At 63.3% G+C, this 55723-nt stretch carries 55 protein-coding genes and 1 other RNA gene (2 of these 56 running past the window's edge); 13 read left to right on the top strand and 43 right to left on the bottom strand.

All coding sequences use genetic code 11. From position 1 onward, the window contains the following. The 15 genes from ftsA to mraZ all read right to left on the bottom strand — a co-directional run. A protein-coding gene (gene ftsA / locus GTW25_RS14625; protein WP_252912940.1) for a cell division protein FtsA crosses the window boundary here: on the bottom strand, nt 1-864 show its 5' portion. 447 nt of this gene lie to the left of the window's left edge; only the first 864 of its 1311 coding nucleotides appear in the window; its start codon is at nt 862-864; the stop codon falls past the left edge of the window. Further along, nucleotides 861-1739, bottom strand: coding sequence for a cell division protein FtsQ/DivIB (locus GTW25_RS14620; RefSeq protein WP_252912939.1), 879 nt, complete (start codon nt 1737-1739; stop codon nt 861-863). The genes ftsA and GTW25_RS14620 overlap by 4 nt, the downstream gene beginning before the upstream one ends. A gap of 17 nt (nt 1740-1756) precedes the next feature. Continuing rightward, nucleotides 1757-2683, bottom strand: coding sequence for a D-alanine--D-alanine ligase (locus tag GTW25_RS14615; protein ID WP_252912938.1), 927 nt, complete (start codon nt 2681-2683; stop codon nt 1757-1759). A 522-nt stretch (nt 2684-3205) separates the two neighbouring features. Continuing rightward, a complete protein-coding gene (gene murB / locus GTW25_RS14610; protein ID WP_252912937.1) occupies nt 3206-4168 on the bottom strand; it encodes a UDP-N-acetylmuramate dehydrogenase in 963 nt (320 codons plus the stop codon). After that, nucleotides 4165-5577 carry a UDP-N-acetylmuramate--L-alanine ligase gene (gene murC, locus GTW25_RS14605; RefSeq protein WP_252912936.1) on the bottom strand — a complete coding sequence of 471 codons (1413 nt, stop codon included), beginning with the start codon at nt 5575-5577 and terminating at the stop codon, nt 4165-4167. The genes murB and murC overlap by 4 nt, the downstream gene beginning before the upstream one ends. After that, nucleotides 5574-6692, bottom strand: a complete 1119-nt coding sequence (gene murG, locus GTW25_RS14600) for an undecaprenyldiphospho-muramoylpentapeptide beta-N-acetylglucosaminyltransferase (RefSeq protein ID WP_252912934.1) — start codon at nt 6690-6692, stop codon at nt 5574-5576. The genes murC and murG overlap by 4 nt, the downstream gene beginning before the upstream one ends. Nucleotide 6693: 1 nt before the next feature. Continuing rightward, nucleotides 6694-7851, bottom strand: a complete 1158-nt coding sequence (gene ftsW, locus GTW25_RS14595; protein WP_252912932.1) for a putative lipid II flippase FtsW — start codon at nt 7849-7851, stop codon at nt 6694-6696. Further along, complete coding sequence (gene murD, locus GTW25_RS14590) at nt 7848-9251, bottom strand: UDP-N-acetylmuramoyl-L-alanine--D-glutamate ligase (protein ID WP_252912930.1); 1404 nt, start codon at nt 9249-9251, stop codon at nt 7848-7850. The genes ftsW and murD overlap by 4 nt, the downstream gene beginning before the upstream one ends. A 3-nt stretch (nt 9252-9254) precedes the next feature. Then, nucleotides 9255-10337 (bottom strand): phospho-N-acetylmuramoyl-pentapeptide-transferase, encoded by a 1083-nt coding sequence (gene mraY / locus GTW25_RS14585; protein WP_252912928.1) that lies wholly within the window; start codon nt 10335-10337, stop codon nt 9255-9257. A gap of 16 nt (nt 10338-10353) precedes the next feature. Further along, complete coding sequence (locus GTW25_RS14580; protein WP_252912926.1) at nt 10354-11802, bottom strand: UDP-N-acetylmuramoylalanyl-D-glutamyl-2,6-diaminopimelate--D-alanyl-D-alanine ligase; 1449 nt, start codon at nt 11800-11802, stop codon at nt 10354-10356. Beyond that, nucleotides 11799-13250 (bottom strand): UDP-N-acetylmuramoyl-L-alanyl-D-glutamate--2,6-diaminopimelate ligase, encoded by a 1452-nt coding sequence (locus GTW25_RS14575; protein WP_252912925.1) that lies wholly within the window; start codon nt 13248-13250, stop codon nt 11799-11801. Before GTW25_RS14575 ends, GTW25_RS14580 begins: the two co-directional genes overlap by 4 nt. A 49-nt stretch (nt 13251-13299) precedes the next feature. Next, nucleotides 13300-15006 (bottom strand): peptidoglycan D,D-transpeptidase FtsI family protein, encoded by a 1707-nt coding sequence (locus tag GTW25_RS14570; protein ID WP_252913080.1) that lies wholly within the window; start codon nt 15004-15006, stop codon nt 13300-13302. Nucleotides 15007-15020: 14 nt separating this feature from the next. Further along, nucleotides 15021-15377, bottom strand: a complete 357-nt coding sequence (ftsL, locus tag GTW25_RS14565) for a cell division protein FtsL (RefSeq protein ID WP_252912924.1) — start codon at nt 15375-15377, stop codon at nt 15021-15023. A gap of 1 nt (nt 15378) precedes the next feature. Continuing rightward, a complete protein-coding gene (rsmH, locus tag GTW25_RS14560) occupies nt 15379-16401 on the bottom strand; it encodes a 16S rRNA (cytosine(1402)-N(4))-methyltransferase RsmH (RefSeq protein WP_252912923.1) in 1023 nt (340 codons plus the stop codon). Then, nucleotides 16398-16859 (bottom strand): division/cell wall cluster transcriptional repressor MraZ, encoded by a 462-nt coding sequence (gene mraZ / locus GTW25_RS14555; RefSeq protein ID WP_252912922.1) that lies wholly within the window; start codon nt 16857-16859, stop codon nt 16398-16400. Before mraZ ends, rsmH begins: the two co-directional genes overlap by 4 nt. A 404-nt stretch (nt 16860-17263) precedes the next feature. Here mraZ and GTW25_RS14550 point away from each other — a divergent pair, with 404 nt between their 5' ends. After that, a complete protein-coding gene (locus tag GTW25_RS14550) occupies nt 17264-18379 on the top strand; it encodes a cystathionine gamma-lyase (protein WP_252912920.1) in 1116 nt (371 codons plus the stop codon). A gap of 39 nt (nt 18380-18418) precedes the next feature. On the opposite strand, the gene rnpB is transcribed toward GTW25_RS14550, so the two are convergent. The 6 genes from rnpB to GTW25_RS14520 form a co-directional block, all read right to left on the bottom strand. Further along, an RNA gene (rnpB, locus tag GTW25_RS14545) (RNase P RNA component class A) lies at nt 18419-18810 on the bottom strand. A gap of 44 nt (nt 18811-18854) precedes the next feature. Beyond that, nucleotides 18855-19460 carry a lytic transglycosylase domain-containing protein gene (locus GTW25_RS14540; protein WP_252912918.1) on the bottom strand — a complete coding sequence of 202 codons (606 nt, stop codon included), beginning with the start codon at nt 19458-19460 and terminating at the stop codon, nt 18855-18857. Nucleotides 19461-19623: 163 nt separating this feature from the next. Next, a complete protein-coding gene (locus GTW25_RS14535; protein ID WP_252912917.1) occupies nt 19624-20394 on the bottom strand; it encodes an N-acetylmuramoyl-L-alanine amidase in 771 nt (256 codons plus the stop codon). Then, entirely contained in the window at nt 20391-21101 is a 711-nt protein-coding gene (locus GTW25_RS14530) for a J domain-containing protein (RefSeq protein ID WP_252912915.1), read from the bottom strand. Before GTW25_RS14530 ends, GTW25_RS14535 begins: the two co-directional genes overlap by 4 nt. 108 nt (nt 21102-21209) lie before the next feature. Beyond that, nucleotides 21210-21404, bottom strand: coding sequence for a hypothetical protein (locus GTW25_RS14525; protein ID WP_252912914.1), 195 nt, complete (start codon nt 21402-21404; stop codon nt 21210-21212). A 110-nt stretch (nt 21405-21514) separates the two neighbouring features. Continuing rightward, complete coding sequence (locus GTW25_RS14520) at nt 21515-22876, bottom strand: serine hydrolase domain-containing protein (protein WP_252912912.1); 1362 nt, start codon at nt 22874-22876, stop codon at nt 21515-21517. 195 nt (nt 22877-23071) lie between these two features. Here GTW25_RS14520 and GTW25_RS14515 point away from each other — a divergent pair, with 195 nt between their 5' ends. Beyond that, nucleotides 23072-23908 (top strand): glycoside hydrolase family 25 protein, encoded by an 837-nt coding sequence (locus GTW25_RS14515; protein WP_252912911.1) that lies wholly within the window; start codon nt 23072-23074, stop codon nt 23906-23908. Nucleotides 23909-24066: 158 nt separating this feature from the next. Here the strand turns inward: GTW25_RS14515 and GTW25_RS14510 are convergent, their stop codons facing one another. Beyond that, complete coding sequence (locus GTW25_RS14510; RefSeq protein ID WP_252912909.1) at nt 24067-25287, bottom strand: alanine racemase; 1221 nt, start codon at nt 25285-25287, stop codon at nt 24067-24069. 148 nt (nt 25288-25435) lie between these two features. On the opposite strand from GTW25_RS14510, the gene GTW25_RS14505 reads away from it, so the two are divergent. After that, nucleotides 25436-26353 carry a DMT family transporter gene (locus GTW25_RS14505; protein ID WP_252912908.1) on the top strand — a complete coding sequence of 306 codons (918 nt, stop codon included), beginning with the start codon at nt 25436-25438 and terminating at the stop codon, nt 26351-26353. 360 nt (nt 26354-26713) lie between these two features. Here GTW25_RS14505 and metF read toward each other — a convergent pair whose 3' ends face one another. Both metF and GTW25_RS14495 read right to left on the bottom strand, forming a co-directional pair. Continuing rightward, the gene (metF, locus tag GTW25_RS14500) at nt 26714-27625 is read right to left on the bottom strand and encodes a methylenetetrahydrofolate reductase [NAD(P)H] (RefSeq protein WP_252912906.1); all 912 of its coding nucleotides are present in this window, start codon (nt 27623-27625) and stop codon (nt 26714-26716) included. Continuing rightward, the gene (locus GTW25_RS14495; protein WP_252912904.1) at nt 27625-28641 is read right to left on the bottom strand and encodes an ArsR/SmtB family transcription factor; all 1017 of its coding nucleotides are present in this window, start codon (nt 28639-28641) and stop codon (nt 27625-27627) included. The genes metF and GTW25_RS14495 overlap by 1 nt, the downstream gene beginning before the upstream one ends. A gap of 78 nt (nt 28642-28719) precedes the next feature. Here GTW25_RS14495 and tsaA point away from each other — a divergent pair, with 78 nt between their 5' ends. Together tsaA and GTW25_RS14485 are read left to right on the top strand one after the other, a co-directional pair. After that, nucleotides 28720-29217: a tRNA (N6-threonylcarbamoyladenosine(37)-N6)-methyltransferase TrmO gene (gene tsaA, locus GTW25_RS14490; protein ID WP_252912903.1), complete on the top strand. Its 498-nt coding sequence runs from the start codon at nt 28720-28722 to the stop codon at nt 29215-29217. Continuing rightward, nucleotides 29214-29531 (top strand): DUF2293 domain-containing protein, encoded by a 318-nt coding sequence (locus tag GTW25_RS14485; protein ID WP_252912901.1) that lies wholly within the window; start codon nt 29214-29216, stop codon nt 29529-29531. Before tsaA ends, GTW25_RS14485 begins: the two co-directional genes overlap by 4 nt. Nucleotides 29532-29534: 3 nt before the next feature. Here GTW25_RS14485 and GTW25_RS14480 read toward each other — a convergent pair whose 3' ends face one another. The 5 genes from GTW25_RS14480 to ettA form a co-directional block, all read right to left on the bottom strand. Next, complete coding sequence (locus GTW25_RS14480; RefSeq protein ID WP_252912899.1) at nt 29535-30152, bottom strand: MOSC domain-containing protein; 618 nt, start codon at nt 30150-30152, stop codon at nt 29535-29537. A gap of 87 nt (nt 30153-30239) precedes the next feature. Beyond that, nucleotides 30240-31361: a beta-ketoacyl-ACP synthase III gene (locus GTW25_RS14475; RefSeq protein WP_252912898.1), complete on the bottom strand. Its 1122-nt coding sequence runs from the start codon at nt 31359-31361 to the stop codon at nt 30240-30242. Nucleotides 31362-31525: 164 nt separating this feature from the next. Then, on the bottom strand, nt 31526-31906 hold the full coding sequence (locus tag GTW25_RS14470) for a response regulator (protein ID WP_252912896.1): 381 nt from the start codon (nt 31904-31906) through the stop codon (nt 31526-31528). Next, the gene (locus tag GTW25_RS14465) at nt 31899-33365 is read right to left on the bottom strand and encodes a sensor histidine kinase (RefSeq protein WP_252912894.1); all 1467 of its coding nucleotides are present in this window, start codon (nt 33363-33365) and stop codon (nt 31899-31901) included. The genes GTW25_RS14470 and GTW25_RS14465 overlap by 8 nt, the downstream gene beginning before the upstream one ends. Nucleotides 33366-33477: 112 nt before the next feature. Then, a complete protein-coding gene (gene ettA / locus GTW25_RS14460; RefSeq protein ID WP_252912893.1) occupies nt 33478-35127 on the bottom strand; it encodes an energy-dependent translational throttle protein EttA in 1650 nt (549 codons plus the stop codon). A 194-nt stretch (nt 35128-35321) separates the two neighbouring features. Here ettA and GTW25_RS14455 point away from each other — a divergent pair, with 194 nt between their 5' ends. The 4 genes from GTW25_RS14455 (at nt 35322) to GTW25_RS14440 (ending at nt 39331) form a co-directional block, all read left to right on the top strand. After that, entirely contained in the window at nt 35322-36581 is a 1260-nt protein-coding gene (locus GTW25_RS14455; protein WP_252912891.1) for an Hsp70 family protein, read from the top strand. A 57-nt stretch (nt 36582-36638) separates the two neighbouring features. Continuing rightward, a complete protein-coding gene (locus tag GTW25_RS14450; RefSeq protein ID WP_252912889.1) occupies nt 36639-37265 on the top strand; it encodes an AprI/Inh family metalloprotease inhibitor in 627 nt (208 codons plus the stop codon). 59 nt (nt 37266-37324) lie between these two features. Next, entirely contained in the window at nt 37325-38002 is a 678-nt protein-coding gene (locus GTW25_RS14445) for a spermidine synthase (protein ID WP_252912888.1), read from the top strand. A 114-nt stretch (nt 38003-38116) separates the two neighbouring features. Continuing rightward, nucleotides 38117-39331, top strand: a complete 1215-nt coding sequence (locus GTW25_RS14440) for an MFS transporter (RefSeq protein WP_252912886.1) — start codon at nt 38117-38119, stop codon at nt 39329-39331. A 12-nt stretch (nt 39332-39343) separates the two neighbouring features. Here GTW25_RS14440 and GTW25_RS14435 read toward each other — a convergent pair whose 3' ends face one another. The 3 genes from GTW25_RS14435 to GTW25_RS14425 all read right to left on the bottom strand — a co-directional run bounded on the left by GTW25_RS14435 (nt 39344) and on the right by GTW25_RS14425 (nt 42036). Further along, nucleotides 39344-40120, bottom strand: coding sequence for an ABC transporter permease (locus tag GTW25_RS14435; protein ID WP_252912884.1), 777 nt, complete (start codon nt 40118-40120; stop codon nt 39344-39346). Then, nucleotides 40117-40908 (bottom strand): ABC transporter ATP-binding protein, encoded by a 792-nt coding sequence (locus GTW25_RS14430; RefSeq protein WP_252912882.1) that lies wholly within the window; start codon nt 40906-40908, stop codon nt 40117-40119. Before GTW25_RS14430 ends, GTW25_RS14435 begins: the two co-directional genes overlap by 4 nt. Nucleotides 40909-41004: 96 nt before the next feature. Continuing rightward, the gene (locus tag GTW25_RS14425) at nt 41005-42036 is read right to left on the bottom strand and encodes an ABC transporter substrate-binding protein (protein WP_252912881.1); all 1032 of its coding nucleotides are present in this window, start codon (nt 42034-42036) and stop codon (nt 41005-41007) included. 192 nt (nt 42037-42228) lie between these two features. Here GTW25_RS14425 and GTW25_RS14420 point away from each other — a divergent pair, with 192 nt between their 5' ends. From GTW25_RS14420 to GTW25_RS14410, 3 genes are all read left to right on the top strand, one after another. Further along, entirely contained in the window at nt 42229-43158 is a 930-nt protein-coding gene (locus GTW25_RS14420) for an alpha/beta fold hydrolase (protein WP_252912880.1), read from the top strand. A gap of 73 nt (nt 43159-43231) precedes the next feature. After that, nucleotides 43232-44407: a CaiB/BaiF CoA transferase family protein gene (locus GTW25_RS14415; protein ID WP_252912879.1), complete on the top strand. Its 1176-nt coding sequence runs from the start codon at nt 43232-43234 to the stop codon at nt 44405-44407. Further along, nucleotides 44404-46053, top strand: a complete 1650-nt coding sequence (locus tag GTW25_RS14410; protein WP_252912878.1) for a thiamine pyrophosphate-binding protein — start codon at nt 44404-44406, stop codon at nt 46051-46053. The genes GTW25_RS14415 and GTW25_RS14410 overlap by 4 nt, the downstream gene beginning before the upstream one ends. 6 nt (nt 46054-46059) lie before the next feature. On the opposite strand, the gene paaE is transcribed toward GTW25_RS14410, so the two are convergent. From paaE to paaI, 9 genes are all read right to left on the bottom strand, one after another. Next, nucleotides 46060-47139 (bottom strand): 1,2-phenylacetyl-CoA epoxidase subunit PaaE, encoded by a 1080-nt coding sequence (paaE, locus tag GTW25_RS14405; RefSeq protein ID WP_252912877.1) that lies wholly within the window; start codon nt 47137-47139, stop codon nt 46060-46062. 7 nt (nt 47140-47146) lie between these two features. Next, on the bottom strand, nt 47147-47671 hold the full coding sequence (gene paaD / locus GTW25_RS14400) for a 1,2-phenylacetyl-CoA epoxidase subunit PaaD (RefSeq protein ID WP_252913079.1): 525 nt from the start codon (nt 47669-47671) through the stop codon (nt 47147-47149). Between the two features lie 158 nt (nt 47672-47829). Further along, a complete protein-coding gene (paaC, locus tag GTW25_RS14395) occupies nt 47830-48585 on the bottom strand; it encodes a 1,2-phenylacetyl-CoA epoxidase subunit PaaC (protein ID WP_252912876.1) in 756 nt (251 codons plus the stop codon). Continuing rightward, nucleotides 48585-48872: a 1,2-phenylacetyl-CoA epoxidase subunit PaaB gene (paaB, locus tag GTW25_RS14390; RefSeq protein ID WP_252912874.1), complete on the bottom strand. Its 288-nt coding sequence runs from the start codon at nt 48870-48872 to the stop codon at nt 48585-48587. The genes paaC and paaB overlap by 1 nt, the downstream gene beginning before the upstream one ends. Nucleotides 48873-48885: 13 nt before the next feature. Next, entirely contained in the window at nt 48886-49275 is a 390-nt protein-coding gene (locus GTW25_RS14385) for a DUF8817 family protein (RefSeq protein WP_252912872.1), read from the bottom strand. 17 nt (nt 49276-49292) lie between these two features. Then, the gene (paaA, locus tag GTW25_RS14380; protein WP_252912871.1) at nt 49293-50288 is read right to left on the bottom strand and encodes a 1,2-phenylacetyl-CoA epoxidase subunit PaaA; all 996 of its coding nucleotides are present in this window, start codon (nt 50286-50288) and stop codon (nt 49293-49295) included. Between the two features lie 123 nt (nt 50289-50411). Then, nucleotides 50412-51275 (bottom strand): PaaX family transcriptional regulator, encoded by an 864-nt coding sequence (locus tag GTW25_RS14375; RefSeq protein ID WP_252912869.1) that lies wholly within the window; start codon nt 51273-51275, stop codon nt 50412-50414. 40 nt (nt 51276-51315) lie between these two features. Next, a complete protein-coding gene (locus GTW25_RS14370) occupies nt 51316-51909 on the bottom strand; it encodes a TetR/AcrR family transcriptional regulator (RefSeq protein WP_252912868.1) in 594 nt (197 codons plus the stop codon). Nucleotide 51910: 1 nt separating this feature from the next. Further along, nucleotides 51911-52345, bottom strand: a complete 435-nt coding sequence (gene paaI / locus GTW25_RS14365; protein WP_252912866.1) for a hydroxyphenylacetyl-CoA thioesterase PaaI — start codon at nt 52343-52345, stop codon at nt 51911-51913. 82 nt (nt 52346-52427) lie between these two features. On the opposite strand from paaI, the gene paaZ reads away from it, so the two are divergent. After that, nucleotides 52428-54458 (top strand): phenylacetic acid degradation bifunctional protein PaaZ, encoded by a 2031-nt coding sequence (gene paaZ / locus GTW25_RS14360; RefSeq protein WP_252912865.1) that lies wholly within the window; start codon nt 52428-52430, stop codon nt 54456-54458. Nucleotides 54459-54461: 3 nt separating this feature from the next. Here the strand turns inward: paaZ and GTW25_RS14355 are convergent, their stop codons facing one another. Further along, nucleotides 54462-55523 carry a 3-carboxy-cis,cis-muconate cycloisomerase gene (locus tag GTW25_RS14355; RefSeq protein ID WP_252912863.1) on the bottom strand — a complete coding sequence of 354 codons (1062 nt, stop codon included), beginning with the start codon at nt 55521-55523 and terminating at the stop codon, nt 54462-54464. Between the two features lie 8 nt (nt 55524-55531). Beyond that, nucleotides 55532-55723, bottom strand: the 3' end of a protein-coding gene (gene pcaG / locus GTW25_RS14350) for a protocatechuate 3,4-dioxygenase subunit alpha (RefSeq protein ID WP_252912862.1). 423 nt of this gene lie beyond the right edge of the window; the window shows 192 of its 615 coding nt (coding positions 424-615); its start codon lies off the right edge, out of view — the gene reads right to left on this strand; it ends in the stop codon at nt 55532-55534.

Here is a 55723-nt window from a genome sequence, read left to right as displayed (position 1 = left end):
GTCTCCGCCCACGGTCATGGCCGAGCCGTGCATGACCTTGAGCCGTTCGGCGTGCGAAAGGCGCGTCGAAAGCCCCTTGGCCAGATCCATCGTCACATGCGTTCCGCCGATCGGCAGCGAATCGACATGGGCAAGCTTGCCGTCTGCGAAGATCGCCAGCGTGGTCGTGCCACCGCCCATATCGATGCAGGCCGCTCCCATCTCCATTTCGTCCTCGACCAGCGCGGAAAGTCCGCTTGCGTAGGACGTTGCGACGAAGCGCTCGACGGAAAGATGCGAACGGTTGATGCACAGTTCCAGATTGCGCAGCGGCGCGGCATCGGCGGTCAGCACATGCATGTCGACGCCAAGCGTGTCGCCGACCATGCCGCGCGGATCGCGCACGCCGCGTTCGGCATCGAGCGAAAAGCCGATCGGCATGGAATGAACGACTTCGCGCTCGGAGCGCTGCACCTGTTTGGCGCCGGCCGCCAGCACCCGTGTGATGTCGGATTCGTCGGCCTCGTGGCCGCCCAGATCGACCGTCGCGCTGAAGACGCGACTCTTGAGCCTGCCGGCCGACATGTTCACGATCAGGGAATCGACGGTCAGCCCGGCCATGCGTTCGGCGGCATCGACTGCGAGCCGGATCGCCTGCTCCGCGCGTTCGAGCTCCACGATCACGCCCGACTTGATGCCCAGCGATTTCTGGTGGCCGATGCCGATGACCCGTGCCTGATGGGTACGGCCCGGCAAGACGTCACTCTGCTCGCTCGGCTTCAGCTTGGCGATGATGCAGCACACCTTGCTCGATCCCACATCGAGGACGGTGACGATGCCGGATCGCTTTGCCGAAGCCGGCTTGCCGGAGGACAACCAGCTCATGTGCGTTTCTCCGGAGAATATCGCCTGCCCAGACGTTCCTTGAGCATGTCGTCGCGTTCGGCCATCGCCGCTTCGCTCAATTGCAGCACCATCCGGCCGTCGAGACGCATGTCGACCACCGAAACGTCGCGGGCGAAAAGCTCCTGCGCGCGGTCGACATCGACCAGCGCGGCAAGCGCCTGCTCGTAATTCTCGACCGGCAGCTTGACCGTCGTGCCGTTGCGCATGCGCAGGTCCCAGCGGCGGTCGGCGACGCGGATATAGGCCCGCGTCCGCGATGCGAGTTGCGGGAAGCCCTGCATCACGCTGATGAATTCAGCCGCGTGTTCTTCCGCACCCGACCCGACGACCACCGGAAGCTCGGCATGCTGGCTGCGCGCCAGCGGCGTGATGACCCGGCCGTCTTCCTCGACGACCCACAACCGCGAACCCTGCTGCCAGACGGCGAAAGGCTGGCGCTCGATCATCGTGACGGCAAGCGTCGAGGGATAGACCTTCTGCACCTCGACCTTCTCGACCCACGGCAGGCGCGCGATGCGCTCACGCGCCTCGCCGGCGCTGAAGCCGATCAGCGATGTCCAGCCGTCGAGGCCGACCGCGCCGAAGACATCGATCTCGGATGTGTAGCGGTTGCCGACGATCTCGATATTGTCGATGGCGAAACCGGTTCGAGCGGTGACCGACTGAACGACGCCGGGCATATGTCCACCGACGATCGTGCCATAGACCACCGACGAGCCGATCAGCAGAGCGCTTGCCATCAGCGCGGCAAAGCGCGGCGGCTCTACCTCGCCCGAAGTCCAGCGATGCAGATGGCGCGCGGGACGACGAAGGAAGCGCGGCAGGACGAACGCATCATGCGCCGACCAGGTCACTCGACCGGTTCGCTCTCCTAACGCAGACACGATGCGTCCTCCACCATCCAACTCAACAATTCCGCGAAGCTGTGCCCCGCATGCTCGGCCAATTCCGGCACAAGAGATGTCGGCGTCATCCCCGGCTGGGTGTTCACCTCCAGCCAGATGACCTCGCCATTTTCGGAATGACGGTCGTCGTAGCGGAAGTCGGATCGGGAGACCCCCCGACAGCCGATTGCTTGATGAGCCTTGAGCGCGAGTGTCTGTATTTTTTGGTAAATAAACGGTGAAATTTTTGCCGGCAGTTCGTGTTTCGAGCCCCCTTCGACATATTTTGAATCAAAATCATAGAAGGAGTGGCCGACAGGGATGATCTCGGTCACGCCAAGCGCGATATCGCCCATGACGGCGCAGGTCAATTCCCGTCCATGGACGAATCGCTCGACCATCACGATGTCGCCGTAGCGCCAGTCGGACGAGCCGATGATTTGCGGCGGATGCGCCTGATCTTCCTTGACGATCACGACGCCGAAGCTCGATCCCTCGCTGACGGGCTTGACCACGTAAGGCGGTTTCATGGGGTGAGCCTGGCCGATCGAATGACGGTTCATCACCTTCGCTTCGGCCACCGGGATGCCGGCCGATTTCGCGACGCGCTTGGCCTGCTCCTTGTTCATCGCAAGAGCGGAGGCAAGGACGCCTGAATGCGTATAGGGGATTTCGAGATATTCGAGGATGCCTTGGATGGTGCCGTCCTCGCCGAACGGGCCGTGCAGCGCATTGAAGGCGACGTTCGGCTTCAGTTCGCCCAAAACCGAGGCGACATCGCGCGCCACGTCGACACGCGTCACGCGATAGCCCGCGCCTTCGAGCGCATCGGCACACGGGTTTCCGGAAGCCAGAGACACAGGCCGCTCGGAGGAAAATCCCCCCATCAGGACGGCTACGTGTTTTTGCACCATGCCCGGAAATCCCCTCTTCCAACGGGCCAAAATTCTCAGCTATCGAGACGTGAATCGACACCGGCCGGCCAAACAAAGGCCAACCGTCCCCACACGCTTCAAGCGTGGCCGACTCAAATCAGATAACGCCGCACACCCAAAGAATCAGATCGCGGATTCCGTGGCAAGTGCTTGGGATTCAGGGAGCATTATTTTTTGTTTCAGCCCGTGATCGCGAGCCGGCTTCAAGGGGATCGTGAGTAGCGTCGTCGACGATCGTGGTCATGGCGCAGACCGTAGCGGCATATCGACAGTCGAGGCATGGATTCCTGTGACGAGCACAGGAATGACGGCATTGAGGAGTATGCAAATCGCCAACCTGCGAGACTGGTTAAAACAGCCCTGCAACCGTCATTCCTATGCTCGTCACAGGAATCCATGCCTCGCCGTTCATTCAGCCATCCGCTCTGCAGGACGGAGCGCTATGAAACGGGCCTGATGCCGGGATATTGTGCGCAATCTTTGTCTGGCATTCCCCGAGCATCACACCCGCTCGCCGAGAAATTCCGCAACCTCGTGGCCCGGCTTCGCCTGCCCGATCCGCTTGATCTCCCATTCGAGCGCGATGCCCGAATTCGCCAGCACGCGGGCGCGAACGGTTTCGCCCAGAAATTCGAGATCGTAGGCCGATGCGGTACCGGTATTGATCATGAAGTTGCAGTGCATGGGCGACATCTGCGCGCCGCCGATGACCAGCCCGCGACAGCCCGCCTTGTCGATCTCCTTCCAGGCCGACGTGCCTGCCGGATTCTTGAAGGTCGAGCCACCGGTCTTTTCCCTGATCGGCTGGACGGTTTCGCGGTGATGCTGAACCTCGTCCATAGCTGCACGGATCGCATCGGGATCGTCCCGGTAGCCTTCCATGAGCGCGCCTGTGAAGATCAGGTCGGCAGGCGCGTCGGAATGCCGGTAGGCGTAGCCCATCTGCGCATTGGACAGGACGTGGCGCTTGCCGGTTCGGTCGAGCGCATAGACATCCACGACGCGCTCGCGCGTTTCGACGCCGTTCGCACCCGCATTCATGCGCAGCGCACCGCCGATCGCGCCCGGAATGCCGTGATAGAAATGGAAGCCGCCGATCCCGGCATCGAGCGCCGCAGCCGCGACGCGCTTGTCGGGTGCGGCGGCACCGGCGCGCAAACGCGTTTCGTCCAGCACCTCGACCTGCCCGAAACCCTTGGCCGAAAGACGGATGACGACGCCCGGAATGCCTTCGTCCCGCACCAGAAGGTTCGACCCGATGCCCACGACAAGAACCGGAACATCATCTGGAATAAGGCGCAGGAATGCCGCCAGATCATCCTCGTCGGCGGGCTGGAACAAAAGCTCGGCCGCACCGCCGACGCGAAACCAGGTGATCGTCTCCATCCGCGCATCGGGCATCAGCCGTCCGCGAATGGCGGTCAGATCGCCGAGCCGCGCCAGAAGCGCATGTCCGTCGATCATGCCGCGGCCTCGAGCGAATTCAATTCCTTCGGCAGCGCGTAGGCCCATTGCGTGATGTTGCCCGCACCGAGGAAGACGACGAAATCGCCCGGCTCGACCAGTTCCCGAACAGCGGACGCGATCGCATCCGGCCCGCTCAGCGTTCGCGCATCGCGATGCCCGCCGGCCTTCATGCGCGAGACAAGCGTCTCGGCGTTGATGCCGTCGATCTCGTCCTCCCCCGCCGCATAAACGGGCGCGATCATGACCGTATCGGCATCGTTGAAGCAGGACGCGAAATCGTCGAACAGGTCGCGCAGGCGCGTAAAGCGGTGCGGCTGCGCGATCGCGACGATCCGGCCCTGACAGGCTTCGCGTGCCGCGCGCAGGACGGCCTTGATTTCGACCGGGTGGTGTCCGTAATCGTCGAACACCTTCACGCCGTTCCATTCACCCGTCAGCGTGAAGCGCCGCTTCACCCCGCCGAAAGCCGAAAGCCCCTTGCGGATTGCATCCGCACCGAGGCCGAGCTCGTGGGCGACGGCGATGGCGGCCGTGGCGTTCGAAACATTGTGGCGGCCGGGCATCGGCAGGCGCAGCCCCTCGATCGTCAGGGTCGCATCGCGCTTGCGGTTGCGAATCATCACGTCGAAGAGCGACGATTCCCCGTCCATCCGGTGATTGTAGAACCGAACGTCCGCCTGCGGATTCTCGCCATAGGTGATGACGCGCCGGTCCTCGATGCGTGCGACGAGTTGCTGCACTTCGGGATGATCGATGCACATCACGCCGACGCCGTAGAACGGCACGTTCTCGACGAACTGGCGGAACGCCTCGCGCACCTTTTCGAACGAGCCGTAATGGTCGAGATGCTCGGGGTCGATATTGGTGATGACGGCGATTTCAGCCGGCAGCTTCAGGAAGGTGCCGTCGCTCTCGTCTGCCTCCACCACCATCCACTCGCCCTCGCCCATGCGCGCATTGGTGCCATAGGCGTTGATGATGCCGCCATTGATGACGGTCGGGTCAAGCCCTCCGGCATCGAGCAACGTCGCGACCATCGATGTGGTCGTGGTCTTGCCGTGCGTGCCGCCGATGGCGACGGCCTGCCGGAAGCGCATCAGTTCGGCCAGCATCTCGGCCCGCCGCACGATCGGCAGAAGCTTCTCGCGTGCGGCGCTGAGTTCCGGATTGGATTTGCGGATCGCGGTCGACACGACGACGACCTCGGCCTGACCGAGATTTTCCGCCGCGTGGCCGACGAAGCACTCGATGCCCTTGGCGCGCAGGCGCTGGACGTTCGCGCTCTCCGACTGATCCGACCCCTGAACCTTGTAGCCCAGATTGTGAAGAACCTCGGCTATTCCGCTCATGCCGATGCCGCCGATGCCGATGAAATGCACGACGCCGATGGTCTGGGGCATTTTCATGGGGCGGCTCCTTGAGTGAATTGGCTGACTGTCTGGCCCGCCGCAATAGCCTCGGCGAGGTCGGCAAGCAATGCCGCCGCGTTCGGCTTTCCGGCCGAGCGGGCCGCCGCAGCCATCTTCCCCGCACGATCCGCATCGCTCATGAGACCTGCGATCAGTTCCGCAAGCCGTTCGGCCGACAGGCCCGATTGCGCCTCCACGAGCGCCCCGCCGGCTGCGGCGAGCGCGGCGGCGTTCGCCGCCTGGTCGTGATCGAGCGCATGGGGATAGGGAACGAGGATGGACGGCCGTCCGATGACCGCCATTTCCGAAACCGTCGACGCGCCCGAACGGGAAATCACCAATTGCGCCGAAGCGATCCTTTTCGCCATGTCCCTGAAGAACGGCGAGACCTCCGCCTCGATTCCCAATTCGGTATATGCCGCCTTGACCGCCGCCTCGTCATCGACGCGCGCCTGCTGAGTGACCTTCAACCGCGCGCGAAGTTCGGCTGGCAGCAGGCCCACCGCCTGCGGAACCGCCTGCGAAAAGAACTGCGCGCCCTGACTGCCGCCGAAGACGAGCAGATGAAAGGGCTCGCCCGCACCCGATGCAACATAGGATACGGATGAAGCCTCGATCACCGACGGACGCACGGGATTACCGGTGACGACCACCCGGCTGTCGGTTCCTGGCTCGAGGAACCCGCCGGCGATCGCCTTGGCCTTGCCGGCAAGCGCCTTGTTGGCACGTCCCATCACCGCGTTCTGCTCGTGCAGCATGGTCGGAACGTTGCGCCGCGTGGCCGCGTAGAGCGGCGGCAGCGTCGGATAGCCACCGAACCCGATCACGACCTTGGGGCGGATCGTCTCGATGATCTTCGTTGCCTGACGCACGCCCTTCCAGAGCGCGAGGAAAGTTCGCGCCAGCGCCAGCGGATTTTTGGAGCCGATCGTCGCCGAATCGATCGGATGGACCTTGGCGGCCGGGAAGTCTCCCGCGAAGCGTCCGGCCCGGTCGTCGGTCGCCAGATGGACCAGCCAGCCGCGCGCATTGAGTTCATGCGCCAGTGCCTCAGCCGGAAACAGGTGCCCACCCGTGCCGCCCGCCGAAAGGAGCATCAATCCCCGGCTCATGTCATTCGCCCGCCGGCAGGGGCTGCGCCCCGAACCCGCGTCCCGAAAGCACGCTAAGCTGCTGCGGCTTGCGCCGCGACAGGGCCAGCACCATTCCCATGGAAATCGCCATCGCGACGAGCGACGAGCCGCCATAGGAGATGAACGGAAGCGTCATGCCCTTCGTGGGCAGGAGTTGCAGGTTGACGCCCATATTGATGATCGACTGGAAGCCGAACAGCGCCACAAGCCCGGCGATCGCGAAACGGGAGAAATCGTCGTGTTCGCGCGAGGCTTTGGCGATGCCGCGCAGAACGACGAATGCGAACAGGCCGGCGATGACCAGGCACAGGATCAGGCCGAACTCCTCGGCCGCGACCGCGAAGACGAAGTCGGTATGGCTGTCCGGCAGGATGCGCTTGACCGAGCCTTCGCCCGGCCCCTGCCCGAACCAGCCGCCGCGCACCATCGCCTCATGCCCCATATCCACCTGGTAGGTGTCGCCCTCGCCGGTCAGGAAGCGGTCGATACGGCCGCGAACGTGATCGAATGAGGTGTAAGCGCCCAACCCCAGCGTCAGGGCGAGTCCGCCCAGGATGGCGATCCATATCCATGGCAGACCGGCGAGGAAGAACATGACCCCCCACGTCGCCACCACCAGGATCGACTGGCCGAGATCGGGCTGCGCAACGAGCAGGGCCAGAACCACGCCGAGCAGCATCATGGCGAAGAGGTTGCCCGGAATAACGTTCGACCGTGCGCGTTCGGCAAAGAGCCACGCGCAGATCACCACGAAGGCGGGTTTCAGATATTCGGAGGGCTGGAACGACATGGTGCCGATATGCAGCCAGCGCCGCGAGCCCTTGATCTCGGCACCGACGAACAGAACCGCGACCATCGCGATCAGCGAACAGACCAGCATTGCCAGCGCCAGCCGCCGCACCATACGCGGGCTAAGGAAAGACACACCGATCATCACGATGACCGCCGGGATCATGAAGATGATCTGGCGCGTGACGAAATGGAAGCTGCCCAGCCCGATGCGCTCGGCGACTGCCGGGCTGGCGGCGAAAGACAGGACGACGCCGAGAAGCATCAGCGCCAGAAACGCCGCCAGGAACCAGCGGTCGATTGTCCACCACCATTGCGCGACGGGGCTGCGGTCGACGCGACTGATCATTTGGATGTCCCTCCGAAGGAAACGAACCCGTCGAGCGCCTGAACCGCGCTGCGAAAGGCATCGCCACGAATTTCGAAATTCTTGAACTGGTCGAAACTGGCGCAGGCCGGCGACAGCAGCACGACCGGCTCGTCAACGCCGTCCGCGCCGGCATCGCGCGCGGCATGCGTCACGGCCGCATCGAGCGTACCGGCGATCTCGAATGGCGCGGCATCGCCCAACGTGGCTGCGAAAGCGGGCGCGGCCTCTCCGATGAGATAGGCGCGCTTCACGCGCGGGAAGAAACCGCGCAGCGTCTCGATACCGCCTTCCTTCGGCAAACCGCCGGCGATCCAGTAGATATTGCCGAAGCTCGACAGCGCCGGGGCCGCCGCTTCCGCGTTGGTCGCCTTGGAATCGTTGACGAAGAGCACGTTGCCCCGAGTGCCGACGAGTTCCATCCGATGCGCCAGACCGGGAAACGACGTCAAACCCGCCTGGACTTCCGCAGGGGTCAGCCCGAGCGCGACGCAGGCCGCGACGGCGGCCAGCGCATTTTGCGCATTGTGCTGACCGCGCAGCGTGTCGATGCCGTGGAGCGATGCGACGGTTTCGTTTTTTCCGGCGGATGCGTGCACGAGATCGGAGCCGGACGCGAAGTAGCCATCGGCAAGTTCGTGCCGTTTGGAAATCCGCACTACCTGATTTCCCGCCGCTTCAAGCCGCGACGCGATCTGTTCGCAATGGACGTCGTCCACGGCAATCACTGCCGTCTCGCTACCCGCGACCAGCCGCTCCTTGATCGCGGCGTAGTGCTGCATCGTTCCGTGACGGTCGAGATGGTCGGGCGTCAAATTGAGCAGGATGCCGACGGTCGGGTCCAGCGAAGGGGCGAGGTCGATCTGATAGGACGAGCACTCGACGACGTAGTGGCGGCCCGGCATCGGCGGTTCGAGCGTCATCACCGCCTTGCCGATATTGCCGCCCATCTGTGTGTCGCGACCGGCGTGGCGCAGCAGATGCGCGATCAGGGCCGTCGTCGTCGACTTTCCGTTCGTCCCCGTGATCGCGACCAGCGGCGCATCGGGCGCGGCCAGACGCCGCTCGCGTGCGAACAACTCGATGTCGCCGATGATCTCGACGCCGGCGGCGCGCGCCAGATCGACGGTCCAGTGGGGCTTGGGATGCGTCAGAGGGACACCGGGCGCAAGGAGTAGGCTGGAAACTGGCGTCCAGTCGATCTTGCGCAGGTCGCTTACCGGAACGCCCGCACTTTTCGCCTGCTCGACGCTTTGAGGATTGTCGTCAAACGCGATCATCTTCGCACCGCCCTCGATCAGCGCGCGCGCGGTCGCGATGCCCGACCCGCCGAGGCCGAAGAGCGCAACGCTGCGATTTGCGAAGGAGCGGGCCGCGATCATTTCCTACCTCAGCTTCAGCGAGGACAGGCCGATGAGGGCCAGGATCACGGCGATGATCCAGAACCGGATCACGACCTGACTCTCCGTCCAGCCGAGCTTTTCGAAATGGTGATGAATCGGCGCCATGAGGAACACGCGCTTGCCGGTCAGCTTGAACCAGCCGACCTGGATGATGACCGACAACGCTTCCATGACAAACAACCCGCCGATGATGGCGAGCACGATCTCATGCTTGGTCGCCACCGCGATCGCGCCGATCAGGCCGCCGAGCGCCAGCGACCCCGTATCGCCCATGAAGATGGCGGCGGGCGGCGCGTTGAACCAGAGGAAGCCGAGCCCCGCGCCGATCACCGCGCCGAGAATGACCGCCAGTTCGCCGGTGCCCGGTACGAAATGGATTTGCAGATAATCGGCAAAGACCGCGTTGCCCGACAGATAGGCGATGACGCCGAACGCTGCCGCCGCCACCATCACCGGGACGATGGCGAGGCCGTCGAGGCCATCCGTCAAATTGACGGCATTGCCCGCGCCGACAATGACGAAGGCGGCGAACGGAATGAAGAACCATCCCAGATTGAGCAGCAAATCCTTGATGAACGGGAAGGTCAGCGACGACGAGAACGGCGCTTCGCCGGCATTCATGATGACGAAGGTGGCGATCCCCGCAATCAGGAACTCCATGCCGAGGCGCGCTTTGCCCGAATAGCCCATATGGGACTGCTTCGTGACCTTGAGGTAATCGTCGTAAAAGCCGATCGCGCCGAAGCCGAGCGTGACCAGCAGCACCACCCAGACATAGATGGACCCGAGATTTGCCCACAAAAGCGATGCGCCGACGATGCCGATGAGCATCATCAGGCCGCCCATGGTCGGCGTGCCCGCTTTCTTGAAATGGGTCTGCGGCCCGTCCGCGCGGATCGGCTGCCCGCGCCCCTGCCGGATGCGCAGTGCGTCGATGATCATCGGCCCGAAGATGAACACGATGAGCGCCGACGTGATCAGCGCCCCGCCCGTCCTGAAAGTAATGTACCGGAAGACGTTGAAGGCCGAAACCTGATCCGCCAGCGGTACGAGAAGCATCAGCATGTCGGTTCCTGTCTCCTCAGGCGTCCTGAGCGGTTTCGCGCTGCGGATTCGTTTCGGCTGCGGGGAACATATCGCGCAAGGCTGTGACGAGCCTTGACGCGCCGATGCTCTTCGACGCCTTGATCATCACTACGTCGCCGGCCCGCACCAGGCCGGTCAGAACCGGCTGAAGCTCGCCGACCGTCTCGCGGTGCTCGACGCGCATAGTGTCCGGCAGAGCCTCGGCCAGCGCCTTCATTTCCGGGCCGACCAGCAATACGACGCCGGTCGCCGCCGGATCGATGGTTTCCGCCAGTTCAGCATGCAAGGCCTGCGAATGAACGCCCAGTTCCAGCATATCGCCCAGAACGGCGATGCGGCGTCCGTGACCGTTTACATCAGTGGCCTGCAACACATCCATCGCAGCGCGGATCGACGCCGGGTTGGCATTGTAGCTTTCGTCGATCAGGACGAACGCGCCTTGGCTGTGCTGGAGACGATGACGCGCGCCGCGCCCTTCTTCCGGGCGCATATCGGCCAGCGCGTGGGAAACGCGCGCCATATCGGCACCGGCGAGATAGGAGGCGGCCAGAACGGCGATCGCGTTCTGAACCATGTGACGGCCGGGGGCGCGGATCTTGGCGACGAGGTCTTCGCCGGCCATCTTGGCCGTAAAGGCCGCGCCGTCAGCGAACATCTTCGTCTTTACGAGCTTGAACGTAGCGCGCGAGTGCTCGCCGAAGCCCCAGACATTGTCGACGCCCGCATCGCGCGCGGCCTTTTCGAGCTGCTTGAAATGCGCGTCGTCACGGTTGAGCAGCGCGTGGCCGCCGGGCTCGACACTTTCGAAAATCTCGGCCTTGGCGGTCGCGATCTCCTCGACATCCTTGAAGAAACCGAGATGGGCGGCCGCGATCATCGTCACGATGGCGATATGCGGCCTGACCATCTTGACCAGCGGGCGGATTTCGCCGGGATGGTTCATGCCGATCTCAAAGACGGCGTAGTCCGTCTCGGCCGGCATGCGGGCGAGCGTCAGGGGCACGCCCCAATGGTTGTTGAACGATTTGTCCGATGCGTGAACCGTGCCGACGGCCGAAAGCGCCGTGCGCAGCCCCTCCTTCGTGCTCGTCTTGCCCGCCGAGCCCGTCACGGCGATGATCTTCGCCTTGGAGCGCGTGCGCGCGGCGATGCCGGTCGCGACCAGCGCTTCGAGAACGTCGGGAACGACGATCATCGGCGTGTTGAGACGTCCGAGAGCAGGCAATTTGTTTTCCTGAACGACGAGAAGGCTCGCGCCGGCCTTGATTGCGGCCGTCGCGAAGTCGTGCCCGTCGAACTGGTCGCCCTTGATGGCGAAGAAGGCTTCGCCGGGCCTCAAGGTGCGGCTGTCGATCGAGATACCGGTTATGCCTTGCGGCATCGAGCCGACGGGCCGTCCGGCCATGGCGGCGACGAGATCGGTTCCAGTCCAGAGCGGACTCATTTTGCGTTCTCCTTCAACGCCGCCCGCACCTCGTCATGATCGGAAAAGGGCAGCGTCCTGTCGCCTACGGTCTGCCCTTCCTCGTGTCCTTTGCCCGCAACGATCAGCGTGTCACCCTTGGACAGCATCCCGACCGCCGCACGGATCGCCTGCCGCCGGTCGCCGATCTCGGTTGCCTGCGGCACAGCCTCCATGATCGCGGCGCGGATCGATGCCGGCTCCTCGGAGCGCGGGTTGTCGTCGGTCACGATTACCACATCGGCAAGCCGTCCGGCGATCTCGCCCATGATCGGCCGCTTGCCCTTGTCGCGGTCGCCGCCGCAACCGAACACGACCATCACGCGTCCCGTCGTGAACGGCCGCACCGCCGAAAGCACGTTTTCCAGCGCCTCCGGCTTATGCGCATAATCGACATAGACGGGCGAGCCCTCGCCTGTCGTGCCGACCAGTTCGAGACGGCCGGACGCACCCTTCAGCTTGCGCAGCGCGCCGAGCGCCGTTGCGGTGGGCGTTCCGGTTGCAATGGCAAGACCGGCAGCGACGAGCGCATTCGAAATCTGGAAATCGCCTGCCAGCGGCAGGTCGATCTCGTAGATGCGGCCCTCATGGCAAAGCTCGGTGCGCTGGCGATGACGCTCATGCTCGACGCGCTTCAGCTCCAGAAACGTCCCGGCACGGCCGACGGTCAGGACGTCCAGACCAGCCTTCTTGCCCGCCTCGATCGCCCGAGCCGACCACACATCGTCCGCAAAGACGATCGCAGGACCGGATTTTTGCATCAACGTGTCGAAAATTCGCATTTTCGCTGCGAAATATTCGTCCATCGTCGGATGATAATCCATGTGGTCGCGGCCGAGATTAGTAAAGCCGGCGGCCGCCAGCTTCACCCCGTCGAGCCGGCGCTGTTCGAGCCCATGGCTCGACGCCTCCATCGCCGCATGGGTCACGCCATCATCCGCGAGCCGTTTCAAAAGCTGGTGCAGCGCGACAGGGTCCGGCGTCGTCAACGAGCCATATTGGGTGAGCTTCGGCGAGACGATCCCGGTCGTGCCGATGCTGGCCGCCTGTTCGCCCGCATACTCCCAGATCTGCCGCGTGAAGCTGGCGACCGAGGTCTTGCCGGCCGTTCCGGTAACCGCGACCATCGTTTTGGGCTGTGTGCCGTAGAAGGCTGCCAGCGCCAGGGAAAGCGTGCGGCGGGGATCGTCGGACCGAATGACGGGCACATCCGCAACCAGCCTCGAATCGGGCGCGGCGATGACCGCGCTTGCGCCGCGCGCGACCGCCTCCGCCACGAAGTCGGAGCCGTCTGCCTTCGAGCCCTGAAGTGCCGCAAAGACGAAACCCGGCTCGACCTTACGCGAATCGAGCGCAAAGCCCCTCACCTCGATCGCACCCGCTTCGGGCGGAACGACGGCTTGGACGGTTGCAAGGTCGGCAAGTTTCATGCGTTTCCAATCGAACGGAAGCCGGCGGCCAAAGGGCAGCGGGCCGGAATCACTGATAGGCGGCGAGCAAAGCCCCACTTTCATGGCTGAAATCTGGCTTTACGCCAAGAAGTGCGGCGGAGCGGCGCACGATGTTGCCTGCCATCGGCGCGGTATTCAGACCCGCAGTCGCGCTCATTCCTGCCTTTTCGGGCTTGGGCTCGTCAAGGATGGTGAGAACCACATATTCGGGATCGTTCATCGGAAATCCTGCGATAAACGCATTGAACCGCACATCGTTGGCATAGCGGCCATTGACGACTTTTTCGGCCGTTCCGGTCTTGCCGCCGACGAAGTAGCCCGGCACTTCCGCCCGGCGAGCGGAGCCGTTCTCCGCATTGTAGCGGAACAGGTAGCGCATCTGGTCGCTGGTCGAGGGCTTGAGCACCTGCAATGCCTGATTCATCGCCCGATCCTCGCTGCGCGGCAGGAAGGTCGGGTTGATGAGATTGCCGCCGTTCAGCACTGCGGCCGCCGCGACGGCGGTCTGGAGCGGCGTCGTCGCCACGCCATGGCCGAAGGAGATCGTGATCGAGTTGATCTTGCGCCATGTCGCCGGCTCCGTCGGGCGCGCGACCTCGGGCAGTTCGGTCGTCATGCGGTCGAGCAGGCCGAGTTGCTTGAGATAGTTGCGCTGGCTTTCGATGCCGAGCACGTCGACCATGCGCGCCGTCCCGATATTCGACGAGTAGAGGAACACTTCCGGTACAGTCAGGACACGGCCCTTGCCGTGAAAGTCGCGGATGGTATGGCCGCCGATGCGGATCGGCGCGGTCGCGTCGAACCGATCCGTCATCTTGACGAGCCCGGAATCCAGCGCCATCGCGGTGGTGAAGCCCTTGAACGTCGAGCCCATCTCGAACACGCCCGCCGACATGCGGTTGAGCCGGTCCTTTTCCAGGGCATTGAAGGGATTGTTCGGATCGTAGTCGGGCAGCGAGGCCATGGCGATGACCTCGCCCGTCTTCGCGTTGAGCACGACGGCCCCGGCCGCGATCGCGTTATACTTTTCCATCGCAGTGACGAGTTCGTCGTGAACGATGTGCTGGACGCGCAGATCGAGCGACAGCTTCACCGGCGACAAATCCCCGGCAAGCGCCAGCCCACTCTCCTGAAGATCGGCAAGGCCCTGGTCGTCGATGTATTTTTCCATGCCCGCCGTGCCGCGATTGTCGACATTGACGAGACCGAGGACGTGCGAGGCCGTCGCGCCTCCCGGATAGAACCGCTTCTTTTCGGTCCGGAACCCGACGCCGGGAATGCCCAGCGCCATGATGTCGGCCTGCTGACGCGGTGACAATTGCCGGCGCAGCCACACGAACCCGGCATCGGTGGAAAGCCGTTGATAGGTCCGGTTATAGTCAAGGTCGGGCAGGATGGTCCGCAACTTCTCGATCGCCTCGTTCGGATCGATGATCCGGCGCGGTTCGGCGAAAAGCGATGCCGACTTGATATCGGTGGCGAGCACCATTCCGTTGCGGTCGACGATATCGGGCCGGTTGGCGGTCACCCGCGAGGGCGGCGGGCCGCCGGCCGGCAGGTCTTCGAGGCCGAGATAAACGAGGCGTCCGCCGATCACTGCATAAACGCCCATGAAGAGCGCGAAGGTGATGGCCATGCGCGCGCGCGTCGATCCGCCGGAACGCTTGCGTGCGCCTTCCAGAACGATGGCTTCGTCGTCCGCCTTGCGAGCCGGGCGTCGGAGCAGCGAGGACATCTGTTTCACGATCCTCATTGCATGATGCTCCCGGTTGCGGTTTCGTCGATCAGCCCGTCGCCTGCGATGAGATCCTCGATCGCGAGCGGCCGGCGCGCCAGTTCCGAAATGGTGGCGAACTGCCATGGCTGGGCGGGATAAAGCTCCAGCTCATCCCGGAAATTTTCGGTCAGTCTTTGCAGGCGCGAGGGCTGCGTAAGCACGCTCCAGTCGGCGTGAAGCACGTCGATGGAGTCCCGCTCGAAGGTGATCTGGCTTTGCAGCCGGCGCACCTCTTCAAGGTGGTTTTCGGCCTCGTGCTTCGTCTTGTAGGTGAAGGCGGCGGCTGAAACCATGACGACGATGAGAACGATGTCGGTTGTGCGGAACATGTCAGATCGCCTCCTCGGCGTCGCTGCCGACGATTGGCAGCTTGGGAAGCCCGAACAGTGAAAAATCCGCGCGGCGCGGCGCGGCCGATGTGCGTGTCGCCGCGCGCAACTTGGCCGAACGTGCGCGCGGATTGGCTTCGGCCTCCGCTTCGCTCGTCGCCACGACCTTGCCGACCTGCGCGAAGGTCGGCTCGATATGATGGGCCTCGGGCAGATGCCGCGATCCCGACGCCTTGCCTGCCCGGTCGGCGATGAACCGCTTGACGATGCGGTCTTCGAGCGAATGAAAGGTCACGACGACCAGCCGCCCGCCCGGCTTGAGCACCCGCTCAGCCGCCAGAAGCGCACGGGCAAGTTCGCCCAGTTCGTCGTTGACGTGGATGCGCAGCGCCTGGAAAACGCGCGTCGCGGGATGAATCTTGTCCTTCGGACCGCGCCCGACAAGCGTCTGGATCGCATCCGCCAGTTCGGATGTGCGCGAGAAGGGACGGCGCGCGCGCTTGTCCTCGATCATGCGGGCGATGCGACCCGCCTGTCGTTCCTCGCCCAGAAAGCCGAAAACGCGCGCCAGATCGCCCGTCTTGTAGGTGTTGACGATGTCGGCGGCGCTCATGCCCTTGCCCGACATGCGCATGTCGAGCGGCCCATCATGGCGAAACGAGAAGCCGCGATCGGCTTCGTCGACCTGCATTGAAGAAACGCCGATATCGAGGACGACGCCGTCGACCGGTTCGTCCGCATATGTATCGAGCTGCGAAAACGGCCCCTCGACGAGGCGCAACCGCCCGGCGAACTCGGATTCCATCGCCCGGCCGATGACGACCGCCGTCGGATCGCGATCGATCGCGATCACGTTCGCGCCCTGTTTGAGGATAGCACGCGTATACCCGCCCGCCCCGAACGTGCCGTCGATGACGACCTGGCCGGGTCCGGCCTCAAGCGCGGCAAGCACCTCGGGCAGAAGCACCGGAACGTGGCGGGCCGGTCCGCCACCGGCCTTCTCGTCGCCGTGGCCCGCCATCATTCCGGGTCTCCATGCGGTCGAGCCGCTGCCTGCCTGAGCTTCAGAAGCCGCGCACGCACCGCCTCGCCATACGTTTTCAGCCGCGAAGGCTCCCACATCTGAAAGAACGTCCCGCGTCCCACGAAGGCGACTTCCGTCGTGATGCCGGTATGCTCGCGCAGGAAATCGCTGACCGTGATGCGCCCGTCCTGATCGAGCTTCAGAAACGCACCGTCGCCATGACAGAAAAAGGACATGTCGTCCGCCGTCTGCAGGAACGGGTCCTCCAGTGCGATTCGCTCCTCGTAGCGGTCGAGCAGGTCCGGGCCGCCCACATCGAGCGCCGGCACATCGAGCGCGCGCAAGGCGTAAAGATCGCTGTAGCCGCGCTTCTGGGCGACCGTGCGGAAATGCGCCGGAACGGAGACGCGGCCCTTGGCGTCGATCCTGTTCACCGCGCTGGAGAGAAAGCGATCCATCAGGCCCGGCCGTGCCGATATTGTGCGCCGAAGTGCTGCGCGCGATCGCCCAAGATGTGCTCTCCCCTCTCGACCTGTCCCCGGCGCCGAATTGGCAACAGCACCCACACGCCGGACCCGTTGGCCCGGAGCTGATGGACGCTGGAACGTGAACTGAAACGACAACCGAATGTTGCTCGAGAGTTATCATGGGCCATTATGGGCGTCAACGGGATTGGACGGGTCAGACTGGTCCGAAGCCGCGTTTTGCGAGGACTTCAGCCCATCTTCGTTTATGCGCCATTAAGGCTAACGAAAACTTACCGGGCAGCTTGTCGGCTCGCTGACCCAGCGGCCTGCCGGCGTTGCGCGCCCGTCCAAGGCGCACTAGCGTTCCGCCTTTCGTAAACGCCAGGGATTCGCGAATGTCCGACGATATTGCGCCACGCACCGCCGCCCTCTCCCATCTGCGCCGCTCGAAGCTGAAAAAAGGCGATCCGGTCGCGCTGCCACTGACCATGGCGTCGATGTTTCATCTGCCGGGCGCGCCGGAAGGCTTTGCGCAATATGGCCGATTCTCGAACGGCACATGGGAAGCGGTCGAAGACATGCTCGCCCATCTGGAAGATGCGCCGGTGCTCGGATTCCCGTCCGGCATGGCTGCCGTCGCCGCCGCCTTCTTCGCGGTACTGAAAGCCGGCGACAAAATCCTGCTGCCGTCTGACGGCTATTACACGACGCGCGTTCTGTCGGAGCGGTTTCTGACCCGACTGGGGGTCACCTACGATCTGCGTCCAACGGCGACGTTCCTCGATGGCGGCTTCGAAGGCTATCGCCTCGTTTTCATCGAGACACCCGCCAATCCCGGCCTCGACTTGTGCGACATCGAGGCTGTGGTCGATGCCGCCCACGCGGCCGGCGCGATCGTCGTCGCCGACAACACCACCATGACGCCGCTCGGCCAGCGACCGCTCGATCTGGGGGCCGACATCGTCGTCGCGTCGGACACGAAGGCCCCGAACGGTCATTCGGACGTCCTGTTCGGCCATGTCGCGAGCCGCGACCGCGAGATCATGGCGGCCGTATCGGACTGGCGGAAGCTGGCGGGCGGCATTCCCGGCCCGTTCGAGGCGTGGCAGGTCCATCGCGGGCTCGAGACGCTCGACGTGCGCTTCCAGCGCATGTGCGACACCGCTGAATTCCTTGCCGAAAAGCTCGGCAAGCGCGATGATTTGACCGCTCTGCGCTATCCCGGTCTCGCGGGTGATCCCTCGCACAATCTGGCGCGCGCGCAGATGCTTCGCTTCGGCTTCCTGATCGGCATGACGCTGGAGAACGAAACGAAGGCGGAAGCCTTCATCGACGGGTGCGAATTGCTGCAACCGGCAACCTCTTTCGGCGGTGTCCATTCGTCGGCCGAACGGCGCGCGCGCTGGGGCGACGCGGTCGCTCCGGGCTTCGTGCGCCTGTCGGTCGGCTGCGAGCCGGCCGGCCAGTTGTGGCGGGCGATCGAGACGTCGCTCGACGCCGCCAAGCGCTGAATCGGCGCTTCAGCTTCACGCCGCAAGCGCTTGAAACAAAATGTCAGTCGGCCTGTAAGCCGGGTTCTGTATGGCCCTTGCGCCTTGCGACACAAGAACGTGGCGACCATTCTTCTGGGACGCATCTTGCGATGCGCCTCAAGCAACCAACCCGGACGGCAAGGCCGGAAAAGCCCTGAAGGTTTCCCCTCGTGCCGCCCCTATTCGGTTTTGCTCCCGGTGGGGTTTACCATGCCGCTCCCGTTGCCGGCAGCGCGGTGGGCTCTTACCCCACCCTTTCACCCTTGCCTCACTCCGAAGAGTGAGGCGGTCTGCTCTCTGTTGCACTTTCCCTGGGGTCGCCCCCGCCGGCCGTTAGCCGGCACCGTCTTTCCGTGGAGCCCGGACTTTCCTCCCCGCGACAAGCGCGAAGCGGCCGCCCGGCCGACTGACAGCGCGTATAAAGGCTGGCACAGGGCAAAACGCAAGGCGCTTGTCAGGCTGCCCCGCCGATAATGCGTTGAACCTTCGCGCAATAATTCGCCGAGATCGGGTTCATGCGCTTGGCCGCATGTCCCGCATTGTATTTCAGGATCGTGCCGCACATCGTGCCGTCGCCGACCGATTGCGCCATGGCAAGATACTTCATGCCGTAGCGGATATTGACCTCCGGATCGTACAGACCCTTGACGCTACCCGAATATCCCATCATGCGCGCCGTCGCCGGCTTGATCTGCATGAGGCCGACTTCACCGGCACCACCGGTCACGTTCGGCCGGAAATTGCTTTCCACCTGCACGACGGCATGGGCAAGTTCGGCCGGAACACCGTGCTGCGCGGCATATTTCGCGATGATCGGGCCGAACGTTCCGCCCTTGACCGCATTGGTCTTCGCTGCGGCTGCCTGCGTTGCGGCAACCGATGCGGTCGTCGTCATGTCGACGCCGGGCAGTTCATCGGCCTGTGCCTTTTCGGCACGCATGGCTTCAATGTTGGCTTTCGATTCGGCAACGGCCGCAAAATCCTTGTCGGCGAGAGAGAGCGAGGCAAAGGAAGTCATCCCGGCAGCCAGGGCTGCCGCCGCAACGGTCAGTTTTTTCATGTTTACCCGTCTAGGTTGGTGCTTTGAGAATGTAAGGCACTCTGATTTTTGGACTGGCGAAACCTGGCGGCCTCGCCTTCTGGAACAGGCACCCAGATGAAAGCCGAACCCGTCGCAAAAATGATCCGGCGAATCACAAAAAATGTCGCCGCAACATAAGCCCTCAGCTCATGGCGAGGTCGGACGGCAAAACGGACAGCAGGCGATGAAGCGTCTCGATGGTCGATCGGTCCGCGACGCCGTCGACGAGCGATTGCCTGAAATGACGCTGGAACGCTTCGACGACCCGGCAGGTCTGGTCGTCGAAAAGCGCATTGATCTCAACATCGTAACCGTAGAGCGCGAGCATGGATTGAAGTGCTTCGACCGGTTCTCCTTTGTCGCCGGATGCCAGAAAGCGGCCGCCCTGGATCGGCGCGGGATCGATATGATGCCCGACGCCGGACCGGGCGAGTTCGCACCAGGGAAACCGTTCGCCCGGATCGATCTTGCGACCAGGTGCCACATCCGAATGCGCTAAAACCCGCTCCGGGACGATAATGTTTCGGGTGAGAATGTCCCTGCAAAGCGCGATGACTGCTTCGATCTGCCGGTCGGGAAACGGCGGCAGGCCGCCATCATGCCCCTGATTGACGATCTCGATCCCGATCGAACAGGAATTCATGTCGCGGCAACCGCGCCAGAAGGATTGCCCCGCATGCCAGGCGCGGTCGGCCTCGCGCACCATCTGCACGACGCGGCCATCCTCATGGACGATGTAATGCGAGGAAACGGAACTCTCGGTATCGCAAAGGCGTGCTTCCGCGCCCTCGCCGGTCGGCATTCCCGTATAATGCAGGATCAGGCTGTCAACCTTTGCCCCATCGGGCCGCGGGCCGAAATTCGGCGAAACGCGGGGTTCGGCATGGCTGTAGTCGCATACGAATCCCGTCATGCGTGAACCTGTCGCCGTTCGATCATCTCGAACGCCGCGTTGATGGCGGCAAGCCGCGTCGTCGCGATGGCGACGAACTCTTCGGGAACTCCTCGTCCGATCAGCTTGTCGGGATGGTTTTCCGCGACGATCCTGCGATAGGCACGCCTGATTTCGGAGAACGGCATGTCGGATGGGACGCCGAGCACCCGATAGGGATCGCTTTCCGCCCCGAAGGTGTGCCGCGCCAGAATGCGCTCGAAATGCAATCCGTCGATCTCGAAGATCGAAGCGACCTCCGCCAGCAACGTCAATTCGCGTTCGTGGATGTAGCCGTCGGCCTTGGCGATGTGGAACAATCCGTCGAGAATGTCTTCCAGCAATGCGCAATTGGGTTTGCCGGAACCGCAAAGCGCCGCCATCTGCCGCGCATAGGCGTCGAAACCGGCGATGTCCTGCTTGGCGAGATTGTAGAGCCGCGAGACGTTGCGCGCCTCCTCGTCCGGAATTTCGAAGATTTCCTGAAAGGCCGCCACCTCGCGCTGGGTGACGACACCGTCGGCCTTCGCCATCTTGGCCGAAAGCGCGATCATCGCCACCGAAAACGCGACCCGCTGGCGCAATTCCGGGTTGGTCGCGAAGATCGACCGGATGCTTTCCACCAGCGACGTGACCGCCGTGGAGGAGACACGCGAGACAAAATCGCCAAGGCGGAACCAGATCGACATGGCTGCCATCTGTAGAAAGAAAAATGCGTCTTGGCGACCCCTGGTTGAGGGGGCAAAGCAAAAGGGGCCGGCAAAGCCGACCCCTTAAGGTACTCATACGCTAATCTATTATTCGGCGGGGGCCGGAGCCATCGTTCCGCCGTCAGCAGGTGCTGCCGGATCGGCCGGAGCCGCTGCCGGATCGTCCATCGTCGCCGGGGGCGGCGCCGTGTCGACACCCGAGTTGGTTTCGTCAGCGTCCGTGCAGGCAGCAAGGCCCATGAGCGCGATACCGGAAACCGAAGCAAGAATGATCTTCTTCATTTGAATTTCTCCTTCTCTCTCATTCCGCCCGCCGTAACGAGCGTTCGAGATAGAAATGCCCCGTTCCCTCTATCGTTTCATAACGTTGAGTGACTCCATGTTACAGCGATCTATCGAATGGCGTCCACCAGCGCCCCGATCATCGGAGCGGGCGAGTAGTTCAGTCGCGACGGCGTCAGCCCCAGCCGAAGCACGATCAAATCGTGCGAGGGAACGATAGCCATGAACTGACCGTCATGCCCGCGCAGCCAATAGGTATCGGTCGGCAGCGCGACCTGCGCGCCGCGCTCGGAACCTGCCAGCCAAAGCTGCCCGCGCCCGTAGCGCCCGTTGGACGCCGGCGCAGCCTCGCGCATCCACTCGACGAAGCCTGCCGGCAATATCTGCTCGCCGTTCCATTCTCCCTCCTGAAGAAGGAATTGTCCGAACCGCACCCAGTCACGAGCGGTCGCGTAGAGATAGGAGGAACCGCCGAACGTGCCGACTGCGTCGGTCTCCAGCACGGCGCTTTCCATGCCAATCGGACCGAACAGCGCACGGCGGGGCCAGCCGAGCGCCTGCTGCGGATCGTCGAACCTGTCCTGCCAAAGCCGCGACAGGATGACGGTCGTCCCGCTGGAATAGCTGAAGACCTCTCCAGGCCTGCCGACGAGTGGCTTGTCCGCCGCAAAATACGCCATGTCGGATTCCAGATAGAGCATGCGCGTCACATCGGTCACGTCGCCATAGTCTTCGTTGAACTGGAGACCGCTCGACATGGCGAGCAAATCGGCGACCGTGATGTGCCTTCGATCGTCGAACCATTCGGGCAGAAGTCCGGCCTCATCGACGCCGATGCGATCGGTCAGCGTGCCATAGAGCGCCGCAGTGACGGTCTTCGTCATCGACCAGCCGAGCAACGGCGTGCCCGCATCGAACCCTTCGCCATAGCGTTCGCCGACGATACGTCCGCCCTGAACGACGACGACGGCGCGCATGCCAGATCCCGTCATTGCCGGATCGTCCAGAATGGCGGTGATGTCGGGATCGGCGGACGCTTCGACCGCGTCGCCCTCGGGCCAGAGAGCGGAAGTGTCGCGTTCGACGCTTGCTGTGCGAGCCGCCGCCCCCAGCGCAGGGATACGTGCAGTCGCCCCACCAGGCGCGCTCGCGCAGCCGAGCCCTTCGCGATAGACGGCCTGATTGCGGCCGAACACGCCGAAAAGCGCGGCCGAGACGACCCCGCGCTCGCGATCCACATCGACGGAGATGAACCCGAGAAGCGGATGCCCCGGCGCCTGGACGTCTAGTTTGAGCACCTCCTCGGGATCGCGGCCCGCCAGGAACACATTCGAGCAGACGATCTTGGCCGAATACCCCGTGCCGACCCTGATCAGGTCCGGTGGCGCGAAATAGAGCCAGGCAGCAAGGCCGCCGATCGCTACCGCCAGCAGGACGAGCACGCCCTTGAACACTCTCTTCAAAATGCGCATTCGATTCCCCCTCGCTTTCGCAAGGCCCGAATTCATCGCGTCGCAGGAGGGATTGCAAGTGTGTCGCGGGCGTCATGGCAAATCTGCCGGTTCGCCGTTAACCTCCCCTCAACCATGAAGGCGCAAGCCTCGGGCCTTGGGACGATTCGGCGGGCGCATAAGATCTGTGGTCCGGCCGGCTTTGCGGGACATCCGATGCGCATCTTTGCAGCCATGCTGACCTTCGCCTTGCTCCTGACGGGATGCAGTTCGACCGGGCTCGACCTTGCGGCGATAGCGCCGATTTCGGGCACGTCCACTGGGCAGGCGGCCGGCGTCGAAGCGCCTGTCAAGGTGACAAATCCGCGTTTCGGCGACCGCAAGCCGCATCCGTGGAGCGGGCGCGCGCCATCGTCCTATGCCGTCCACGGTACGGACGTCTCACGCTACCAGAGCGACATCGACTGGCCGACCGCACGCGACGCGGGCATTTCCTTCGCCTTCATCAAGGCAACGGAGGGCGGCGACATGCTCGATCCGCGCTTCATGGACAATTGGAACGCGACGCGCCGGCACGGCATTCCGCGCTCCGCATACCACTTCTTCTATTTTTGCCGCCCGGCGTCGGAACAGGCGCAATGGTTCATCCGCAACGTGCCGCGCGAAGCCGGCACGCTGCCGCATGTGCTGGACATGGAATGGAACCATTTGTCCCCGACCTGCCGCGCCCGGCCGGACTGGCGCATCGTCCATAGCGAGATGAAGATCTTCCTCGACATCATCGAGCGCCATTACGGCCAGCGCCCGATCATCTACACTTCTGTGGACTTCTACGAGGACAACCGGCTCCACACCTTCAAGGGCTACGACTGGTGGCTCCGTTCGGTCGCCGCCCACCCGCACGACCGCTACAACGGTGAGAACTTCCTGTTCTGGCAATATACCGGCACCGGCATCGTGCCGGGCAAGGTCGGCGATGCGGACATCAACGTCTTCAACGGGTCCGTGCGCGATTGGCGCGATTGGGTCGCGCGCAATACGTCAACGAGTTGAGCGCCGGATCCCATCCGCTGCTACCGCAGGATATCCCTCATCCGCCTGCCGGCACCTTCTCCCCGCGGGGAGAAGGCAGATTGCCGCGACGCTCCTGCCTCCTCTCCCCTTGGGGAGAGGGTAAGGGTGAGGGGACTCCCAGCGAAAGCTTGAGCGATCTAATCCGCCATCGTCTCCAGACTGGCGAAACCTTCCGGCTTCGTCCCTTCCTCGAACGGCGTCGTCACCTCCACGAACGTATCCGGGTAGAACCCGTTGAACCGCGTGCGCAAGGACAGCGAATAGGCGCCTATATGGCCGATCTCGATCCAGTCGCCCGTATCGACCGTTTCCGGCAGCCAGAACGGGCGCGACAGGATGTCGACCGAATCGCAGGTCGCGCCGCACACCTTGAACGGCACGATGTTTTCCGCCCTGCCGTTGCGCGAGCGGATCGCCGGATCGGGAATGAACCGCGCCGGCAGCGTGATCTTGCCGGTCCATGAATCCGACAGCGACGCCCAGATCCCATCATTGATGTAGAGCCGCTTGCCCTTGCGCAGCAGCACCCGAACAATGAGCGAAAAGGCACGCGCGACGATTACCCGCCCCGGTTCGGCGACCAGCGGCACGTCCGAAAATCCCCATTCGTCGATGTCGTTTCGAAGCCTCGACATCAACTGACCGATGGACGGCATGGCCGGTTTCTTGCTGTTGGGGTCATGGCCGTATTCGGCCGGAAACCCGCCGCCCACGTCCAACCCCGCCAGCGGCACGCCGCAACGGTTGCGCACCCAGTCGGCGGAAGCCAGCGCGCGCTCATAGGTGTCCGGGTCCTCGATCTGGCTGCCGACATGGAAGCAGATGCCGACCTTGTAGCCCTGCCGGTGAAGGCGCTGCATCAGTTCCACGGCAGTCGCCGGACCCGCGCCGAACTTCTTCGACAACTCGTAAGCGGCGCTTCCCTTTGTCTGTATCCGCACGAAGACGGTGATCTGACCCGGATCGATGTCGAGCGCACGCACCACGCGCGTCATCTTGGTGATCTCGTCCTCATGGTCGAGCGAGATGACGCGGATGCCGTAGGTCTCGAGGGCGAGCCGGATGTCGGACTGCGCCTTGACCGGGTGCATGTAGAGCATCTCGGCCTGCGGCGCGACGGACCGCACCGCCTCGAACTCGGCCGGCGAAGCCACATCGAAGGCATCGACGCCGATCTCCGCCAGCGTCTTGAGCACCATCGGTTCGCCATTGGTCTTGACGGCATAGGCCGTCTTGCCGGGAAACATGCCCATGAACTGCAGCGCGTCTTCCTTCAGCACGTCCGGGCGAAAGCAATAGATCGGATCGTCTGGCCGAAGCGCGAGGGCGGCTTCGCGGGCATTTTCGAATTTCTGCATGGTAGCTCCTGCACTGTCCTGCGAACCTAGCGCACGAACATGACGGATAGAACCGAACCTGCCATCAAAGCGGTTGACAATCATATTCAGCATTTTCGGGTGGCGCGGTTTTCCCAACGGTCGTAGAGCGAGACCAAAGGACCGCAAGATGACCGACGCATCGCTACCCCGCCTGACCACGCAGATGTCGCTGCGCGACTGGAGCATGCTGCTGCTGCTGGGCCTGCTGTGGGGCGGCTCGTTCTTCTTCGCCCGTATCGCCGTTCTGGAAATAGCGCCGCTGACGCTGGTCCTTTTGCGCGTCGCGCTGGCCGCCGCGGCGCTGCATCTCTATCTGCTCTGGCGCGGCCCCTCCTTCGCGCTGGTGATGCCGATGGCCGCGAGCTTCTTCCTGCTTGCGCTCCTCAACAACATCATTCCCTTTTCGCTGATGTTCCTCGGCCAGACGGAGCTTGGGGCCGGCCTTGCCTCGGTGCTCAATGCCACCACACCGTTCTGGACGGTGATTCTGGCGAACGCCTTCACGACCGACGAGAAGTTCACCGGCCGCAAGCTTGCCGGTATCGCGCTCGGCATCGCGGGAACGGCGGTGATGATCGGACCCGGCCTGCTCGCAGATCTCGGCGGCCCCGCCTGGGCCAAGCTCGCATTGATCGGAACCGCCTTTTCCTATGGCTGTGCGGCGATCTTCGCCAAGCGGTTTCGCGCCCTGCCCCCGCCCATCGTCGCGACCGGCCAATTGACTGCATCGACCGTGATCATGCTGCCGATCATTCTGGCAACCGGCGGTCTTGCCGGTCTTGGAAACGTCAGCGAGGCGGCGTGGCTTTCGGTTGTCGGCCTGGCGCTCGCCTCGACCGCCTTCGCCTATATCCTGTTCTTTTCGGTGATCGCATCCGCCGGAGCGACCAATGCCTCACTGGTTACGCTGATCGTACCCGTCTTCGCGATCATCCTCGGCGCGGTCTTTCTCGCCGAGCGCCTAGAAACGTTCGAGCTGGCGGGCATGGCCCTGATCGGATCGGGGCTGATCGTCATCGACGGACGGCTTCTCGGGCGGCGGTGACGTATCGGCACGGCATATTTCCGTCACGCCGATGTCATATTTATGAACAGGTGGTTAAACGGGATTACGCGTTTAGTTAGAATGGGATAGATCGTTCGATAGGTCGTTTTTTCTACACCGGCGTCGCATTGCAGCAATATTTGTCCTTGCTTGACGGGCGAAGTTGCCTAGATTCCGATCCTGCGTAGTCTGTAGAGGAGGCACCGCCTATGGGACTGACACGGCCCATCAACGCATTGATGATATGTGCTGCGTTTGCATTCATCGGAGCCTTGGTCATGGGGATCGTCGTTTAAGAGCGACCCCGTCAAGACCGACCAGACATAAAGGAAAGGCCGGGTTCGCCCGGCCTTTCTGCGTTCAGGCCGCGATCCGCTCGCTTTGCGCGCCGGGCCGGATGCCGATCAGGTGGCAGATGGCGAAGACAAGGTCGGCCTTGTTCATCGTGTAGAAATGAAAGTCCTCTACGCCGCGCTCGATCAGGTCGAGCACCTGCTCGGCGGCAACGGCCGATGCGATCAGGGCATGGGTCTGGGGATCGTTGTCGAGGCCGTCGAACCGGTCTGCCAGCCATTGCGGAACATGGGTGCCGCAGCGCCCTGCAAACCCGGCCATCTGCCTGAAATTCTGGATCGGCAAAATGCCCGGCACGATCGGGATGTAGATGCCGGCACGGCGCACGCGCTCGACATAGCGCTCGTAGACGTCGTTGTCGAAAAAGAACTGGGTGATGGCGCGTGTGGCCCCCGCATCGACCTTGCGCTTGAGCACGTCGATGTCGGTCGCGAAATCCGCGCTTTCGGGATGTTTTTCGGGATAGGCCGAAACCGACACATCGAAATCGCCGATCCGGCGCAGGGCAGCGACCAGTTCGGCCGTGTTCCGGTAGCCGTCGGGATGCGGTCTGTAGGTCGTGCCGACGCCCTCGGCGGGATCGCCGCGCAGGGCGACGAAACTGCGCACGCCAAGCCGCGCGAATTCGTGGATCACCGCGTCGACCTCGGCGCGGCTGGCATCCACGCAGGTCAGATGCGCGGCGGCGTCGAGCGTGCTTTCGCCGCAGATGCGAGCAAGCGAACTCGTCGTGCGCGCCTTGGTCGATCCGCCCGCTCCGTAGGTGACGGATACGAAACGGGGGCTGAGCGGCTCCAGCCGGCGGACCGCCTCCCAAAGCCGCGCTTCCATCGCATCGGTCTTCGGCGGAAAGAACTCGAAGGAAACGCCGATGCGCTCGCCAAGATCGGAGCGGCGGGAAAACTGGATGTCCTTCATCACGCGAGAGCCTTTTGTGAAGCGGGTTGCGAGGGTGAAGCGATCTGGATGCGTGGATCGCGGGCAAGCCATATCCTGACCGTCAGCCGCTGATCGCTTTCGGCGTCCGGCGGTACGGTTTCGCTTGCCTCGAGATCGAGGCCGGCCTCCGCCAGCCAGTCGCCGATCTGCGCATCGGAAATGCCCAGCCGCACATGGGCGTGCGCGTCGCGCAGGAAATCGAGCGCATGCGGCGCGAAATCGATGATCGCCAGCCGTCCGGCCGGGCGCAGCAGCCGCGCCGCCTCGCGAATGGCGAGCGCCGGCTCTTCGAGATAGTGAAGCACCTGATGCATGGTGATGAGGTCGAAGCTGTCGCGTTCGACCGGCGGTGCGTAAAGGTCGCCGAGGCGCACCTGCGCCTGAGCGATGCCGGCCTTGTCGAGATTGGCCCGTGCCACGGCAAGCATCTCGCGGGAAAGGTCTACGCCCGTGCCGCGCCGGTAAAGCGGCGCGAAGAGTTCGAGCATCCGGCCGGTTCCCGTACCCAGATCGAGCATCGACTGGAACGGCGTCTTGCCGACGATTTTTGTCAGCACGCTTTCCACCGCCTTGTCGGGCGCGTGAAGCGAGCGCAGGCGGTCCCATTCGACGGCGTTGGCGCTGAAATAATCGCTCGCCCGGCTTTGGCGGCGCTGCTTGACGGCATCGAGCCGCTCCAGATCGCGTTCGATCGTCGGATCGGCCGCATCGAGCCGCGCGACCATGGTCGACAGGAAATCGCGAACCCAGTCTCCGTCCGACAAGCCGAAATACGCCCACGACCCTTCCTGATACCGGTGGATGAGATCGGCTTCGAGGAGCAGCTTGAGATGTCGCGAGACGCGCGGCTGCGACTGCCCCAGGATTTCGGTCAGGTCGGAGACGGTCAGGTCGCCACGCGACAAAAGCACGAGAATGCGAAGCCGGCTGGATTCGGCAGCCGCCTTCAAGCTATCAACGAGCGAGGTCAGATTGATGGGATGGGAGGCAAGCATCGCCAACTCCGTGAAAGACATAAAGATATGTTTATGTATTTGGATCGATTTGGCAAGGGGCAGCCAAAGGTATTTTGCATGAGCGGCATTCGAGACGGCGAGGAAGCCCTGCCATTCGACCCGGCCGAAATGCCGGGCGAGGCCCATCTCGTCTTCATCGGACGCATTGCCGCGCCATGGACCGACCGCACCGAATGCCCGAAAAACATGGCCGCCGCGCGCGAAACCGGCCGCCCTGCCCGTGCGCTGGTGGATGCCCCCTACAGAAAGGGTCTCGCCGGACTTGAGGATGCCACTCACATCGTTCTTTTGACGTGGCTCGGCGACGCGGGGCGCAATCTCATTTTGCAAAAGCCGCGCCATCGCGCGGAGCCGACCGGCACCTTTGCCCTGCGCTCGCCCGTGCGACCCAATCCGATCGGCCTGCATGTCGTGAAACTGATAAGCATCGACGCTGAAGCCGGCATTCTCGACCTCGAAACCATCGACGTGCTCGACGGCACACCGCTTCTCGACATCAAACCGTATTACGCCTCGACGGATGCGGTGCCGAACGCCACGGTGACGCGCCGATGAAGCCCTCGACCGGACGTCAGAAAGCATTGGCCAAGGCGCTGACGGCGCTCATTCCGCTCGCGCCCTATGCGGACGCGGAAGCGATCCGTGACCTGTCCGGCCAGCGCAAGCTGCGCGACCTGCCGCCGTCCATCGCAATGTGGATCGCGACCATCACGCATATCAGGCACGAACACACGGACTACGATGCCCTGCTCGACGAAGGCTATGATCGCGACTCCGCGCGCCACTTCGTCATCGAACAGATCAACACTGTCCTGACGACATGGCGCGCGACGCGGTTGCTTGATCCTGACGACGACGAAACCGGTTGAGCCTCAGCCTCGATAGATCCACTGTTCGGGAACACGAACGGAAACCGCCTCCCCTTCCGTGATCGTACCGGGCTTTTCGACCCACGCGACGAGGCCGCGCAACCGACGCCCGACCTTGGGGAAAAGAAGCGCCCCCGCTTCACGGTCCGCCATCCCGGCGTGATCGGCGACGGAACGGCCCGCCAGCCGGCATGGCCCGTTCTGACTGTCGATTTTCAGCGTGACGCCCTCCTGGAAGAACAGCAGCGTGCCCGCCGGCAGAAGCGAAAGACGCGGCACGCCGTCGAGCACCAGATTCGCGCCGATCCATTCCGGCGCGATGCGCGCAATGCCCATGCCGTCGGCTATTTTGGCAAGTTCGTCATCGGCGACGATGGAGACCTGCCGTTCGTTGCGCATTTCCGTTCCGCGCGGATACCAGGGTTCGCGCCCGCCCGAGCGCCGCGTGCGGCCGCGATGAAAATCGCCGGCAACACCCTCGAAATCGAGCTGAAGCTGGCTCACCTTTTCGGTGACGAAATCATCCCCCGACGCACGCAAAAGCCCGCCGACGGTGCCCACAAGCTTTCGCGCCGGAATGATTTCGATTTCGTCCGCGCTGCGCTCGAACAATTCCGCCATGGCTTCGCCTCCGTTTCAGGGCGTTTTTGCCGTGCCCGATGTCGCAAATCCAGTCAATTTCGCTGATGGGCGGATCAGCGCCGACGCTCACATCATGCGCAAAAGTACGCCGCCGATCGAATAGCCCGCGCCGAATGCGCACAGGAGCCCGACATCGCCCGCTTCAAGGTCGCGATGGTTTTGTTCGAGCGCGATGACCGCGCCGGCGGCAGCCGTGTTGCCGAGTTCGGAAAGGACCATCGGCGCGCGGTCGTGGCCGACCTCGTGACCGAAGGACAGCTTCAGGATCATCGCATTCATGCGCGCATTCGCCTGATGCAGCCAGAAGCGCCTTATACCCTGCGGCGAGTGGCCGTGCTCCTTCAGGAAATCGACGATGAAGCGGTGGCCGGCGACGGTCACTTCCTTGAAGACCTTGTTGCCGACCTGCTTGATCATGTTGCCTTCCATCGGCACGACCGAGGGATCCTCGAGGCCGGCGCGATTGAGAAAGCCGAAATTGGTGCGGATATTGTTGGAGAACTGCGTCCAGCCCCGCGTGTCGATCACCTCAAACCGCCCGCTCCGCTCCTCGTCGTCATCGACGGCCTCAAGCAGAAGCGCCGCCGCCGCATCGCCGAAAATGAAATGCGTCTGGCGATCGCGAAAATTGAGATGGCCGGTGATGATCTCCGGCGTAACGACGAGCACGCGCCTGTGCGCGCCGGCGCGCAACAGATTGAAGGCGACATGCAGGCCGGCCACCGCCGACGAACAGCCAAGGCTCATGTCGAACGCGGCGCCAGACGTTCCCAATTCCTTCTGGATTTCGATCGCCTGCGCCGGATAGGGGCGTTGCTGGTGCGATGCCGCGCAGATCACCATGTCGATATCCGCGGCATCGATTCCCGCATCCGCGATCGCCTTCCGCGCGGCCTTGGCGCCGAATTCCGCCATGACGGAAAGTGCATCGTCATCACGTTTGGGAATGCGCGGCGTCATGCGGCGCGGATCGAGAATGCCGTCGCGGGTGTGCACATGGCGGGTCTGCACACCCGACGCATAAACGATGAACTCGGCATCCGATCTGGCCAGAGGCTCCTCGCCGCGCGCGATCCGCATCGGGTTTTCCAGATCGACCCAGGCGTTGAAGCTTTCGACAAGCTCCTCGTTGGAGATGATCTCGTCAGGTATCTCGGTTCCGATACCGCTGATGACGACGCGCTTCATGTTCACTCGCTCGTCTGGGCCAATCGACCATTGATGCAGCCTATCCCCTTGTGCGTCGTGGAGGCCAGGGACGGCGGCATATCACATCCATCGCACAAATCGAGTTTTGCACGAATAGGTTTCGTCAAGGTTAGCTCGGCTGCGGGCGCGCACGGCGCCGGGAATCAGCCTCCGCCCAGGGCTTTTGCCAGGCTGCCCGAGACTTCGTCCATCGTGTAGGGCTTTTGCAGAACGGGATTGCTGTGCCAGGACGTGGGAAGACCGGCCTGCCCGTATCCGGTGGCGAAGACGATCGGGATGCCCCTGACGGCGAGTTGTTCCGCGATCGGGAAAACGGGTTCGCCGGCGATATTGACGTCGAGAATGGCAACGTCCGCCGTGAACGCGCCGTCGAGCATTTCCTTCGCTCGGCCGAGGCGCATCGCCGGGCCGATCACTGTACAGCCGAGTTCGTCCAGCATGTCTTCGAGATTGAGGGCGACCAGGGCTTCGTCCTCCACGACGAATACGTTGAGGCCCTGGAGCTTGCCGGAAACGTCAGGCATGATCTCGTGTCCTGATGTAGGAAAGTTGCGGAACCACCAGTTTACAAACGAGACCATCCGTCTCGTAGCTGGCGTTCACGGAACCGTCCAGTTCCCCGCGCACCACCGCATTGATCATGCGCGAGCCGAAACCGGCCTTTGACGGGGGCGCCGAAAGCGCCCTTCCCGTTTCGTGCCAGTCTATGACGAGATCTCCATCGGCGCCGACCTGCCAGACGACATCGAGCCGCCCTTCGTCGCCGCTCAAGGCGCCATATTTCGCAGCGTTGGTCGAAAGTTCGTGCAGCACCATCGCGATCGCGATCGAAGCCTTGGGGTTGAGGAGCACGTCCGGCCCGCTGGCGGCCAGCCGGGCCCGGTCCAGATGCGCGAACTCGTGGTCGACGAGGTCGGACATCGTCGTCGAATCCCATGCCGTCTGCGATAGGAGATTGTGCGCCTTCGACAACGCGATGATGCGCCCTTCGAGATCGTCGTTGGCCGCCTGCATGTTCGGCGCGGCCCGCAGGGTCTGCTTGGCCATGGATTGCACGGTCGCCAGCGTATTCTTGACCCGGTGATTGAGTTCGTCGAGCAGAAGTCGCTGATGTTTCAGCGTTCTGACGGCTTCGGTCCGGTCCATCCCCTGCACGAACACGCCGGTTACAAGGCCATCGAGATCGCGCACGGCATCGTAGGAAAAATCGAGGAAGCGTTCCTGCATCTCGCCATGCTGCGTTTGCAGGACGATGCGCGTTCCCTCGCCGCTGCGCGTCTCGCCTGACGAATAGACATGGTCGAGCATCTCGATAAACCCCTGACCCGCAACCTCCGGCAACGCGCTTCCAACCGCCTTGCCGATCACCTCCCGCCCTCCGATAAGACGCACATAGGCGTCGTTGGCGAAAGTGAAAACATGATCGGGGCCGCTCAGCACCGCGATGAAACCCGGCGCCTGCTCGAACATGCGGCGGAACTCGGCGCTTTCGGCGAGCAGTGAACGGTGCGCGGTTTCCGCTTCGCGGGCACGTTCGACCAGTTGCGTCTCACCCGAGAAACTGCGGTAAGGCAGCGATGCCGCTTCCCGCAACCGGACCATTTCGGTGACGTCCACCGTGTTCTGGGCGAGATAGGCGACCTCGCCGTCGCGGTTCGTCAGCGGCGTGTGAACCGCCGTCCAGTAGCGTTTCTCCATTCCGCCGCCCAGTGATTGCGGGCGGGGAATATCGTAGGGGATATACGCGATCGTATCGGCTTCGCCCGTGGCAAAAACACGTTCGAACGATTCGCGCAGCGCAACTCCGCTCGGTCCGTCATTGGGAAAGATATCGAACAGGTTCCGGCCGACCAGTTCCTCGGCGGAGCGCATAACGGCAGCCTCATAAGCACCGTTCGCCGCCACATAGCGGCAGTTCCGATCGAGGATCATGTAGGGGCTGGGCAGCCGGTCGAACAATTGTCTGAAATCGATGTCCGGCATATTTCCCCGGTGGCCTGCAGCCACCCTTCCCCTCAACAGGCACGAGAACGGGTTTGCCCGCTAAAGGTTCCGGCCGCCATACCATTTGTTTCGGCGGCCGGAATTATTCCGGTTAGCGCGTGAGGCGCTTGTAGGTGACGCGCTTCGGGTTCACCGCATCGGGGCCGAGACGACGGATCTTGTCCTGCTCGTAATCCTCGAAATTGCCTTCGAACCATTCGACGTGGCTATCGCCTTCGAATGCAAGGATGTGCGTCGCAAGCCGATCGAGGAACATGCGATCGTGGCTGATGATGACGGCGCAGCCGGCATAATTTTCCAGCGCGTCTTCCAGCGCCGCCAGCGTCTCGGTGTCGAGATCGTTGGTCGGCTCGTCCAGCAGCATGACGTTGCCGCCATCCTTGAGCATCTTTGCCAGATGCACGCGGTTGCGCTGACCGCCCGACAGATTGCCGACCTTCTGCTGCTGGTCGCCGCCCTTGAAGTTGAACGCGCCGCAATAGGCGCGGCTGTTCATTTCGTGCTTGCCCAGCTTGATGACGTCGTTGCCGCCGGAAATCTCTTCCCAGACCGTCTTGTTCGCATCGAGATGGTCGCGGCTCTGGTCGACATAGCCCAGATGCACCGTCTCGCCGATACGGATATCGCCGCCGTCGGGCTTTTCCTGACCCGTGATCATGCGGAACAGCGTCGACTTGCCCGCACCGTTCGCGCCGATCACGCCGACGATGCCGCCGGGCGGCAGCTTGAATTCGAGCCCGTCGATCAGGAGGCGGTCGCCGAAGCCCTTCTTCAGATTGTCCGCTTCGATGACGACATTGCCGAGACGTTCGCCGACCGGAATGATGATCTGCGCCTCGCCGGGGCGACGATCGTTCGCCGCCTCGACCAGTTCGTCATAGGCACGGATGCGAGCCTTGGACTTTGCCTGACGGGCCTTGGGGCTTGCGGCCATCCATTCGCGCTCGCGCGACAGCGCCTTCTGGCGCGCGTCTTCCTCGCGGTTTTCCTGCGCCATGCGCTTGGCCTTGGCGTCCAGATAGGCGGTGTAATTGCCCTCGTAAGGCACGCCCCGGCCGCGATCCAGCTCAAGAATCCAGCCGGTGACGTTGTCGAGGAAGTAGCGATCGTGGGTGATGAGCAGGACGGAGCCTGGATATTCGCGCAGATGCTTTTCCAGCCAAGCGGTCGTCTCGGCGTCGAGATGGTTGGTCGGCTCGTCGAGAAGCAGGAGGTCGGGCTGCGACAGGAGAAGCTTGCACAGCGCCACGCGGCGCTTTTCGCCGCCCGAAAGCTTGGTCACGTCCGCATCGGCCGGCGGGCAGCGCAGCGCTTCCATCGCCATCTCGACCTGGGATTCGAGGTCCCACAAATTCTGGCTGTCGATGATGTCCTGAAGCTTGGAGCCTTCTTCCGCTGTCTCGTCGGAATAGTTCATCATCAGTTCGTTGTATCGGTCGAGGATCGCCTTCTTGTCGGCGACGCCTTCCATGACGTTGCCCATCACGTCCTTTGACGGGTCGAGTTCCGGCTCCTGCGGCAGGTAGCCGACGGTCGCGCCGTCCGCCAGCCACGCCTCGCCGGTGAATTCCTTGTCGAGACCGGCCATGATCTTGAGGATCGTGGACTTACCCGCGCCGTTCGGCCCGAGGATGCCGATCTTTGCGTCGGGGTAGAAGGACAGATGAACGTTTTCGAGCACCTTCTTGGCGCCGTAGGCCTTCGAAAGGCCGGACATGTGGTAGATGAACTGGCGTGCCATGGCGCGCGCGAACTCCGTGTTGTCGTGGTTCGGAAATTGAGGTGCGCCGTATGTAGGAGAAACCGGGCGGCGGGGCAATGACGTCGCCGGACGGCCTTCCCATCCTTGCGGTGATGAGCTAGAGGGAGCGCCCCTCCCATCCCCGCACCGGATCGCGCGTCTTGCGCCCGCGCGGCGCATTTCGCGAGCAGTCCATGTCCACAACCGCCTTCGGCATCGATTTCGGCACGACGAATTCCACGGTCGGCCTTGCCGCGCGCGGACAAGCGCCCAAGCTCATCGCGGTCGAGGGCGCGCATGTGACGATCCCCTCGGCGCTCTTCTTCAGCCTCGAGGACGGGCAGACCTATTTCGGGCGCGGAGCGGTGTTCGAATATATGGACGGCGCGGAAGGACGCTTCATGCGCGCGCTCAAATCCATCCTCGGCACGTCGCTGATGAAGGAGACGACGCAGGTCGGCCGCACCCGCATGACCTTCGAGATGCTGATCGGGCGTTTTCTGCGGCATCTGCGCGACAGCATCCAGGCGCATCATGGCGCCGTTCCGTCGTCGGTGGTGCTCGGCCGTCCCGTCCGCTTCATCGACGAGAACGACGCGGCGGACACCGAAGCACAAAACCAGTTGGAAGCCGCCGCCCGCACGCAAGGATTCGAGCATATCGAATTCCAGTTCGAACCCGTCGCGGCAGCGCTTCACTACGAGCGTCTGATCGACGCCGAAGAACTGGCACTGGTGGTCGACATCGGCGGCGGCACGTCGGACTTTTCGGTGCTGCGGCTGTCGCCGGAACGGGCAAAGCGCCTCGACCGGTCGGACGACATATTGAGCACGGCCGGCGTTCATGTCGGCGGCACCGATTTCGACCGCCTGTTCAACATCGCCAGGGTGATGCCGGAATTCGGCCTCGGCTCGGGCACGAAGGACGGCAAGCGCCATCTGCCCGTCTGGTATTTCAACGACATGGCGACGTGGCACCGCATCAACACGCTCTATACGGCGAAGAACATGCGCGACATCCAGGCGCTGGCGCGCGAGGCGGCCGCGCCGGAAAAGCTCGAACGCTACGCCCATCTGCTCGCGCATCGCTCGGGTCACCGGCTCGCCGCCGCCGTGGAAACGGCGAAGATCGCGCTTACGGATGCCGACGCCGCCGACATCCATCTTTCCGAGCCGGGGCTGACGCTGGAACTCCCCGCTTCGCGCGCCGAGTTCGAAGCCGCGACGGCCGAACTCGTCGCGCGCATCGATGCCTCTATCGACGACGCCATCAAGCGTGCCGGCATTTCGGGCGACGAAATCTCGACCGTTATCCTGACCGGCGGCGGCGCGCTCGTACCGGCCGTACGAGAGGCTGCGGAACGCAAGCTCAAAGGGGCACGCATCAGCCAGCCCGACCAGTTCGGCGCGGTCGGGCTCGGCCTTGCCATCGACGCGGCGCGCCGATTCGGCTGATCATCAAACTCTCGCCATGGTCGTCCCCCAAGCCCGTCTCATGAGCGGGGATGAACAGTGAAATCAGCACTCGTGAGATATGGCGTCCTGGCCGCAGCCGCGCTCGGCCTGGCGGCGTGCCAGGGCGGTGACGGCGAAAACGCCATGACCGCCGCGCAAGGCACATTCGTCGGCCCCATGCAGTGCGCCGTTCCGTTGCCTTCCGGCCCGCCCGCAAAGCCCGAACGCATGTCGGCCTTCGGCACAGCGACGGCATGGAATATGGGCCGCAATGTCGGCCGCAGCGCCATCACCGGCGCGGGCACTTTCGTCGCAGGTCCCGTCGGAGGCGCGGTCGCCGGCAATCTGGCGGCACGCGCCTTGCCCTCCGAATTCGACATTCGCGGCAACTGGACCGTCACCGACGGAACCGCCAATTGCGGCTGTTCGCTCGCGTTCGCCGCACCGGGTAACTGGTCCGGAGCGAACCCACCCCGCGGCACGGCACGCACCTCCGGCTGCAACAACCCGCTGCTGGCGTCCGCCGCCGACTGGCGTCTCGACGAGACTATGACGGGTCTCGAGGCCGAGATGCTCGTCTATGCGCAAAATGGAAATCGCGTGGCTGTTCTGAAGCGCGACGGGCCGGACTATTATTCCGGCCAGTTGTCGACAGGCCAATCGCTCACGGTCTGGCGCGACTGACATCGATCTGGACCTGTTCGCTGCAAGCTTCTAAACGGGCCGCAGCAAAGAGGTATGTCGTGATCCCCTGGATAGAACTGGATTCGGCCGACGCGCCGGGCGGCAAGCAACGCCTGCGCCTGAAGCAGCGCGGCACCGAATTCTCGATCATGCTCGGCTCGAACGAGTTGATGAACAGCCGGCTGAGCGGTTCGGAAGAAGCGCTGGCGACGCTGGCTTGCGAGCGGATCGGGCATGAGCGGAGCCCGCGCGTTCTGATCGGCGGGCTGGGCATGGGCTTCACGCTGCGCGCCGCCCTCGCCGTTCTGCCGAATGACGCCCATGTCGAGATCGCGGAACTGGTGCCGGCGGTCGTACGCTGGGCGCGCGGACCGATGGCCGTAATCTTCGAAGGAAGCCTCGACGATCCGCGCGTCACAGTCCAAGAGGACGATGTAGCGAGGATCATCAGGTCCAGCCAGGCGGGTTACGACGCAATCCTTCTCGACGTGGACAACGGACCCGACGGCTTGACCGTCGAAGCCAACGACGCGCTCTACGCCTATTCCGGCCTCGCCGCCGCGCACGCGGCATTGAAGCCGAAGGGCGTCTTGGCGGTCTGGTCGTCCGGCCCCGATCCGCGCTTTACGGCGCGCCTGAAAAAATCGGGGTTCGACGTGGAAGACGTGCGCGTACGCGCCAGCCGCTCCAAACGCGGCGCGCGTCATGTCATCTGGCTGGCTATGAAGCCGCGCTGACCCCACGATTGTGCATGGTCGCTCTGCAACGGCATCGATTGCGGCGCTGCTCGACCCCGGCTAGATTCACAACGTGTCGGGAGGAGCCGCACTCCACTCCATGGAACGATCCTCATGACCGACGCATCCGCGACCATTGCCGCCCCTGCCGACATTCCTGCCCAGGAACTCGCCGCCACGAACGTCCCTCTGACGATCCTGGCGCTTGCGATGGGCGGATTTGCGATCGGGACGACCGAGTTCGCGGCGATGAGCCTTCTGCCCTATTTCGCCGCCGGGCTTCAGGTTTCCGAGCCGATGGCCGCGCATGCGATCAGCGCCTATGCGCTCGGCGTCGTCGTCGGAGCGCCGATCATCGCGGTCCTCTCCGCCCGGCTGTCGCGCAAATTCCTGCTGATCGCGCTGATGGCGGTGTTCGGCATCGCCAACTGCCTCAGTGCGATCTCGCCTTCCTATAGCTGGCTGATCGGATTCCGGTTCCTGAGCGGCCTGCCTCACGGCGCTTATTTCGGCGTCGCGGCCCTGCTCGCGGCCTCGCTCGTTGCCCGCAACAAGCGCGCACGCGCCGTCTCGTCCATCATGCTCGGCCTGACGGTCGCGATGATCTTCGGCGTCGCGCTGGCGACCTTTATCGGCCAGAACGCCGGCTGGCGCTGGGGCTTCGCGCTGCCCGGCCTTCTGGCGCTCGTGACGATGGCGATGATCGCGGCTTTCGCGCCCGCCGATCGCCCCGACGCCAAGGCGAGCCCGATGCGCGAATTGTCCGCCTTGCGGAACCGGCAGGTCTGGCTCACGCTCGCCACCGGCGCGGTCGGATTCGGCGGCTTCTTCGCGGTCTATTCCTTCACCGCCTCGACATTGCTCGAAGTCACCCGCGTCGATGCCTGGGTGGTGCCGATCGTCATCGCAATCTACGGCGTCGGCATGACGCTCGGCACGATCGCCGCCGGCTGGGCCGCCGACCGCAATTTGATGGCGACACCGGTCTGGTTCATGCTGGCGAGCGCGGTGTCGCTGACGGCGTTCCCCTTCGCCGCCGGCAATGTCTGGACGATCAGCGCCGTGATCCTGTTGATCGGCTTCTTCGGCAGCCTCGGCGCCGTTCTCCAGACACGCCTGATGGATGTCGCGCAGGACGCGCAGACGCTCGCCGCCGCGCTCAACCACAGCGCGTTCAATGCCGCGAACGCGCTCGGGCCCTTGCTGGCCGGCATCGTCATCACGATGGGATATGGCTTCCCGTCAGCCGGCTTCGTGGGAACCGTCCTCGCGCTTCTCGGCCTCGGCATCTGGCTCTATGCCTGGCGGGATGCGAACCGCCAGGCATAGCGCTCCTGGCGCTCAGGCCTGCGCCAACTGGCTGCGATGCGCCCAGCCGGTCATCCGCATCTCGACCCACGCCATGACGGCGTACATGGCAATGCCTTCGATCGCGAGCATGATCAGGCCAGCCCACACAAGCGGCACGTTGAACTGGCTCTGCGCCGCCAGCATCATGTGGCCGAGACCCGAATTCGCCGCCACCGTCTCCGCGATCACCGAACCGACGAAAGCGAGCGTGATCGCGATCTTCAGCGAACCGAAGAAATACGGCATCGAGCGCGGAATGCCGACCTTGAGCATGATGTCCATCTTCTTCGCGCCGAGCGCGCGAAGCACGTCCTCCATTTCGGGCTCAATGGTGGCAAGCCCCGTCGCCACGTTCACGACGATCGGGAAAAACGCGATCAGGAACGCGGTCAACACCGCCGGAACCGTGCCGATACCGAACCAGATGACGAGGATCGGCACCACCGCGACCTTCGGAATCGCGTTGAAGCCGATCATCAGCGGATAAAGTCCGGCATAGATAAAGCGCGACCAGCCGATGGCGATGCCGAGCCCCAGACCGAACACGACGGCAAGGATGAACCCGACCGTGGTCGTATAGAGCGTTTGCAAGGAATTCTTCCAGATCGCCGGCCAGAACTGGATGATGGCTTCGAGGATGCGCGTCGGAGCCGGCAGGATGAATTGCGGGATCGCGAAGATGAGGACGGCCAGTTCCCAAACGATGAACAGCCCGGCCGTGTAAAGCCAGGGCGCAAGCTTGATCCAGTTGATCTTGGACGCGCTCATGCGGCCTTCCTCGCATCGGCGATGTTGCCGCGCAGTTCGTGGACGACATCGTTGAAATCGCCCTGATAGAGGAGTTCGAGGTCGCGCGGCCGCGCGAACGGCACCGTCCGCTCCCTCGTGATGCGGCCGGGCCGCGAGCTCATGACGAAGATGCGATCAGCCAGAAACACCGCTTCGCGCAGATCATGGGTGACCAGCACGATCGTCACCCCTTGAGCGGCGTGAAGATCGCGGATGACGCACCACAATTCCTCGCGCGTGAACGAATCGAGCGCGCCGAACGGCTCGTCGAGCATCAATAGGTCCGGCTCGTGGATCAGCGCACGGCAAAGATTTGCGCGCTGCTGCATCCCGCCCGACAATTGCCACGGGAATTTCGCGCCGAACCCCTTGAGGCCCACCGTCTCCAGCAGCTTCTGCGCCTTTTCGACGTACTCGGCCTTGTGTTTGCGCAGTCTCTTGCGGTGCCGGTCGACCACTTCGAGCGGCAGCAGGATGTTGTCCAGCGTCGTGCGCCAGGGAAGCATGGTCGGGTTCTGGAACGCCATGCCGACGATGGAGACCGGCTTCGTCACGCGCGCGCCTGCGACCGTCACCTGCCCCGCCTGCGGGATGTAGAGACCGGTGACGAGCTTCATCAGTGTGGACTTGCCGCAGCCCGAAGGCCCGACCACGGCGGCGAATTCGCCCTTGGCGATGTCGAGCGTCAGCCCCTCGACGGCAAGCAGGCCCTCGGCCCCGCCATAGCGCATGTCGACGTCTTTGATGGTGACCAGTGGTTGGGTCATGAGCAATACCAGGTGACTTGAAGCGTTCCAGCCCTCTGTTTCCCCCTTTGTCCGGCACGACAGAGGGGGGCGCGACGAGGCGCGATCTGAATGCCGCTACTGCAGCATCCGCTCTTCCTTGGCCGGCAGGAACGACGCATCGAAGACGTCAGCGCCGTCGACATTTCCCTTCAGCCCCATGGAAACGCCGAGATACTCGATCGACTGCGCGAGCTTGGCGTCATCGACGCCGCCGAAACCGTTTTCCTGCACATAAGCCGTATTGATGTTGAGTGCGTTTGCCATTTCCAACCGTTCGACCTCGATTTCCTTGGTCAGGATTTCGTTACGCTTCATGACCGCCTCGACGCCTGCTTCCGGATCGGCGACCGCATCGGCGAAACCCTTCGCCAAAGCGCGCAGGAAGCCCTTGACGGCGTCCGGGTTCTCAGCCGCGAAATCCGTGTTGACGAGGATCGAGTTGCCGTAAAGATCGAGCCCGTTTTCCGCCATCAGGATCATCGAGATGTCGTCTTCGGCGATGCCCTGAGCCTTGAGGTTGAGAACCGAGGAAAAGGCGAAACCGAAAATGCCGTCGACCTGGCCCTGCGCCAGCATGGGCTCGCGCACGGGAAAACCGACGCTTTCGATGGTCACGGTGCTTTCATCGATGCCGGCAGCCTCGACGAAAGCGGGCCACTGCGCGAATGCGCCGTCCGGCGGCGGCGCGCCGAGCTTCCGGCCCTCGACCGATTTCGGATCTTCCGTGATGCCCTGGCTCTTGCGGCCGATGATCGAGAACGGCGGCCGCTCGTAGATGACCATGACGGCCTTGACCTTTTGCGCTGGATCCTCGTCGAGGAACTTGATCAGCGAATTGATGTCGCCGAAGCCGAGCTGATAGGTGCCGGTCGCGACGCGCGGGATCGCCTCGACGGAACCATTGCCCGAATCGATCGTGACGTTGAGCCCTTCGGCCTCGAAATGCCCGTTGTCCTCGGCCAGGAAGAACCCGGCCGCCGGTCCCTCGAACTTCCAGTCGAGCGTGAAGGCGATGTTGGTGGTCTGCGCTGCGGCAGGCGCGAAGCTCGCGGCGATGCCCGCGATCGCGGCCGTTGCGGCAAGCGTGAAACTGCGTCTCGTTATCATTGTGAATCCCTCTGGCGCCCCCCGGCGCGATCCCGGCATCAAAGCGCCGGCGGCCAGCCTTGGCAAGAGGATTTTGCCTAAGCCTTCATCAAAATTGTGCATTGCACATACGCTGCGCATAGTCCTTGACGGCGGGTGCCCTTCTCAACGAGGGCTCACGGCGATACCGTCGCAGCAACCGCCGGAGCGTCCATGTCCTTTTCATCCCGTTTCGACATTCATTCGCCGACCGGCGCAGTGCTCAACACGTATCATCAGGCAGCGACCGCCCCGGCCAGAGGCGTTGTTCAGATCAATCACGGCATGGCCGAGCACGGCGCGCGCTACGCCCGCTTCGCCGCCGCGATGGCCGATGAGGGATTTCACATCTATGCGCACGATCATCGCGGTCACGGCCATACGAAAGCGCCCGACGCGCCGCTCGCCCATTTCGGCAGCGAACCGGCGGCGGACAAGATCATCGCCGACGTCGATGCCGTGCACGATCATATCGCGCAAGCCCATCCCGGCCTTCCCGTGATCCTGTTCGGGCACTCGATGGGCGGACTGATCGCCCTCAACTACCTCTTCGCCCATTCGAACCGGGTCGCTGCCGCCGCCATCTGGAACGCCAATTTCTCGGCCGGCGCGGCCGGTCGCGCCGCGCAGGCGGTGCTGGCGTGGGAGCGGTTCCGACTGGGATCGGACGTGCCCTCGCGCATCCTGCCCAAATTGACCTTCCAGGCGTGGGGACGACAGGTGAAGGTCGCGAAAACCGGTTTCGACTGGCTGTCGCGCGATGCGGCGGAGGTCGACAAATACATTGCCGATCCGCTGTGCGGCTTCGACGTTTCGGTCGGGACATGGCGGACGGTCTTCGGCTTCATCTTCGCCGGCGCGAACGACGCCGGCTTCAAACCCATCCGCCGCAACCTGCCCGTCTTCCTCGTCGGCGGCGAGCGTGACCCGGCCACGAATGGCGGCAAGGCCGTTCAGGACCTCGCCGAACGGATGAGGCGGATGGGATTTTCGAATCTGCAATCAACGATCTACGACGAAACCCGCCACGAATCCCTGAACGAGTTGAATCGGAATCTGATCACCGCCGATTTCGCCGCCTGGGCAAAGCGGGCACTGGCCTGACGGATACCGGGTTTCGTGGCCGACTTCGGTCTGCTACCCACGGCTGGATCGAAACGGAGCCTTGCACGAACACATGTCACAACCGCCGCTCAAGGGTGTCCGCGTCATCGAACTCGCCCGCATTCTCGCCGGACCATGGGCCGGTCAGGTGCTGGCCGATCTCGGTGCGGACGTCATCAAGATCGAGAATCCCGAAGGCGGCGACGACACGCGCAAATGGGGGCCACCCTTCGTCATGAGCCATGACGGCGAGAACCTGTCGGCCGCATATTATCACTCGACAAATCGCGGCAAGCGCTCGGTCGCGATCGATTTTTCCAAGCCGGAAGGCGCGGAGCAAGTCCGCAAGCTGATCGCCACCGCCGACGTCCTGATCGAGAATTTCAAGCTTGGCGGCCTCAAGAAATACGGCCTCGACTATGAAAGCCTGAAAGCGATCAATCCGCGCCTCATCTATTGCTCGATCACAGGCTTCGGACAGAACGGTCCTTACGCACCGCGCGCGGGCTACGATTTCATCATCCAGGGCATGTCCGGCATGATGTCGATCACCGGCGAGGCCGGCCGCGAACCGCAAAAGGCCGGCGTCGCGATTTCCGACGTTTTCACGGGGCTCTACTCCGTGATCGCCATTCAGGCCGCGTTGCGTCACGCCGAGGCGACCGGCGAGGGGCAGCATATCGACATGGCGCTGCTCGACACGCAGATTTCCGTGCTCGGCAACCAGAACCTGAATTATCTCGTCTCCGGCAACCCGCCCGTTCAGATGGGCAACGCTCATATGAACATCGCGCCCTATGAAGTTCTGCCGACAAAAGACGGGCACTTCATCCTCGCCGCCGGAAACGATGGCCAGTTCGCCCGCTTCTGCAAGGTGGTCGGCCTCCAAGAACTGCCGCTCGATCCCGACTTTGCGACCAATCCGGCGCGCGTGGTCAATCGCGACCGGCTGCGCGCGAAGCTGATCGAAACGCTTGCGAGTTGGGACCGCGCCGACCTGTTGCCGAAACTCGATGCCGCGGCCGTCCCGGCAAGCCCGATCAACAACATAGCTGAAAGCTTCGCCGACCCCCAGACGATCGCACGCGGCATGCGGATCGACCTCGATGACGGCCACGGCAACATTTTGCCCTCGGTGCGCGCTCCGATGATGATGTCGGGCACGCCCTTGAAATACGAACGCCCCTCGCCGCGCCTTGGCGAGCACACGGACGAAATTCTTTCGGAAATCGCGGAGAAGACCATATGAGAACCGGCGGACAACTGATTGTCGACGCACTGGAAGCCAACGGCGTCGAGCGCATCTATTCGGTGCCGGGCGAAAGCTACCTTGCCGTTCTCGACGCGCTTCACGATTCCAAGATCGAGAACATCGTGTGCCGCCAGGAAGGCGGCGCGGCGATGATGGCGGATTGCGAAGGCCGTCTGACAGGCAAGCCCGGCATCTGCTTCGTCACGCGTGGTCCCGGAGCCACCAACGCATCGGCGGGCGTGCACATCGCTGCACAGGATTCCAACCCGATGATCCTTTTCATCGGGCAGGTCGCACGCGGCATCAAGGAGCGCGAGGCATTTCAGGAAGTCGATTACAAGGCGTTCTACGGCTCGATCGCCAAATGGGTGGTCGAAATCGACGACGCCGCCCGCGTGCCCGAACTCGTCACCCGCGCCTTCGCGGTCGCGACCTCCGGTCGCCCCGGTCCCGTCGTCATCTCGCTGCCCGAGGACATGCTGCGCGACGCGGTCGAGGCCCCCAAGCCCCTGCCCTTCGTGCCGGTCGAGACCCGCCCCGGCCAGCCCGAGATGGACCGCCTCGTCGAGCTTCTGAACGGCGCGCAACGTCCCTTTCTCGTGCTCGGCGGCACGCGCTGGACCGAGGAAGCCGTCAAACAGATCTGCGCCGGCATCTCGAAATGGAAGCTGCCCGTCGGCTGCTCCTTCCGCCGCCAGACGCTTTGCGACCAGATGCACGAGTGCTATGCGGGCGACATCGGCATTGGTGCAAATCCGAAGCTTGCGAACTACATCAAAGACAGCGATCTCGTCATCCTTGTCGGCTGCCGCTTCGGCGAAATGCCGTCGGCCGATTACACGCTTCTCAAAAGCCCCTATCCGGACCAGAAGCTCGTCCACATCTTTCCTGACCCGGAAGAACTCGGCCGCGTTTACCGGGCCGATCTGCCGATCAACGCGTCGAACACTGCCTTCGCCGCCGCCTTCGCCGCCACCGCGCCGGATGCGACGCCAAGCTGGGCCAACCGCACCGAGGAGCTTCACCAGAGCTATCTCGAATGGTCGACGCCGCCCAGGGACGGTGCAGGCGCGGTCAAGATGGGACCCGTGATGGCATGGCTGGAGGAGAACCTTCCCGAAGACGTCATCGTTACCAATGGCGCGGGCAATTTCGCGACCTGGATGCACCGCTTCCACCGCTATCGCCGCTTCAATGGTCAGGCCGCACCGACATCCGGCTCGATGGGCTACGGTGTGCCGGGAGGCGTCGCGGCCAAAGGCATTTTCCCCGAGCGCGAAGTGGTCGTATGGGCTGGCGACGGCGATTTCCTCATGCACGGACAGGAATTCGCGACCGCTATTCAATATGACCGCCCGGTCATCGTCGTCATTCTCAACAACGGCATCTACGGCACGATCCGCATGCATCAGGAGCGCGACTATCCCGGCCGCGTTTCCGGCACGACTATCAAGAATCCCGATTTCGCCGCCTATGCCCGCGCCTTCGGCGGCCATGGCGAGACGGTGGCGACGACGGACGAATTCGGCCCCGCCTTCATGCGCGCACGCGCCAGCGGCAAGCCGTCGATCATCGAGATCAAGCTTGATCCTGAAGCTCTGACGCCGATGAAGACGCTGACGCAGATTCGCGAAGGAAAGTGATGCGGCTCACGCCGCGTCGAAATCGAGCACCAGTCTTTTCGAGGTCGGGCGCGTCTGGCAGGCCAGCGTGAACCCGGCTTCGATTTCCCACGGCTGGAGCGAGTAGTTCACCGCCATCTCCGACTGGCCTTCGACCACGCGGCAGCGGCAGGTGCAGCACATGCCGTTGGCGCAAGAATAGGGCAGTTCCAGCCCTTTGCGATGTGCGGCGTCCAGAACGTTTGCGTCCTGATCGATCATGTCGAACGAGCGGCGCACACCGTCGACGACCACTTCGATCTGCACGCCATCCTTCGCCGCCTGCTCGGCTTGCGCTGAACGCGGGCGCGGCCTCGGCGCATCGCCTGACAGGGTGAAGCGCTCGAACCTGATCTTGTCCTCGTCGACGCCGAGCGATTTCAGCTCGGCGGTGACACTGTCGATCATCTCGCCCGGACCACAGAGGAAGATTCCGTCGGCACCGAGCGGATCGACCGCTCCGCGCGCAACGAGTTCGCGAATGCGCGCCCCGTCAATGCGGCCGTTGAGAAGTTCCACGTCCTGTGTCTCGCGCGACAGGACATAAATCAGGCTGAACCGGCGCATATGCCGGTCCTTCAGATCCTCGAGTTCCTCGAGAAACATGATCTGATCCGAGGCGCGATTGCCGTAGACGAGCGTGATCGTGCTGTCCGGCTCGTGCGCCAGCACCGTGCGCGCGATCGACAACATCGGCGTGATGCCCGAACCGGCCGCGATCAGGATATAATCGTGCCGCTCGCCGGCAAGCGAGGTGAAGCGCCCTTCCGGCGGCATGACGCGGATGACGTCGCCGACCGTCAGATGCGTATTGACGAAGGACGAGAACCGCCCGTCCGCGACACGCTTCACGCCAACGCGCAAGTGAGGGTCGCCCGGCGCGGAACAGATGGAATAGGACCGCCGCGCCTCGGTACCGTCGATATCGGTCGCCAGCGTCAGATACTGCCCCGGCGCGAAGAGAAAGGCATCGCGCAGATCGTCCGGCACCTCGAACGCCACGGCAACCGAGTCCGATGTCTGGCGCTCGATGCCGGCGACCTTCAGTTCGTGAAAACGCGATGCCATCCGGCCCTCAAATACATTTGAAATAGTCGAAGGGTTCGCGGCATGCCGTGCAACGATAAAGCGCTTTGCACGCCGTAGAACCGAACTCGGAAATGCGCTGCGTTTCCAGCGAGCCGCATTGCGGACAGGCGACTTCCGTCTCGCCGAACAGGGCGCGTACGGAGTTGGACGCCTTAACCGGCGGCGCTATGCCGTAGACGCGCAGTTTTTCGCGGCCCTCGGCAGTGATCCAGTCCGTCGTCCAGGCCGGCGAAATGACGCGCTCCAAGCGTGTCTTGAAACCAGCGTTGAGAAGTGCAGCTTCCACCGCCAGTTCGATGGCGAGCACGGCCGGACACCCCGAATAGGTCGGCGTGACCTTCGCCACCGCCACGCCAGCGATAATCTCGACCGAGCGCAGGATGCCGAGATCAGCCACCGTCACGCAGGGAACCTCGGGGTCGAGCACGGAAGCGGCCACGTTCCAGGCGCGGCGCTGGTCAAGTTCGGAGAAGTCGCGATCCTCCGCCCCCCCCTCTGGCCTGCCGGCCATCTCCCCCGCAAGTGGGGAGATTAGTGTCGGCATCGTCTCGCTCGGCGAGGTACGGTAATGGCGAACCTGAGGACGTGCTTGATCTCCCCCCTTGCGGGGGAGATGGCCGGCAGGCCAGAGGGGGGCGCTGTCCCACAAACCCTTCAGTTCGATAGACATCACCACACCGCTCCCGGATAGGTCCGCTGCATATATTGCAGGTCGGCGAGCAGGAAGCCCATCGCCTCGCCATGCCGCCCTGTGCGACCGCCCCGCTGGGCGAAAGGTGCGGCCGGCATGTCGAGAAACGCTTCGGCAAAAATCGTCGCCACAGTCCGGTCGAACTCCGCCCGCAGCGATGCGGGCTCGGGCGCGATCCCGGCCTCCGCCATCGCTGCCGTCACCTCGTCGCCGTCGAACAACTCATCGATATAAGGCGCAAGGTCCTCGACGGCCTGCTGCATACGTACGGCACTCTCTTCCGTGCCGTCGCCAAGGCGGATCACCCATTCGCCCGCGTGGCGGATGTGATAGGCGACTTCTTTCACCGCCTTTTCGGCAATGCCGGCAAGCGTCGCATCGTTGGATTTTGCTATCGCGTCCCACATCGGCTCCATGAAAGCCGCGAAGTAAAGCTGACGCAGCATCGTATGCGCGAAGTCGCCATTGGCGCGCTCCACCATCAGGCAGTTCGTGTAGTCGCGCTCGCGCCGCAAATAGGCGAAATCGTCCTCGGTGCGTCCCTTGCCCTCGATCTCGGCCGCATATTGATACAACGCCCGCGCCTGCCCGATGAGGTCCAGCGCCATGTTCGGCATGGCAAGGTCCTCTTCCAGCATCGGCGCATGGCCGCACCATTCCGACAGGCGATGACCGAGGATCAGGTGATCGTCCGCGAGGCGCAGCACGAAGGCGAGAAGCGCTTCATTCGCCATCACATGTGCCCCACTTCGTCGGGGATTTCGTAGAAGGTCGGGTGACGGTAAATCTTGGACGCGGCCGGCTCGAAGTTCTCGGCCTTCTGATCCGGATCGGATGCCACGATCGATGCCGACGGCACGACCCAGATGGAAACGCCCTCGCCACGCCGCGTATAGACGTCGCGCGCAGCCTGAAGCGCCATTACCTCGTCGGCTGCATGGACCGAGCCGCAATGCTTGTGCGCGAGGCCGTTGCGGGGCCGGATGAAGACTTCCCAAAGCGGAATTTCGTTCTTGGCCATCGTCAAAACTCCGTCATCCTCGTCCACGGTCTTCGTTCAGGCCCGGTCCGGGAACCGGGTGCAGCGACTGGCCGAACGCGATGCGGTGACCGTCCGGATCGACCACGTCGAAATCAATGCAGCCATAATGTTGAGGAAAATGCATCTCGGTCGGTTGCCGCAGTTCCAATGTCGCAAACTCTTCACGCAACGCCTTGGCATCGTCGACATAGATGTAGACAGCCCACCATTGGTTCAGCGGGATTGGATCATCCGCCCGCGCTTTGTCCAGTGCGATGGTCACGTCACCCCGCTGGACGATGGCAAACAGGGGCGGATCGCCCCAACCGCCATGGCTGGCAAAGCCCAGCGCCTCGTAAAATGCCACAGAGCGCGCAACACTGCGTACCTGCAACACCGCCATCGACCGCAACGTTTGCATCACTCCGCCGCCATTTTCGCCGCCTCGCGGCGTGCCTTGCGCTTTTCGCCATGGGCAAGCACGGCTTCGCGCACCCACTCACCGTCATCCCATGCCTTCTTCCGCGCTGCGATGCGCTCCTTGTTCATCGTCCCGCCGCCCTTCACGACACGCCAAAATTCGTCCCAGTCGATCGCGCCGAAATCGTAGTGACCGCGCTCATCGTTCCATTTCAGGTCCGGGTCAGGCAGCGTCAGGCCAAGATATTGGGCCTGCGGAACGGTGGAATCGACGAATTGCTGGCGTAACTCGTCATTGGTGAAGCGTTTGATCTTCCACGCCATCGACTGGTCGCCATGCTGGCTGTCGCCGTCATGCGGACCGAACATCATCAGCGAAGGCCACCACCAGCGATTCAGCGCATCCTGCGCCAGTTCCTTCTGGTCGGGCGTTCCCCGCGCGAGCGTCATCATGATCTCGTAGCCCTGGCGCTGGTGAAAACTTTCCTCCTTGCACACGCGGATCATCGCGCGCGCATACGGACCGTAGGAACAGCGGCAGAGCGGAATCTGGTTCATGATCGCCGCGCCGTCGACCAGCCAACCGATCGCACCGATATCGGCCCATGTCTGCGTCGGATAGTTGAAGATCGAGGAGTATTTCGCCTTGCCGGACAAAAGCTCCTCGGTCATCTGCTCGCGGGAAACGCCCAGCGTCTCAGCCGCCGAGTAGAGATAAAGCCCGTGTCCGCCCTCGTCCTGCACCTTGGCGAGAAGGGCCGCCTTGCGCTTAAGGGACGGCGCGCGCGTGATCCAGTTGCCTTCCGGCAGCATGCCGACGATTTCCGAATGCGCGTGCTGGCCGATCTGGCGGATCAGCGTGCGCCGATAACCGACTGGCATCGGATCGTTCGGCTCGATCTTTTCCTCCGCATCGATGCGCGCCTGAAAGGCGGCAAGGAAGGATTCGTCCTCCGTCGTCTCGGTCTTCGCGCCGATCAGGCCTTGGCTGTACATGGCATCCTCCGTATCGGCTCCAATCCGATCCTCTATATGTAACAATAATTCGCATGAAATGCAAATTTTCGTAACATATCTAAATCGAGGAATTAGGAGCCGATGACGGTGCGTGAACTGAGCTCAGGAAAATCCGTGCGATTTCGCCCTTTGCGGAACGCCTGCCGCGTCGAGCCAGGCTTCGCTGGCAGGACTGAGACCGGCGTGTATCCGGCGCACCATCGCACGCGCTTCCTCGCCGGGCCAATCCGCCGGCAGAAGCTGGCTCGGAAGCCCCGGATCGCGCAGAACGATGCGCCGCCAATCGTGGATGAGCAAAATGCGCGCGGCCATGGCGTCCAGCCCCCCAAGACCATCACAGCCCTCGATAGCGGTCCCCAGCGCTGCGACATCGGTGATCAGCATGCGATAGGCGTTGCCGATTTCACGCGAGGGCCAAAGCAGATGAAACGCCTCGGGATGCTCGGCGCTCGATCCGTGTACGATGAGCGCGCCCGAAAGCGCTTCGCCGATTTCCGGCACGCCTTCCGTTTCGGGCCGCAGATAGACGTTCCCGTTCACACGCACGAAGCCGAGGCCGACCGCGTCGGTCAGCACGCCATCCGCGTCGTCCGGCGGCGCGATCGCCACGGTCCATGCACCGTTCCAGACGGGCGGCCCACCTGCATAGATGCGACGCGTCGCGCGATCGAAGGCGTGGCGCCCCTCTTCCGCCAGACGGTAATAGGCGTTGCGACCCTCACGCTCGCGGATCACCCATCCGTCGGAAGCCAGACGCGACATGGCCGTGCGCAACGCGCCCGGCTCCACGCGCAGCCGCCCCATGACGTCCTGCAACACGCCGAGCGCGACGCGTCCGCCGCGCGGCACCACCGCATCGCCGAACATGGTGATCACGAGCGACCCGACCCGAAGCCGACCCCGTCGATGGAGCCGGTCGATCATGCTTTCGAGCGCGCGCTGCGCAGGGTTCAAGGGCAAGGCCATGGTTTCGCCTTCGCACGAGGCGCGGCCGCCTGCAAGCAGGTCACAAGGATCGCACGCCGCCAACGATGAGTTGCGTGGCAAGCGCCGCGTACTCGGCGCGACTGACGGCGCCATCATCGCGGAACCACATATAGAACCAGTTGAGCATGCCGAAGAGGCTCATCGTCACCGGCTTGAGCAGGGCCTTGCCCTCGAATGCATCCGGGTTGAGCGCGCGGATCGCATCCGCGAAAATCGTCACCAATTCGCGCTCCAGTGCCTTGAGCTTATCCTGCTCGTCTGGCGGCAAAAGCCGCAATCCCTCGATCTGGACCCGATGCTCGGCATCCGCATCGCGATACGCCTCCAAAAGCGCCGCGACCAGAGCATGAAGCCGCGCCTGCGGCTCCGGCTCGTCGGCATCCGCCTCGCGCACGGCCTCGATCAGCATCTTCAAATGGCTTTCGACGATATCGAACAGCAGCGCGTCCTTCGACGCGTAATAATGATAGAGCAGCGCCTTCGACACGCCACACTCGGCGGCCAGTCGCGACATCGAGGCACGATCGAAACCTTCGCGCGCGAAAATCTCGGCGGCCCGATGCAAAAGCGCGGAGCGCTTGTCGTCGTAATCCTTAGCGCGGCTGCGGGCCATGTCAGTCCTCTGCGATGAAATGCCGGCCGTCGATGACCCGCGACGCGCCGCGAAACTCCGCGATGACATGGCCGTCCTGATCGGTAACGCGCACATCGTAGAGCCCCGAGCGTCCCGAGCGCGTCAATTCGCGCGCTTCGGCTGTCAGCCGGTCACCGAGTTTGCCCGGCCGCAGGAAGCTGATCGTATTGTGCTGCGCGACCGCGATCTGGTTGTAGGAATTGCAGGCAAAGGCAAACGCGCTGTCAGCCAGCGTGAAGATGAAGCCGCCATGGCAGATGTCGTGCCCATTGGTGTGCTGTCGCTCGACCGTCAACGACATCGTCGCCGTTCCCGGCCCGACGGCATCGAGCGACAGGCCGAGCCATTTGGACGCGTCGTCATTCGCCCACATCGCCTCCGCGCTTTTCTCGGCAATTTCGTATGGCGTCAGCATTTCACGATCCTCCAGCACGGACCGACGCTTGCATAGACCGGCCGGACGGTCAATAATAAGAGCGAATTTGAGGAAGAGATCGATGAGCGTATTGTCGTTGCAAAGCTTCGCTAAGGGCGAATGGATTGCGCCTGCGGGTCGCATTTCCAGCCTGAAAAGCGCGGTGACGGGTGAGGTCGTCGCCGAGATCGGCTCAGGTGCCCTCGACTTCGGTGCAATGGCACACCATGCGCGCAATGCGGGCGGGCCGGCGCTCCGCGCGATGAGCTTCCACCAGCGCGCGCATCTTTTGAAGGCGTTGGCACAATATCTCAACGACCGGCGCGAGGCGCTGTACGAGCTTTCCTACGAAACCGGCGCGACCAAAGCCGATTCGATGATCGACATCGACGGCGGCATCGCAACGCTATTCGTCTATGCCTCGAAGGGTCGGCGCGAACTACCAGACGACACGATCTACATTGATGGCGGGTTGGAACAGCTTTCGCGCTCCGGGAATTTCGTCGGCCAGCATGTCGCCACCTCGCTGCAAGGCGTCGCGCTTCACATCAATGCCTTCAACTTTCCCGTCTGGGGCATGCTGGAAAAACTCGCCCCCACGCTGCTCGCGGGCGTTCCGGCCATCGTGAAGCCCGCTTCGTCGACCGCATGGCTCACCGAAGCCGCGTTCCGCATGATCGTTGAAAGCGGCATTCTGCCCGAAGGTGCGGTTCAGTTCATCGCCGGTTCGACGGGCGACCTGATCGACCGGCTGACCCTTCAGGACGTGGTTTCCTTCACCGGCTCGGCCGCGACCGCCATGATGTTGCGCGCCAATCCAAATCTCCTGAAGAACTCCGTGCGGTTCGTTGCCGAACAGGATTCGCTCAACGCCTCAATTCTTGGACCGGATGCCACGCCCGGCACGCCGGAATTCGATGCCTTCATCAGGGAAGTGCATCGGGAAATGACTACCAAGGCGGGCCAGAAATGCACCGCCATCCGCCGCATCATCGTGCCTGACGCGCACAGAAGCGCGGTGATCGAAGCGCTATCGGATCGGCTGTCGAAAACCACCATCGGCAATCCGCGCGACGAGGCGACCCGCATGGGCGCGCTCGCAGGCCACGCGCAGCGCGACGACGTCCGCGAAAAGGCAAAGCGCATCGGCCAAGATGCACGACTCGCATTCGGTGATCTGGACTCCGTCGAAGTGGCGAATGCGGATGCGCAAGCCGGCGCGTTCTTCTCGCCGATCCTTTTCGAATGCGCCGACCCGGACGGCGCACAAGACGTTCACGAAGTCGAAGCCTTCGGCCCGGTCTCGACCGTCATGGGCTATCGCGATCTCACCCACGCTTTGGCACTGGCCAATCGCGGCCAAGGCTCGCTCGTCGCGTCGGTCTTCACCCATGACGGCGCGGTCGCCCGCAAGGTCGTGGAAATGTCCGGAGCGTTTCACGGCCGTCTCTATTTCGCCAACCGCGACACGGGAAAAGACGCGACGGGCCATGGTTCGCCCCTGCCCCACATGATCCATGGTGGCCCCGGCCGTGCCGGCGGCGGCGAGGAAATGGGCGGCATAAGGGGCGTCATGCACTACATGCAACGCACCGCGATCCAGGGTAGCCCCGACCTTTTGATGGCGATCACCAAAAGCTGGACGCCCGGCTCGAAAACACTTGAAAAGGACACGCATCCGTTCCGCCTGACTTTCGGCGATCTTGAAATAGGCCACACTTTGCGGACAGAGGCGCGCACGGTCTCGCTGGAAGACATCGAGCATTTCGCCGAATTCACCGGCGACAATTTCTACGCGCATATGGACGAGGAAGCGGCGAAGGCGAACCCGTTCTTCCCCGGCCGCGTCGCCCACGGCTACCTCATCCTGTCCTTCGCAGCCGGTCTCTTCGTCGAGCCCGCGCCCGGCCCGGTGCTCGCCAATTACGGCCTCGACAATCTTCGCTTCATGAAGCCGGTATCGCCGGGCGACACGCTAAAGGTGCGGCTCACGGCCAAGCAGAAAGCACGCCGCAACGACGAATATGGCGAGGTGCGCTGGGATGTCGGCGTCTACAATCAGGACGACGAGCAGGTCGCAAGCTACGAGCTTCTGACCATGAATGCGATGTAGAAATCAGGCCCGGGCGACGAACGATACCGAGCCGAGCAGGCTTTCGGCGGTTCGCAGGGAGGCCGCTGTCGCAATCACCATCTGCGGCAAGAGCATCCATTCGAGCGTCCAGGCCGCGCCGGACCGTTCGTTCTCATGGACGAGCGACTGGTGCATACCCGCAACGAGCGTCGCATTGAAACGGGCAAGTGACACGAGCGTTTCCGCGCCAACGGGATTCACCTTGTGCGGCATCGCCGACGAACCACCGCCCGTTGCCAGCTTCACTTCGCCGATTTCGTTCTGCGCCATCAGCGCAATGTCCTGCCCCGTCTTGCCGAGGCTCCCCGTGACCAGCGAGAGCCACGAGGCGAAGACCGTGAGGCCGTCGCGCTCGCTATGAGGCGGCGGTATGGCCTGTGAGAGGCCGAAATGCTTCGCGAGAAGTGCCGATACCACCGGCCCCTTCTCGCCCAGCTTTTCGAATGTACCGGCTGCCCCGCCAAACGACAGGACCCGAATACCATCGACGACCTCCGCCAGTCTTTCGCGGTGACGAACCAGCGGATTGCGCCAGCTTGCGATCTTGCGGGAAGCGGGCACCGGAATCGCCGCCTGCATGCGCGTATGCGCCATCGTCTCGATCTGCCCGTCGCGCGCTTCGATCTTGGCGAGCACCTCGATGACCTGCTTCAGCCGCTGTTCGAGCAACGCCGCCGCGGTCGTCAGGCGAAGCGCCAGGCTCGTGTCGATCACATCCTGGCTGGTCGCGCCGAAATGCACATAGGACGCATGGGGATCGCCGACCGCCTGCCGCAATTGCTTGACCAGCGATGGAACCACAACGCCGTCACGCGCCGTCCCTGCGCGCAAATCGTCCACGTCCGCGACGAAATCCGCAAGTTGCCTGTCGATCGCCATCCCCGCATCGGCCGGAATTACACCGGCTTTCGCCTGAAACTCGGCCAGCGCGCGCTCGAAAAGGACCATCATGCCGATATCGGCCTCGGCAGCGAACAGCGAACCTATCTCCTCGTCGCCGAGAAGGCCGGACAGAAATGGATGATCGAAAGGCAATATGCTCACAACAGACCTCAGATGTCGAAGAAGATCGTTTCCTTCTCGCCTTGCAGATGAATGTCGAAGCGGAACGTGTCGCCCTCTCGCGGCGCGATCAGCGTCGCGACGCGCGACCGATGCTCGACGCGCGCAAGCACCGGGTCCTTTCCGTTGGCCTCGTCCTCGTCGCCGAAATACATGCGCGTGTTGAGACCGAGATTGATGCC

Source organism: Aliihoeflea aestuarii, assembly GCF_024105665.1.
Taxonomy (GTDB): domain Bacteria; phylum Pseudomonadota; class Alphaproteobacteria; order Rhizobiales; family Rhizobiaceae; genus Aliihoeflea; species Aliihoeflea aestuarii.
The sequence above is the reverse complement of the archived record's forward strand: the minus strand, read 5'-3'. Positions and strand labels throughout refer to the sequence as shown.

Bases quoted from the DNA above. Each gene is read 5' to 3' on its own strand.
- GTW25_RS14615 (WP_252912938.1), bottom strand. From the start codon at position 2,683: ATGGTGCAAAAACACGTAGCCGTCCTGATGGGGGGATTTTCCTCCGAG.
- murB (WP_252912937.1), bottom strand. From the start codon at position 4,168: ATGATCGACGGACATGCGCTTCTGGCGCGGCTCGGCGATCTGACCGCC.
- murC (WP_252912936.1), bottom strand. From the start codon at position 5,577: ATGAAAATGCCCCAGACCATCGGCGTCGTGCATTTCATCGGCATCGGC.
- murG (WP_252912934.1), bottom strand. From the start codon at position 6,692: ATGAGCCGGGGATTGATGCTCCTTTCGGCGGGCGGCACGGGTGGGCAC.
- ftsW (WP_252912932.1), bottom strand. From the start codon at position 7,851: ATGATCAGTCGCGTCGACCGCAGCCCCGTCGCGCAATGGTGGTGGACA.
- murD (WP_252912930.1), bottom strand. From the start codon at position 9,251: ATGATCGCGGCCCGCTCCTTCGCAAATCGCAGCGTTGCGCTCTTCGGC.
- mraY (WP_252912928.1), bottom strand. From the start codon at position 10,337: ATGCTGATGCTTCTCGTACCGCTGGCGGATCAGGTTTCGGCCTTCAAC.
- GTW25_RS14580 (WP_252912926.1), bottom strand. From the start codon at position 11,802: ATGAGTCCGCTCTGGACTGGAACCGATCTCGTCGCCGCCATGGCCGGA.
- GTW25_RS14575 (WP_252912925.1), bottom strand. From the start codon at position 13,250: ATGAAACTTGCCGACCTTGCAACCGTCCAAGCCGTCGTTCCGCCCGAA.
- GTW25_RS14570 (WP_252913080.1), bottom strand. From the start codon at position 15,006: ATGTCCTCGCTGCTCCGACGCCCGGCTCGCAAGGCGGACGACGAAGCC.
- ftsL (WP_252912924.1), bottom strand. From the start codon at position 15,377: ATGTTCCGCACAACCGACATCGTTCTCATCGTCGTCATGGTTTCAGCC.
- rsmH (WP_252912923.1), bottom strand. From the start codon at position 16,401: ATGATGGCGGGCCACGGCGACGAGAAGGCCGGTGGCGGACCGGCCCGC.
- mraZ (WP_252912922.1), bottom strand. From the start codon at position 16,859: ATGGATCGCTTTCTCTCCAGCGCGGTGAACAGGATCGACGCCAAGGGC.
- GTW25_RS14550 (WP_252912920.1), top strand. From the start codon at position 17,264: ATGTCCGACGATATTGCGCCACGCACCGCCGCCCTCTCCCATCTGCGC.
- GTW25_RS14540 (WP_252912918.1), bottom strand. From the start codon at position 19,460: ATGAAAAAACTGACCGTTGCGGCGGCAGCCCTGGCTGCCGGGATGACT.
- GTW25_RS14535 (WP_252912917.1), bottom strand. From the start codon at position 20,394: ATGACGGGATTCGTATGCGACTACAGCCATGCCGAACCCCGCGTTTCG.
- GTW25_RS14530 (WP_252912915.1), bottom strand. From the start codon at position 21,101: ATGTCGATCTGGTTCCGCCTTGGCGATTTTGTCTCGCGTGTCTCCTCC.
- GTW25_RS14525 (WP_252912914.1), bottom strand. From the start codon at position 21,404: ATGAAGAAGATCATTCTTGCTTCGGTTTCCGGTATCGCGCTCATGGGC.
- GTW25_RS14520 (WP_252912912.1), bottom strand. From the start codon at position 22,876: ATGCGCATTTTGAAGAGAGTGTTCAAGGGCGTGCTCGTCCTGCTGGCG.
- GTW25_RS14515 (WP_252912911.1), top strand. From the start codon at position 23,072: ATGCGCATCTTTGCAGCCATGCTGACCTTCGCCTTGCTCCTGACGGGA.
- GTW25_RS14510 (WP_252912909.1), bottom strand. From the start codon at position 25,287: ATGCAGAAATTCGAAAATGCCCGCGAAGCCGCCCTCGCGCTTCGGCCA.
- GTW25_RS14505 (WP_252912908.1), top strand. From the start codon at position 25,436: ATGACCGACGCATCGCTACCCCGCCTGACCACGCAGATGTCGCTGCGC.
- metF (WP_252912906.1), bottom strand. From the start codon at position 27,625: ATGAAGGACATCCAGTTTTCCCGCCGCTCCGATCTTGGCGAGCGCATC.
- GTW25_RS14495 (WP_252912904.1), bottom strand. From the start codon at position 28,641: ATGCTTGCCTCCCATCCCATCAATCTGACCTCGCTCGTTGATAGCTTG.
- tsaA (WP_252912903.1), top strand. From the start codon at position 28,720: ATGAGCGGCATTCGAGACGGCGAGGAAGCCCTGCCATTCGACCCGGCC.
- GTW25_RS14485 (WP_252912901.1), top strand. From the start codon at position 29,214: ATGAAGCCCTCGACCGGACGTCAGAAAGCATTGGCCAAGGCGCTGACG.
- GTW25_RS14480 (WP_252912899.1), bottom strand. From the start codon at position 30,152: ATGGCGGAATTGTTCGAGCGCAGCGCGGACGAAATCGAAATCATTCCG.
- GTW25_RS14475 (WP_252912898.1), bottom strand. From the start codon at position 31,361: ATGAAGCGCGTCGTCATCAGCGGTATCGGAACCGAGATACCTGACGAG.
- GTW25_RS14470 (WP_252912896.1), bottom strand. From the start codon at position 31,906: ATGCCTGACGTTTCCGGCAAGCTCCAGGGCCTCAACGTATTCGTCGTG.
- GTW25_RS14465 (WP_252912894.1), bottom strand. From the start codon at position 33,365: ATGCCGGACATCGATTTCAGACAATTGTTCGACCGGCTGCCCAGCCCC.
- ettA (WP_252912893.1), bottom strand. From the start codon at position 35,127: ATGGCACGCCAGTTCATCTACCACATGTCCGGCCTTTCGAAGGCCTAC.
- GTW25_RS14455 (WP_252912891.1), top strand. From the start codon at position 35,322: ATGTCCACAACCGCCTTCGGCATCGATTTCGGCACGACGAATTCCACG.
- GTW25_RS14440 (WP_252912886.1), top strand. From the start codon at position 38,117: ATGACCGACGCATCCGCGACCATTGCCGCCCCTGCCGACATTCCTGCC.
- GTW25_RS14435 (WP_252912884.1), bottom strand. From the start codon at position 40,120: ATGAGCGCGTCCAAGATCAACTGGATCAAGCTTGCGCCCTGGCTTTAC.
- GTW25_RS14430 (WP_252912882.1), bottom strand. From the start codon at position 40,908: ATGACCCAACCACTGGTCACCATCAAAGACGTCGACATGCGCTATGGC.
- GTW25_RS14425 (WP_252912881.1), bottom strand. From the start codon at position 42,036: ATGATAACGAGACGCAGTTTCACGCTTGCCGCAACGGCCGCGATCGCG.
- GTW25_RS14420 (WP_252912880.1), top strand. From the start codon at position 42,229: ATGTCCTTTTCATCCCGTTTCGACATTCATTCGCCGACCGGCGCAGTG.
- GTW25_RS14415 (WP_252912879.1), top strand. From the start codon at position 43,232: ATGTCACAACCGCCGCTCAAGGGTGTCCGCGTCATCGAACTCGCCCGC.
- GTW25_RS14410 (WP_252912878.1), top strand. From the start codon at position 44,404: ATGAGAACCGGCGGACAACTGATTGTCGACGCACTGGAAGCCAACGGC.
- paaE (WP_252912877.1), bottom strand. From the start codon at position 47,139: ATGGCATCGCGTTTTCACGAACTGAAGGTCGCCGGCATCGAGCGCCAG.
- paaD (WP_252913079.1), bottom strand. From the start codon at position 47,671: ATGGCCGGCAGGCCAGAGGGGGGGGCGGAGGATCGCGACTTCTCCGAA.
- paaC (WP_252912876.1), bottom strand. From the start codon at position 48,585: ATGGCGAATGAAGCGCTTCTCGCCTTCGTGCTGCGCCTCGCGGACGAT.
- paaB (WP_252912874.1), bottom strand. From the start codon at position 48,872: ATGGCCAAGAACGAAATTCCGCTTTGGGAAGTCTTCATCCGGCCCCGC.
- GTW25_RS14385 (WP_252912872.1), bottom strand. From the start codon at position 49,275: ATGGCGGTGTTGCAGGTACGCAGTGTTGCGCGCTCTGTGGCATTTTAC.
- paaA (WP_252912871.1), bottom strand. From the start codon at position 50,288: ATGTACAGCCAAGGCCTGATCGGCGCGAAGACCGAGACGACGGAGGAC.
- GTW25_RS14375 (WP_252912869.1), bottom strand. From the start codon at position 51,275: ATGGCCTTGCCCTTGAACCCTGCGCAGCGCGCGCTCGAAAGCATGATC.
- GTW25_RS14370 (WP_252912868.1), bottom strand. From the start codon at position 51,909: ATGGCCCGCAGCCGCGCTAAGGATTACGACGACAAGCGCTCCGCGCTT.
- paaI (WP_252912866.1), bottom strand. From the start codon at position 52,345: ATGCTGACGCCATACGAAATTGCCGAGAAAAGCGCGGAGGCGATGTGG.
- paaZ (WP_252912865.1), top strand. From the start codon at position 52,428: ATGAGCGTATTGTCGTTGCAAAGCTTCGCTAAGGGCGAATGGATTGCG.